59 protein-coding genes and 2 pseudogenes (1 of these 61 running past the window's edge) are annotated in these 57,671 nt (G+C 41.1%); 41 read left to right on the top strand and 20 right to left on the bottom strand.

Annotation, left to right across the window (positions count from 1 at the left end; translation table 11 throughout):
* The coding region annotated (locus HF974_10595) for a hypothetical protein (protein ID MBC2698755.1) crosses the window boundary (this coding region is incomplete at its 3' end): on the bottom strand, positions 1-158 show 158 of its 174 nt. Its footprint begins 16 nt before the window's first position.
* A 139-nt stretch (positions 159-297) separates the two neighbouring features.
* On the opposite strand from HF974_10595, the gene HF974_10590 reads away from it, so the two are divergent.
* The 4 genes from HF974_10590 (at position 298) to HF974_10575 (ending at position 5,156) form a co-directional block, all read left to right on the top strand.
* Positions 298-588: a hypothetical protein gene (locus HF974_10590; protein MBC2698754.1), complete on the top strand. Its 291-nt coding sequence runs from the start codon at positions 298-300 to the stop codon at positions 586-588.
* Positions 589-625: 37 nt separating this feature from the next.
* Positions 626-1,357 carry a hypothetical protein gene (locus HF974_10585; GenBank protein MBC2698753.1) on the top strand — a complete coding sequence of 244 codons (732 nt, stop codon included), beginning with the start codon at positions 626-628 and terminating at the stop codon, positions 1,355-1,357.
* A gap of 105 nt (positions 1,358-1,462) precedes the next feature.
* The gene (locus HF974_10580) at positions 1,463-4,516 is read left to right on the top strand and encodes a hypothetical protein (GenBank protein MBC2698752.1); all 3,054 of its coding nucleotides are present in this window, start codon (positions 1,463-1,465) and stop codon (positions 4,514-4,516) included.
* 10 nt (positions 4,517-4,526) lie between these two features.
* Complete coding sequence (locus tag HF974_10575; GenBank protein ID MBC2698751.1) at positions 4,527-5,156, top strand: hypothetical protein; 630 nt, start codon at positions 4,527-4,529, stop codon at positions 5,154-5,156.
* 671 nt (positions 5,157-5,827) lie between these two features.
* Here the strand turns inward: HF974_10575 and HF974_10570 are convergent.
* The 5 genes from HF974_10570 to HF974_10550 form a co-directional block, all read right to left on the bottom strand.
* Complete coding sequence (locus HF974_10570) at positions 5,828-6,715, bottom strand: PhzF family phenazine biosynthesis protein (GenBank protein MBC2698750.1); 888 nt, start codon at positions 6,713-6,715, stop codon at positions 5,828-5,830.
* Positions 6,716-6,850: 135 nt separating this feature from the next.
* Complete coding sequence (gene tsaA, locus HF974_10565; protein ID MBC2698749.1) at positions 6,851-7,339, bottom strand: tRNA (N6-threonylcarbamoyladenosine(37)-N6)-methyltransferase TrmO; 489 nt, start codon at positions 7,337-7,339, stop codon at positions 6,851-6,853.
* A 259-nt stretch (positions 7,340-7,598) separates the two neighbouring features.
* Entirely contained in the window at positions 7,599-8,237 is a 639-nt protein-coding gene (locus HF974_10560) for a class I SAM-dependent methyltransferase (GenBank protein MBC2698748.1), read from the bottom strand.
* A 141-nt stretch (positions 8,238-8,378) separates the two neighbouring features.
* Positions 8,379-9,122 carry a CPBP family intramembrane metalloprotease gene (locus tag HF974_10555; protein MBC2698747.1) on the bottom strand — a complete coding sequence of 248 codons (744 nt, stop codon included), beginning with the start codon at positions 9,120-9,122 and terminating at the stop codon, positions 8,379-8,381.
* 362 nt (positions 9,123-9,484) lie between these two features.
* Positions 9,485-9,646 (bottom strand): hypothetical protein, encoded by a 162-nt coding sequence (locus HF974_10550; protein MBC2698746.1) that lies wholly within the window; start codon positions 9,644-9,646, stop codon positions 9,485-9,487.
* A gap of 301 nt (positions 9,647-9,947) precedes the next feature.
* Here HF974_10550 and HF974_10545 point away from each other — a divergent pair, with 301 nt between their 5' ends.
* The 14 genes from HF974_10545 (at position 9,948) to HF974_10480 (ending at position 20,026) form a co-directional block, all read left to right on the top strand.
* Positions 9,948-10,142 carry a hypothetical protein gene (locus HF974_10545; GenBank protein MBC2698745.1) on the top strand — a complete coding sequence of 65 codons (195 nt, stop codon included), beginning with the start codon at positions 9,948-9,950 and terminating at the stop codon, positions 10,140-10,142.
* A gap of 209 nt (positions 10,143-10,351) precedes the next feature.
* A complete protein-coding gene (locus HF974_10540; GenBank protein ID MBC2698744.1) occupies positions 10,352-10,849 on the top strand; it encodes a Holliday junction resolvase in 498 nt (165 codons plus the stop codon).
* Between the two features lie 823 nt (positions 10,850-11,672).
* On the top strand, positions 11,673-12,059 hold the full coding sequence (locus tag HF974_10535) for a DUF2178 domain-containing protein (GenBank protein MBC2698743.1): 387 nt from the start codon (positions 11,673-11,675) through the stop codon (positions 12,057-12,059).
* A gap of 18 nt (positions 12,060-12,077) precedes the next feature.
* Positions 12,078-12,500 (top strand): DUF2178 domain-containing protein, encoded by a 423-nt coding sequence (locus tag HF974_10530; GenBank protein MBC2698742.1) that lies wholly within the window; start codon positions 12,078-12,080, stop codon positions 12,498-12,500.
* Positions 12,497-12,895 (top strand): hypothetical protein, encoded by a 399-nt coding sequence (locus HF974_10525; GenBank protein MBC2698741.1) that lies wholly within the window; start codon positions 12,497-12,499, stop codon positions 12,893-12,895. Before HF974_10530 ends, HF974_10525 begins: the two co-directional genes overlap by 4 nt.
* Positions 12,892-13,299 (top strand): hypothetical protein, encoded by a 408-nt coding sequence (locus HF974_10520; GenBank protein ID MBC2698740.1) that lies wholly within the window; start codon positions 12,892-12,894, stop codon positions 13,297-13,299. Before HF974_10525 ends, HF974_10520 begins: the two co-directional genes overlap by 4 nt.
* Position 13,300: 1 nt before the next feature.
* Positions 13,301-13,495 carry a helix-turn-helix transcriptional regulator gene (locus HF974_10515; GenBank protein MBC2698739.1) on the top strand — a complete coding sequence of 65 codons (195 nt, stop codon included), beginning with the start codon at positions 13,301-13,303 and terminating at the stop codon, positions 13,493-13,495.
* A gap of 108 nt (positions 13,496-13,603) precedes the next feature.
* Positions 13,604-14,506, top strand: a complete 903-nt coding sequence (locus HF974_10510; GenBank protein ID MBC2698738.1) for an ATP-binding cassette domain-containing protein — start codon at positions 13,604-13,606, stop codon at positions 14,504-14,506.
* Positions 14,507-14,517: 11 nt separating this feature from the next.
* Positions 14,518-15,771 (top strand): ABC transporter permease, encoded by a 1,254-nt coding sequence (locus HF974_10505; protein MBC2698737.1) that lies wholly within the window; start codon positions 14,518-14,520, stop codon positions 15,769-15,771.
* Positions 15,772-15,792: 21 nt separating this feature from the next.
* Positions 15,793-16,461 (top strand): ABC transporter ATP-binding protein, encoded by a 669-nt coding sequence (locus HF974_10500; protein ID MBC2698736.1) that lies wholly within the window; start codon positions 15,793-15,795, stop codon positions 16,459-16,461.
* A complete protein-coding gene (locus HF974_10495; protein ID MBC2698735.1) occupies positions 16,419-17,345 on the top strand; it encodes a hypothetical protein in 927 nt (308 codons plus the stop codon). Before HF974_10500 ends, HF974_10495 begins: the two co-directional genes overlap by 43 nt.
* A complete protein-coding gene (locus tag HF974_10490; GenBank protein ID MBC2698734.1) occupies positions 17,342-18,550 on the top strand; it encodes an ABC transporter permease in 1,209 nt (402 codons plus the stop codon). Before HF974_10495 ends, HF974_10490 begins: the two co-directional genes overlap by 4 nt.
* 31 nt (positions 18,551-18,581) lie before the next feature.
* The gene (locus HF974_10485) at positions 18,582-19,289 is read left to right on the top strand and encodes a YIP1 family protein (protein ID MBC2698733.1); all 708 of its coding nucleotides are present in this window, start codon (positions 18,582-18,584) and stop codon (positions 19,287-19,289) included.
* Between the two features lie 74 nt (positions 19,290-19,363).
* Complete coding sequence (locus tag HF974_10480; protein ID MBC2698732.1) at positions 19,364-20,026, top strand: YIP1 family protein; 663 nt, start codon at positions 19,364-19,366, stop codon at positions 20,024-20,026.
* A gap of 838 nt (positions 20,027-20,864) precedes the next feature.
* Here HF974_10480 and HF974_10475 read toward each other — a convergent pair.
* Positions 20,865-21,320, bottom strand: a complete 456-nt coding sequence (locus HF974_10475; protein MBC2698731.1) for a deoxyribonucleoside 5'-monophosphate N-glycosidase — start codon at positions 21,318-21,320, stop codon at positions 20,865-20,867.
* Positions 21,320-23,857 carry a U32 family peptidase gene (locus HF974_10470; protein MBC2698730.1) on the bottom strand — a complete coding sequence of 846 codons (2,538 nt, stop codon included), beginning with the start codon at positions 23,855-23,857 and terminating at the stop codon, positions 21,320-21,322. Before HF974_10470 ends, HF974_10475 begins: the two co-directional genes overlap by 1 nt.
* A gap of 144 nt (positions 23,858-24,001) precedes the next feature.
* Here HF974_10470 and HF974_10465 point away from each other — a divergent pair, with 144 nt between their 5' ends.
* Positions 24,002-25,159: an NADP oxidoreductase gene (locus HF974_10465; GenBank protein ID MBC2698729.1), complete on the top strand. Its 1,158-nt coding sequence runs from the start codon at positions 24,002-24,004 to the stop codon at positions 25,157-25,159.
* A 4-nt stretch (positions 25,160-25,163) separates the two neighbouring features.
* Here the strand turns inward: HF974_10465 and HF974_10460 are convergent, their stop codons facing one another.
* Positions 25,164-25,493 (bottom strand): hypothetical protein, encoded by a 330-nt coding sequence (locus HF974_10460; protein MBC2698728.1) that lies wholly within the window; start codon positions 25,491-25,493, stop codon positions 25,164-25,166.
* A 154-nt stretch (positions 25,494-25,647) separates the two neighbouring features.
* Here HF974_10460 and prf1 point away from each other — a divergent pair, with 154 nt between their 5' ends.
* Positions 25,648-26,895, top strand: coding sequence for a peptide chain release factor 1 (gene prf1 / locus HF974_10455; GenBank protein MBC2698727.1), 1,248 nt, complete (start codon positions 25,648-25,650; stop codon positions 26,893-26,895).
* A gap of 181 nt (positions 26,896-27,076) precedes the next feature.
* Here prf1 and HF974_10450 read toward each other — a convergent pair whose 3' ends face one another.
* Positions 27,077-33,106, bottom strand: coding sequence for a PGF-pre-PGF domain-containing protein (locus HF974_10450; GenBank protein ID MBC2698726.1), 6,030 nt, complete (start codon positions 33,104-33,106; stop codon positions 27,077-27,079).
* Between the two features lie 336 nt (positions 33,107-33,442).
* On the opposite strand from HF974_10450, the gene HF974_10445 reads away from it, so the two are divergent.
* A complete protein-coding gene (locus HF974_10445; GenBank protein ID MBC2698725.1) occupies positions 33,443-34,222 on the top strand; it encodes a TPD domain-containing protein in 780 nt (259 codons plus the stop codon).
* A gap of 99 nt (positions 34,223-34,321) precedes the next feature.
* Here the strand turns inward: HF974_10445 and HF974_10440 are convergent, their stop codons facing one another.
* Both HF974_10440 and HF974_10435 read right to left on the bottom strand, forming a co-directional pair.
* Positions 34,322-34,804, bottom strand: a complete 483-nt coding sequence (locus tag HF974_10440; protein MBC2698724.1) for a hypothetical protein — start codon at positions 34,802-34,804, stop codon at positions 34,322-34,324.
* A gap of 1 nt (position 34,805) precedes the next feature.
* Positions 34,806-35,705: a fructose-1,6-bisphosphatase gene (locus HF974_10435; protein ID MBC2698723.1), complete on the bottom strand. Its 900-nt coding sequence runs from the start codon at positions 35,703-35,705 to the stop codon at positions 34,806-34,808.
* A gap of 372 nt (positions 35,706-36,077) precedes the next feature.
* On the opposite strand from HF974_10435, the gene HF974_10430 reads away from it, so the two are divergent.
* The 6 genes from HF974_10430 (at position 36,078) to HF974_10405 (ending at position 40,214) form a co-directional block, all read left to right on the top strand.
* Complete coding sequence (locus HF974_10430) at positions 36,078-36,590, top strand: hypothetical protein (GenBank protein ID MBC2698722.1); 513 nt, start codon at positions 36,078-36,080, stop codon at positions 36,588-36,590.
* Between the two features lie 9 nt (positions 36,591-36,599).
* A complete protein-coding gene (locus HF974_10425) occupies positions 36,600-37,295 on the top strand; it encodes a hypothetical protein (GenBank protein MBC2698721.1) in 696 nt (231 codons plus the stop codon).
* On the top strand, positions 37,282-37,734 hold the full coding sequence (locus HF974_10420; protein ID MBC2698720.1) for a hypothetical protein: 453 nt from the start codon (positions 37,282-37,284) through the stop codon (positions 37,732-37,734). Before HF974_10425 ends, HF974_10420 begins: the two co-directional genes overlap by 14 nt.
* A gap of 1 nt (position 37,735) precedes the next feature.
* Positions 37,736-38,908, top strand: a complete 1,173-nt coding sequence (locus HF974_10415; GenBank protein ID MBC2698719.1) for a hypothetical protein — start codon at positions 37,736-37,738, stop codon at positions 38,906-38,908.
* 25 nt (positions 38,909-38,933) lie between these two features.
* Positions 38,934-39,062 (top strand): DUF4258 domain-containing protein, encoded by a 129-nt coding sequence (locus tag HF974_10410; protein MBC2698718.1) that lies wholly within the window; start codon positions 38,934-38,936, stop codon positions 39,060-39,062.
* A gap of 186 nt (positions 39,063-39,248) precedes the next feature.
* Entirely contained in the window at positions 39,249-40,214 is a 966-nt protein-coding gene (locus HF974_10405) for a hypothetical protein (GenBank protein ID MBC2698717.1), read from the top strand.
* Here HF974_10405 and HF974_10400 read toward each other — a convergent pair.
* Positions 40,165-40,363: pseudogene (locus HF974_10400) on the bottom strand (NAD-dependent epimerase/dehydratase family protein). The gene HF974_10405 and the pseudogene HF974_10400 sit on opposite strands and share 50 nt — an antisense overlap.
* A 52-nt stretch (positions 40,364-40,415) precedes the next feature.
* Here HF974_10400 and HF974_10395 point away from each other — a divergent pair.
* Entirely contained in the window at positions 40,416-40,583 is a 168-nt protein-coding gene (locus tag HF974_10395; protein MBC2698716.1) for a hypothetical protein, read from the top strand.
* Between the two features lie 343 nt (positions 40,584-40,926).
* On the opposite strand, the gene HF974_10390 is transcribed toward HF974_10395, so the two are convergent.
* Positions 40,927-41,445: a DUF3368 domain-containing protein gene (locus HF974_10390; GenBank protein ID MBC2698715.1), complete on the bottom strand. Its 519-nt coding sequence runs from the start codon at positions 41,443-41,445 to the stop codon at positions 40,927-40,929.
* Positions 41,399-41,725, bottom strand: a complete 327-nt coding sequence (locus HF974_10385) for a ribbon-helix-helix protein, CopG family (protein MBC2698714.1) — start codon at positions 41,723-41,725, stop codon at positions 41,399-41,401. The genes HF974_10390 and HF974_10385 overlap by 47 nt, the downstream gene beginning before the upstream one ends.
* Positions 41,726-41,883: 158 nt before the next feature.
* On the opposite strand from HF974_10385, the gene HF974_10380 reads away from it, so the two are divergent.
* Positions 41,884-42,483 (top strand): plasmid pRiA4b ORF-3 family protein, encoded by a 600-nt coding sequence (locus HF974_10380; GenBank protein ID MBC2698713.1) that lies wholly within the window; start codon positions 41,884-41,886, stop codon positions 42,481-42,483.
* Between the two features lie 63 nt (positions 42,484-42,546).
* Here HF974_10380 and HF974_10375 read toward each other — a convergent pair whose 3' ends face one another.
* The gene (locus tag HF974_10375; protein MBC2698712.1) at positions 42,547-43,875 is read right to left on the bottom strand and encodes an ATP-binding protein; all 1,329 of its coding nucleotides are present in this window, start codon (positions 43,873-43,875) and stop codon (positions 42,547-42,549) included.
* Between the two features lie 331 nt (positions 43,876-44,206).
* On the opposite strand from HF974_10375, the gene HF974_10370 reads away from it, so the two are divergent.
* The 4 genes from HF974_10370 to HF974_10355 are packed head-to-tail and all read left to right on the top strand — an operon-like array spanning position 44,207 to position 47,798.
* The gene (locus HF974_10370) at positions 44,207-44,665 is read left to right on the top strand and encodes a 30S ribosomal protein S15 (protein ID MBC2698711.1); all 459 of its coding nucleotides are present in this window, start codon (positions 44,207-44,209) and stop codon (positions 44,663-44,665) included.
* A 57-nt stretch (positions 44,666-44,722) separates the two neighbouring features.
* Complete coding sequence (locus HF974_10365; GenBank protein ID MBC2698710.1) at positions 44,723-46,030, top strand: DHH family phosphoesterase; 1,308 nt, start codon at positions 44,723-44,725, stop codon at positions 46,028-46,030.
* Complete coding sequence (locus HF974_10360; protein MBC2698709.1) at positions 46,027-46,290, top strand: hypothetical protein; 264 nt, start codon at positions 46,027-46,029, stop codon at positions 46,288-46,290. The genes HF974_10365 and HF974_10360 overlap by 4 nt, the downstream gene beginning before the upstream one ends.
* Complete coding sequence (locus HF974_10355; protein ID MBC2698708.1) at positions 46,290-47,798, top strand: serine--tRNA ligase; 1,509 nt, start codon at positions 46,290-46,292, stop codon at positions 47,796-47,798. The genes HF974_10360 and HF974_10355 overlap by 1 nt, the downstream gene beginning before the upstream one ends.
* A gap of 113 nt (positions 47,799-47,911) precedes the next feature.
* On the opposite strand, the gene HF974_10350 is transcribed toward HF974_10355, so the two are convergent.
* Complete coding sequence (locus HF974_10350; protein MBC2698707.1) at positions 47,912-49,093, bottom strand: hypothetical protein; 1,182 nt, start codon at positions 49,091-49,093, stop codon at positions 47,912-47,914.
* A 279-nt stretch (positions 49,094-49,372) separates the two neighbouring features.
* Here HF974_10350 and HF974_10345 point away from each other — a divergent pair, with 279 nt between their 5' ends.
* Together HF974_10345 and HF974_10340 are read left to right on the top strand one after the other, a co-directional pair.
* Positions 49,373-49,855, top strand: coding sequence for a hypothetical protein (locus HF974_10345; protein ID MBC2698706.1), 483 nt, complete (start codon positions 49,373-49,375; stop codon positions 49,853-49,855).
* A 231-nt stretch (positions 49,856-50,086) separates the two neighbouring features.
* Positions 50,087-51,379: pseudogene (locus HF974_10340) on the top strand (ATP-binding protein).
* A gap of 144 nt (positions 51,380-51,523) precedes the next feature.
* Here HF974_10340 and HF974_10335 read toward each other — a convergent pair.
* The gene (locus HF974_10335; GenBank protein MBC2698705.1) at positions 51,524-52,225 is read right to left on the bottom strand and encodes a hypothetical protein; all 702 of its coding nucleotides are present in this window, start codon (positions 52,223-52,225) and stop codon (positions 51,524-51,526) included.
* Positions 52,222-52,416 carry a hypothetical protein gene (locus HF974_10330; GenBank protein MBC2698704.1) on the bottom strand — a complete coding sequence of 65 codons (195 nt, stop codon included), beginning with the start codon at positions 52,414-52,416 and terminating at the stop codon, positions 52,222-52,224. Before HF974_10330 ends, HF974_10335 begins: the two co-directional genes overlap by 4 nt.
* Positions 52,417-52,791: 375 nt before the next feature.
* Between HF974_10330 and HF974_10325 the strand changes: the two genes are divergently transcribed.
* From HF974_10325 to HF974_10300, 6 genes are all read left to right on the top strand, one after another.
* On the top strand, positions 52,792-53,022 hold the full coding sequence (locus HF974_10325) for a hypothetical protein (protein ID MBC2698703.1): 231 nt from the start codon (positions 52,792-52,794) through the stop codon (positions 53,020-53,022).
* Between the two features lie 78 nt (positions 53,023-53,100).
* Positions 53,101-53,364 (top strand): type II toxin-antitoxin system HicB family antitoxin, encoded by a 264-nt coding sequence (locus HF974_10320; GenBank protein MBC2698702.1) that lies wholly within the window; start codon positions 53,101-53,103, stop codon positions 53,362-53,364.
* On the top strand, positions 53,357-53,587 hold the full coding sequence (locus tag HF974_10315) for a type II toxin-antitoxin system HicA family toxin (GenBank protein MBC2698701.1): 231 nt from the start codon (positions 53,357-53,359) through the stop codon (positions 53,585-53,587). The genes HF974_10320 and HF974_10315 overlap by 8 nt, the downstream gene beginning before the upstream one ends.
* A gap of 410 nt (positions 53,588-53,997) precedes the next feature.
* Complete coding sequence (locus HF974_10310) at positions 53,998-54,480, top strand: hypothetical protein (protein MBC2698700.1); 483 nt, start codon at positions 53,998-54,000, stop codon at positions 54,478-54,480.
* Entirely contained in the window at positions 54,455-55,426 is a 972-nt protein-coding gene (locus HF974_10305; protein MBC2698699.1) for a hypothetical protein, read from the top strand. Before HF974_10310 ends, HF974_10305 begins: the two co-directional genes overlap by 26 nt.
* A 163-nt stretch (positions 55,427-55,589) precedes the next feature.
* Complete coding sequence (locus HF974_10300; protein ID MBC2698698.1) at positions 55,590-56,171, top strand: hypothetical protein; 582 nt, start codon at positions 55,590-55,592, stop codon at positions 56,169-56,171.
* A gap of 568 nt (positions 56,172-56,739) precedes the next feature.
* Here HF974_10300 and HF974_10295 read toward each other — a convergent pair.
* Positions 56,740-57,513, bottom strand: coding sequence for a class I SAM-dependent methyltransferase (locus tag HF974_10295; protein ID MBC2698697.1), 774 nt, complete (start codon positions 57,511-57,513; stop codon positions 56,740-56,742).
* Positions 57,514-57,671 lie beyond the last annotated feature (158 nt).

Raw genomic sequence — 57,671 nt, 5'->3', positions numbered from 1 at the left:
CAACCAAGGATCAATCCGATGATAACGCCGATGATAATGGCAATTATTGAAATAATCGCATCAATGATAAATTCGAGTGTTTTTTTAATGATCAAATAGGTCCAGTATATAATATCGGCTACCAGATCCTCTAACGTGTAATTTTCTATTGAGGCCATTTACCCACCTTTTCGTTGATTTTTTTATTCTACGCCACCCATCATTCACATATTAGTACAGTAAAGTATATATCTTTTGCCATGGTACTGTGGCACTATGGCGCCATGGTACCGTGGCACAATAAATTGGAGGGATACGATGCCAGAGAAAGAGCTTGTACCAGTTGAACTGCAAGACGGCAGTATAGTGGAATGCAAAAAGGTTAAGAAATTCGGCTACCGCATACCGAAATATAAACCCGGCTACCTTGAGGCCCTGGAGAATGACGAGGATGTTGAGATGCCGGTATCGTGTGCGTCTACGCCTACCCGTTTTCACAACAGGGAGAATGCCATACGGTATGCACGAAAGACGAAAGACGGGAATGTGGTGTTCCTAAGCCCTACTGAAGTGGATAAAAAGAAGACCGAAGACTGGCTTGCAGATTGAATATTGAGTGAAAATGAAAAAATCAGGGTGGTAAATGATGGTAACAATGGAATTGAATGAAAAAATGTACTATGCCTGCGGGTTGTGCAGTACGGATTCAAAGGTACAGTGGCACAGGCCTGGGACTAAGATATGGTATGAGCATAAGGAATATATTGACCTTGATGAGACCAATTCTGACAGGCCGAAGTATTTCTGGTGTACTTTTCACAGGTGTCCGCATGATTTTAAGCGAGGGTGCCTGAAGTACAGGGCGCAGATAACCTTTAACGGAAAGGGCGGGAGTAATAATAATCCGACAAAACAGTTATCTCATGAAGACGTGCTGCCGCAGATCAGGGAATATGTGGGTGAGAATTCTGATGCTGTGGACTGGATAAAGGTGGTAAATACAAGTAGTCTTCCGTGGCCGTGTACCCAGAAAAACCGGTTGTTAATGCCTGATTTGATCTACTGCAAGCCCGACAGGTCAATGAAGTTCGGGCATTCTATTACGAATGTGATCGAGTTTGAGAGTGAGACATCTGCTGCCTCTATTGCCAATAAGGTTGAGAGGTTCAATGAGTCCTCAAAGCGGATGATAGAGGATGGGGCGCAGAGTGGGGGTGTGCTGCCGAGGATTATATTTTTGTATGACAGGCAGACCAGGGTTTCGCTGGAGGAGGTCAAGGGGGTTGTAAAGGGTGTGGGTACAGAGTATCTTGATGGGGTTGTTGTGGAGTATTATGATGAGGGAAGGGAGTGGTTTGGGCGGTGGTTCAGGGGGTAGATAAATGCAATCTTGAGAAATAGAAACACAAATTACACTATTTCAAAAACAACGAAAGTATAAACACTAGTATTAAATAATTTAAGAATTATGTAATTAAACGATATGGTAGTGAAGGTCTTTTGCATTGAGGAATTCGAAAATGAGCATGAATGGAATCAATTTAAAGAACTATATGATGTCATTTATGAAAAATATGCTAACACAGATGAAAATATATACATTCTTTCAAATTTTCGTCTAGCAAAAGTTCAAATTGATGTTTTAATTTTAACTGAAAAGGGAATAGCTATTATTGATTTAAAATCATACAAAGGAAAGGTAATTGGAAATGAAAATGGGAACTGGGTAGTTATAAAAAACGAGGAGGAAATATCATTACCTAAGAATTTATTTGGACAATTAAAAGAGCAAAAATTCGATTTATTGGAAAAATTAAATCAAATTCGAATAGTAAATTTTGAGCATATTGAAGAAGAAAAGCTTGGTCGAATTAAATGTTGGGGCTATTTTGAAAAGGGGAGCAATTACAACATCACACAAATTGGTGAGCGTGCACGTACATGGTTTGATGTTGTTACCGCTGACTATCTTATTGATAAAATGAAACGGATTAATGCCCGTTATAAGTTAAGAATGAAAGATATGGATGCTATTGTCAAGGGATTGAATTTAAAAGAGTATCAAATCGGAAAAAAATCTCCAGTTAAAAGTGCATTTGAATCAAATTATGAAAAAGAATTAAGTGTTTTCATTCAACCTAATAACTGGGATGAAATTTTAAGAAAAATTTCTGAATCAAATATTATTACTATTGTGGGTGAACCAAGAGTTGGAAAATCAACTAGCATCATAAATGTTGCAAATAAATTAAAAAATGACGGATATAAAATTCAAGATGATAAGAAATCTTTAATAGAACTTTTCAATTCAAGAGATGATAAAAAAAGCAAGTTATTCTTTAAATTAATAAACGATAGAAATGTTTTCATAATTGATGATGTTTTTGGAGCTATTGAATATGAACCTGCTCTTGTGAATAAATGGGTTCCTTTGATAATTAAAATTCTAAAATATCCAGATGTTAATTCAAAATTTATATTTTCTTCTCGGACTGATATATTTGATAAATTCCAAAGATCAAACAATGAATTAAGCTATGAAGGACTGAAAGATGAGTTCAATGAATGCATTGTGAAATTGAATTTTTCAAATTATGATAGAGGGTTACTAAAGGGAATTTTAAGTGAAAACTTAGAATATATCCAATTAAACGAAGATAAAAAGTTTATTGTTATTGATAATACTGAAAAGATTATAAACGAACTTGTATTGCCTGGTGAGATTTGGCACTTTCTTGAAAATGCAAAATATGATGAATTTCAAGAAGATAGTATAAACAAATCAATTGTTAAGGCTAAAAGACAAGTGATTTTTATCAAAGAAGAAATCAAGTATTTAGATGAATATGAGAAATTGTTTTTGCACATATTATACATTAATCAAGATTTTGAAGTTGATGACTTGGAAGAGATTTATTCACATTGTTTACCTTTAGGGGCAAGCAACCTACATTATTTCGAAAAGTGTGTGGACAAATTTAGACATCGGTTTATTAGAATCAAAATTGAAAAGGGTTTTTACATTAAACTAAATAATGATGATACTTTTGAATTTACTGAAGAGAAAGAAAAATTAGAATTCATTCATCCTATATATATTGAAGCCATTGGAAAATTAATTGAGGCGGATGGAGACGAACGGAGTGTTCTTGAAAAAATTGTAGAAAAGTTATTTCAATCAACTCGAATTTCAAGTATTAAAAACTGGGAATTTGATAGCATTACTGGCAGCAATAAATATAATCATCTTAGGTATAATTTATTTGGTTTGATTTTAAAACATTATGATTTTTTTAATCAATGTACCAAAGATTTGGTGATTGAAATTTTGCTTAGTTTATCATTTGATATACCTGAAATAGATATTTATAGTCCTAAATTGGAAGTAGATTTTGATTATAGTTCCTGGGTAGCGGATAATTCAAGTGTTAGTTTTGTTTCAAAATTATTCTATATGTACGATAAATTAGATATTTATATGAAAGAATATGTAAACAGATTATTTAAAAATCCTAATTCATGCAAGGTAATTGCTTACTGTTTTGCATACAGTCTTAATGCTGAAACCGTTCAAAGATTTCAAGACAAATTAAAAGAACTTTCTATTTCTGACGACGAGGTACAATTTCTCGTTGCTAAATGTATAATAAAAAAATATGAATATCTTAACAAAATTAATAGAAAATTATTATGTGGAATTGAAATTAATATTCCACTGATTAAATGTCTAATATATAATTATGAAAAATTATCCACATATCTTAAAAAAATACTTATGCAACAAATTGAAGTTGCAGATGACAGCGAGTTAATTGAAACTGGGGTATGTTTCTTAATTAATTATAGTTTCCTCCCACCCGAAATTAAAATGAAATATGATTTTATGTTTAATTTGAATGATAAAATCATTAATTTTCAAGTTGGAAAAGCTTTTGACTCATGGTTTGCTGCTACTTTTTCAGAAGTAAATTATGATCCTAAATACAAAATTGTCGATAACAAGGTTTTGGATCTATATTGCAAATGGCTCACAAATGAAAAATCATACTATCCTTACAAAGAATTAGTAGGGTTTTATTATGGGTTTGATTTGATTGGGTACTTAGAAAGTTCAATTTTAGATTTTGATAGAATGAATTTAAAAGTACCTAAATGGACTGAATCTTCATTTTCAAATTTAAAAGATGCTATTGAAAAAAACTTGATTATTTTTTTAGATTCATTCCCACCAGAAGAATCAAAAGCATATCTCTATAGTACAGGTTTTATGTTTTATTCATGGAGTGAGAATAAAGAATTAATTGAAAAAATTAGTGATATTGTATATGAGAAAAAGGAAATTATTCAATTGTTTTTAGAAACTTGTTTATTTCATTTTCATGATGTGCAAACTAAAAAATACCCCCTTAAAATTAAGGACTCACAAATCAAAATCCTTGAAGAGCTTTCAATTCATAATTCGTTGGAGATTAAAAATAAAGCTAAAGAAAGTTTGGATTATATTGATAAACTTATTGATTGTGGGGTATACAAATAGGTGATTGAATTTGGAGTATACTGAATATGTTGTTGAAAATACAATTGTAGCCCTGATCAATAAATTCATTGAAAATCCGTTGTATTTTAACAACGAAAAATTACTACATTACAAATTTCATGATTTTCTTTGTAATAAAACACAATTTAACATTAGGTGGGAATATCCCACAAGGGAATTCTATACTAAAAAGGATGGAATTCCCAAAGTTGACAGAACATCTAAATATAATGGCAAATTTGATATTGCGCTTATCGATGAACTTGAAGAATCGATATCGTTTGCTTTTGAATTCAAACTTGATGTTGACAATGGGGAAAAAAAAATTGACACAGATTTTTTTAGCAAACATACCAGAAACGATTATGAGAAAATTACTAATCCAAAAAACCAGGTGATGAATGGTTACATGATATATTTTATTTGGAGTATAATTGAAAGTAGGGCCACTAAACCGTTACTAGAACGCAAAATTAAGCATCATAAGAAAAATTTAGACATATTATGGGCCTACTTTGAAGCTTGTAAAATTAACGGAAATTTGAAAATGGCTTTAGTCGAGTGCAATAATATTGAAGGGAAAAAAAATTCTCGAATTAGGACGCATCCAAATGGTTGGATAAATGTGGAACTAAAATGAATTACTAAACTCCCAAATGACCGATAGTTTCCTTCTATTGTCGTAATTTTCATCACTCACGAATCTCCCACCTTGCTTAATATGTTTATGTATTCTTTAACAAGAGTCTGCCCCATGCCCCTCCTTTGAAGCACTTGAACAACTGCCCGGCCCTGGTGCTGCGGACCGAATGTGTGCGGCGGCCACGGGTGTTTGTGGGTGCTGCCGGCGGTGGGCATGGCTGTTGAAATATATAATTTATGAAATACTGCACCGCAAAGAACGCAAAGTTAAGGTTACAACGTCTTTGCGAACTTTGCGCTCTTTGCGGTGAAACACTTAACGGCAGCCGTCAATCAGCGTGTATCTGCGTCCATCTACGGTTCACATTGAATTGCTGTCCAGCCCACCCCACAAAAACACACCAGCCACACAGCCAACCCGACCTCCGCATACGTCGTGATAGATTCATGAAGCCCCAGCCTTTCCACCCCTGACTGAAGTCGACTGCATCCGCAAGATAGAGGTCGTGTACTTGAGTGAGCGCGAGAAGATGTGGGGTGGGTAAGTGTGTGTTCACCGAAGGCAATATGGATTTCTACTAACGATTTGCGTGTAGCTGAAATCGCCGAATGTGATTTGAGTAAGGCCCCCAGCCTGAACCAGATGCACACTGTTTGCTGAAGTGCTCTCTAAATAAATTCTCCTTTGGCAATCATTTCAACCTTTCCACCGACAGATACATCTATTTTCTCTCCTTTGTCTTTTGCTCTTAAGTAAAGCAGCGAAGACCTTCCTATTTCGTAACCCTGTTCAACTCGAATGTCGATTTGATCATTTCCAAAATAACGGTATTTCACTAAATACCCGGCTAAGCAACCATTTGCACTTCCCGTAGCTGGGTCCTCCGGCACTCCGTAGTAGTCAGCAAAAACCCGTATATTCAAGTCATTTTCCTTATCATAAGTCTGGGGACAAAAGATAAGCATCGCTTTGGCTTGCGTATCTTTAATCAACTCGAAGTATTTATCTCTAATTACCTTAGCCTGCTTCAAGGTATCCAAAGTCTTTAATGGAATTATAATGAAAGGTAATCCCGTAGAAACCTCTTGAATAGGGAATCTATCGTCCATCTCTCTTTTATTGAGGCTCAAAACCTGCGAAATTTGCTCAGGCTCAAAAACTCGACCAAAAGTCGCGGCCATTTGCTTCATCCATAAAATATCTATTTGTTCACTGCTGTAATTGAGCGTAACAGGAATCTGCCCGATCTTCAGGTTCAGGATTATTGTCTCAACAGGCTCTCTGATAATCTCGTGTTGTATAACATAAGCGGTTCCCAGTGTCGGATGACCGGCAAACGGCACCTCTTCCTTTGGCGTGAAAATACGGACATCATATCCGCCATTGCACTTCTGATCAGACAAAATAAAAGTTGTTTCTGAAAAGTTCATTTCTTTAGCGATTTGTTGCATCTCAATATCAGAAAGAGCTTTTGCATCTCTGACAACTGCGAGTTGGTTACCTGCATATTTTTCCTCAGCAAACACATCCACTATGTAAAAGGGGCATTTTCTCATTGTGCTTTCCTCCATCAGGCATTTCAGCTAACGTTTCGGGCGTATCTGAAGTCCATCTACCAAGCTGGATTTACGCAAAGAGGAGCGGGGCCAGATACGCTCAGTTATATACAATTGCATTCATCTGCATTTTGTCTAATAATCGTGGGGAATACCTTTAATATGTAAATGGAGATGTTCATGGTCATCCATTTCTTCGATCCAACCATTATTAGCATCGGATTTTGCATCCAGGTCTTTTATGTATGGCTTGATATCAAGCACAGGGGTCCCATCGAACGCATCCAGGCCCGATGTAAAAATCTCGTTATTTATGATGTGTTTTATCTGAACAATGCTAAGCCCTATCTGATTTGGGCGAACAGGGGACCTGCTTGCAAACACGCCTACCTTTACACCACCAGCCCATGGAGGAGATACAATCATTGACTGCTCTTGCTTTACACGATCTATATGGTAAATAACATAGATGTAACTAAATTTGGCAAGTTTATAGAGTCCATCGGTATATTGTGGCTCAACTACTATACGGAAATCCCCATCGTCCTCTTTCACTGGCTGATACGGTGCATTATCAGTATATGGAGTTCGAATAACTCCGATCTGCTTTGGCTCAAAGTTCATGATTCTTTCTGTTTGTTTATTTTTATTTGACATTTTATGTATCTCCTGTGTTTTGAATATCTCTCCCGGTCTTGAGACACTATGTTCTTCCATCTTCTTATTTGCTAATTCAATATGTCTATTCGCTTCTTTTAAAATTCTAATAGTCTATTTTAATTCGTGAGCAGCCTCTGTAAGCCCCATATTCTCTATTTTCCTGAGCCACTTCCCCTTATCCTGAATATGTTGATTATTATTACTACGATTCCTATTTTCATGTTTATACCTCCTTTTTCTGTGCCGTGATTACAACAAAGCCTCCTTCTCCGTGACCTTCTTTAACAGGTTCAATAGCAGTTATTTTTTTGGGGTTTTTGAAGATTGTCTGACAGGTTTTGATATGTTCAGACTCAAAATTTTTAAGCCAATCCAAAACTTGTCTGGTAGAATAAAAGTTGGCATGACTATAGAATTTACTCTCATTCTTCTTTGATTCATACAGTTTGCCAAGAAAACTCTCCTTGTCAATGATACCTATAATGATATATCCTCCCGGTTTAAGAACTCTTCTTGCTTCCCTGAGTGCTTGAATAGGGTCTTGCACAAAACATATTGTTACCACTATCAATACAAAGTCAAAAGAAGAATCATCAAAAGGAAGTTTTTCCGCTTTTGCTTTATAGACCTCTATCCCACGTTTTTGTGCTATATCTGCCATTGCTTTTGCTGGCTCCACTCCAATCCTGATACCAAGAGGAACTGCAAATCTTCCCGTACCCACTCCAACCTCTAAACCCTTACTATTTTTTGGAACGCACTTCTTTAAGGCTTGAACTTCGGACTCATAGGCAAATCTATTTACATCAAACCACTCATCATATTCTTGAGCATACTTTTCAAAGATTTCAATGCTATTAATAAGTCTTCACCTTTATCAAGCATAGCCGAAATGGCTTATAACGTTTCGCAAGTACCTGAAGTTGGCGACCAACTGGAACCAATTTTTGCGTAGCGAAGGGGAGCCAGATACTCGCTGTTATGCGACCGTTACTTGGCGTTTCTATATATTATTTTTTGTTGGTCGGCTCTTGACCCACAGCCAAATTATTATTCCCAGAATGAGCACTGTTAGATACAAGGTACGTATCTCAGGATATAAAACAGGTGTAACCTCCTCCGACTGAATGAGAACATCATAAGTAGCACCAACTCCCAAAAAGAAGGGATATAGTAAAAGGACACTGTTACCTATTCGATAGACAACAGCAAATATCAACCCTACAACAAACAGTTTGCCAAACTCTGGCTGAAATCCCACATGATGCAAGGAGTAAAATACGGCACAGAGAACAACTCCGGGAACAATGCCGAACGCTCGTTCAAACATGGTCCTTAGAAAACCGTAAAAGAACACCATCTCAAAGATCACAGCTAACATAACGAAGGCACTTACCCCCAAAATTGGCGTGTCCAAACGAAAATCATCAGGAGGGGGAACATCTGACAAGAACAGCAAGAGGAGGAGTATCCCAAGAACAAGATTGATTGGAAGAAAGAGATACCACTTCTTAAAGCTAAAGCCAAAGCTAATAAAGTCATTGCCATGTTGTCGGATGTATAGCAGGGGAAAGAGAATTCCCAAGGATATTTGCCCAATATCACGAATGATGATGCTTATCCATGGGATACTCTCAGTGGCTCCCAGTGCTATTGATAAGCCAATCATAACAATACCAGCGATAACGGTGACCAGAGTCTCCTGAGACGGTTGCCACCGAAAGAGTTTTGAAATAACGTTTTTCATTATAATCCCCTCCTTGAATCAATTTTCAATGCGAATTGGATCACAAACTGCTACCCAACCTGTAATTATGCAGAAATAATTAGCCAGGCAATGTCGCACAACGTTGTATATCCGAACCGACTTCGCATATCACGCATATTTGGTGTTATACCCAAACATGGTCCATCTACATCCATCCGGACTAACTTCAATCATCACCTACACTCTTCATCATTCTCCTGTATTAAGCTATCCAACCCACCCCACAAAAACACACCAGCCACACAACCAACCCGACCTCCACGTACGTCGTGATAGATTCATGAAGTCACTCGTACACCACGCACAATATACCGACCCCGTACATACCCCACACTCACACCCTACTTACCCAGCCCCAGCACATCAGCCATACCGTACACCCCGGCCCCCACTCCATCACCCACTATGCAGCCCTCACAGCCCCGCCAGCAAACGCCTGCTTGGTGCCGTACTTTGATACACTCACCATAGCCAAAGAGCATCACCGTATGATCCCCGACCACATCGCCGCCACTGATAGCATGAATGCCGATTTCATCTCCCCGATCTCACACTCTCCCACCGCAGCCCGTCAGGGCGGCAGTGTGGCAGCCAGCCTTGTGGATTCAAGCGAGTTTCGAGTACATGGTGGAGGAACGCACCGCCATCTACGTGGTTGTTGCCCGGGGTTTTGGTTCAGTGTTCAGCGCAGCCTGTCCCGTATGGAGTTGGGGGGAGCTATGCATGGACGGCGCGCAGGTCACACATTTGTATTTGTTGAACATGGCCTGAAGTATTTAACAGTTGAAAACAAAATTAAGTCGTATGGAAACTAATGTTGAATCGAACAGGGTCTGGCTCTACAAAGACGAATATGATGACATGCTTGAATACATCGATCGATTGACAGAAATTATAAACGTTCTTTCCGATAGAAGTATTATAACAGCGGTCAAACAAGCTCTTAGCAGGATCAACTCCGGCGAGTATCTCACAAAAGAAAATATGGTGTTTGATTGATGCATACTTTGTTAAAAAATCAAAATTATATCTTAATAACTATACTCCGCAGCTCTGCTGTGCTTGGGTGTGCCGTCGCAACATTTGACTTTCGGAGACGAAAAACTCACTTCGCTTTGCTTCGTGCCACACTGCGCTCTCGCGTTGTTTAGGGCATTTAACAAGGGATAAAAAAATAACTTGATAAGGATATAGGATGAGGTGATGCTATGATTGAGTGGATTTTTGTAATATTGTTGGTGATATTCTTAATTATTTTGTTTTGGAAATACGCAGAGCAAAAAGGTGAAATTGAAAACCGTGGGCGTGAACTCTTTGAAGGGTGGAGATCCACAGAATTAGAAACTCAAGCGAAAGAAAAAGCAGAGTTATTATTTCGAGATTGGATGCAGCAAGAAGAGAAAAGGATTCGAGAAGATGCCATTAAGAGGAGCGAAGCAGTTGTAACCGGCAAAGTGACGGAGCATTTAATACCTTTTTTCAAAGATTTTAAATATAATCCAAAAAATGTAAGATTTTTAGGAACCCCAGTGGATCTTGTTATTTTTGACGGGTTGAGTGAAGGTGAAGTTAAGAATATAGTTTTCGTTGAAGTAAAAACGGGAAAAACAGCAAACTTATCAACTAGAGAAAGACAAGTCAGAAATTGTGTTCAAAATAAAAATGTGATTTGGGAGATAATTCATCATAAAGGTAATGAAGATTGAGTTAAAGTAGATGATAACATCGTTCTGCTCGACTCTGCACCTCTTCGGAGCTTGCCCCTTACCTTACACCCAGGGTTTTACATACCTGCAAAACGTTAAATGAAATGCGTCTTCAATTACCCGCCGCTTCGGCATCTGCACTTTCCCTGCCACCGCAGCCCGTCAGGGCGGCAGGGTGGCAGCCAGCCTTGTGGATTCGTGCGAGTTTCGAACCGCAGATTAACGCGGATGAACGCAGATATTGCAGCTAAAATTTAATTATACATGGATATCAACCATATAATAAAAATTAAAACTCATACTAACCGCTATCTACGTTCATCTGTGTTCATCTGTGGTTAATAATGAAATAGGAATAATTCCAGCCTGCTTCATTTCTGCACATGCGCTGAGCGTGGGTTGGGAGTGATGTGTGCTGGCGGTGGCCTCGGTTGTTTGTTGGTGCTGCCGGTGGTGGGCATGGCTGTTAAAATATAAAATTTATGAAATACTGCACAGCAAAGGACGCAAAGTTAAGGTTACAATGTCTTTGCGAACTTTGCGCTCTTTGCGGTGAAACACTTAACGTCAGCCGTCAATTTGCGTGTATCTGCGTACCTCTGCAGTTCACATTGAATTGCTGTCCAGCCCCCACTACATTCTCACAACCTCTCGCCGCCCGCCATCATACCCGTAGCAGCGTGCCCCTACTTGCCCAGCTCATCAGCCATATCATAATGTTTTTTATATGATATATTTCTAACAAAAACGATTAATTTAAATAGTTTGATGTTAGATATAGTTAACATATTATTAAAATAACGAGCATAAGGAGATTAACAGAATGGAGAAATATAAAATAACACACTTGACATTGACTACGTTTTTTGGAATTGTTGCAATTGTCCTATACTCTTACGGCGATATGGTTTTGGGAAATATGATGGCTTGTGTTTCAATTGGACTATTCATAAGTTATATCATACGAAGAGTAATATTCAAAAATGAATTGAAAAAAGACGAGATGGTTAAAAGAATTTCAGGACAGTCATCAGATATTGCATTCTATCTATCGATCATATCAATTGGATTATTGACAATAGTGTTACATTTTCTTCCAACACTTTTTGATGCATTTGAAGTATTAGCAATTATTCTAACTGTGATATTAGTATCAAAGTTTTCACTTCAGTTATATTATTCAAAAGTGAAATGCGAAATTGGTTTCTAACTAAAAAGGTAATCTGGAATGAAAATTAAAAACAATACACAAATTTTGTTGAATTTGTGCATCCTTGTCCTGGGACTTGCGCTAGCAACAGGTGGGATAATTAGAATATTCCAAAACATCTCCGAAGTAGATCCGGAATCAGTCCTCCAGGTAATCTTCCCTGTTCTTATCGGGCTGGGCGTCGCCATGTCTTCCTTTTTCAGGATAATAAAACCAAGAACAGGAGTTGTGGGAGATGAACGGACTAAAAGAGGTGTTGAAAAAGCGGGACTATACGCATTTTTAATACTTTCGGGATTATTGATTGCTTCTGCTTCAGTTGCTGGCATCTTACAGCTAAACATAAACTTCAGCTTAGCAGTATTTGTACTTTTATATATTGGAATATTTTCATGGGGCATTTTGACATATTATTTTGATAAGCTTAGCAGTCTGGAATGAAATTCAGGACAGATAAATACATTTTGAGACCCATGTCAATGAGTATAGGGATGGTAATTGCTGGCATACTTTTGAGTTTTCTTATGCCGTCTTTGTTTTTTGTAGGATTTTGCCTAATTATAGCTGGCACAATATTGAGTGTTACGGGTGTTTATGTAGCAACAAAACCAGTAGAATATTTTATGCCTGATGAGAGGACTAACAAAAATACGGACAGGTCAGGCCATCATGCGTTTTGGATAATGGCAAGTGTTGTTATTATCCTTGGTCTGATTGACAGATTTACTTCAGTATCTATTGAATATAAGCATGCAGGTACTTTGATTATCTTTATAGGTATCTTTTCACTTTATTTTCTTCAATGGTTTTATAACAAAAAAGGTGAGGTTGAATGAAATTCAGAACAGACAAGGATATAACAAAATTTATTGGAATCAGCCTGTGCACTATTCTGGCTGGAATTATTATTATCTTGTTTATCGAACCTGTTAGTGTTTTCGGATTTATTCTAATTTTAGGTGGATTGATTGGACTTGTAATTGGTTTGAGCGTAGCTACGAAACCCAAATGCGATTTAATAGAAGATGAAAGGTCTGTGAAAGTCAGGGAAAAAGCCGGATATTCTGCGTTTATTGCAATGCTGTTGATTGCAACAATAATCGTGCTTCTCAGAATGCTGAAATTATCTCCATCATTAACCCCTTCGATAGAATTAACTGATGGAGTCCGGAATATATGGATTATCGGAGTATGGATTTTCATTACCTTCAGGTGGTACTACAATAAGACAGGTGAGTAAGCTGAGAACAAGAATGAAAGAACTAAGGGCAAAGTATGATCTGACCCAGGAAGAACTTGCCAATAAAGTAGGTGTAAGAAGAGAAACCATTGTGTTTTTAGAAAGAGGAAAGTATAATCCCTCATTAAAACTTGCATATGATGTAGCTAAAGTTTTGGAATCAAAAATCGAAGAGGTTTTTATTTTCGAGGATTAAGTTTTATTTCACAGTTTACTGGTTGGTGAATATAAATCTAATTATAATTTTATTTGCGCAAACCTTTTATTTAAAAAACACATCTATAATGTAAATGGACTGACCTCAATGATAATATTAGAACTCGAAAACGTATCAAAATCATACAGTAATAAAAAGATTATTGACAATATATCTTTTTCAGTAGATCAAGGAGAAATATTCGGACTTCTCGGTCCCAATGGCGCAGGTAAGACTACAACCCTTCGAATGATGCTTGACATTATAAAACCTGAATCAGGAAATATCAAGGTATTCGGGAAAGATCTTGATCCAAATTCGAAAGACAGGATCGGCTATTTACCAGAAGAGCGCGGTCTTTATAAAAAGTCCAAGGTCATTGAACTTCTGGTTTACCTGGCCCAACTTAAAGGAATGACAAAAACCCGGGCAATGGAAAATACTGTTAATCTACTGCAATCAGTAGAAATGCTGGAGCATAAGGACAAAAAGATCGAAGAGCTCTCCAAAGGAATGCAGCAAAAGATACAGTTCATTGCCACTATTATTCATGGTCCTGACCTTATAGTCGTAGATGAACCATTTTCCGGTCTTGATCCTGTAAATACCCAGATCATCAAGAACATTCTTCTCGAACAAAAAAAAAGTGGTAAGACGATCATACTCTCCACCCACATGATGGAACAGGCAGAAGCCATGTGCGATCGCATACTTATGATCAATAACGGCATGGTCGTCCTTAATGGTAAGGTCGGGGATATCAAAAATGAACACCGCAATAATTCCATTTTCCTGGAATTTGAGGGGAACCTAAGCTCACTTGAAGGACTCGACCAGGTTGAAAATATCATCCGGCATGGGACTTATATTGAGATATTCTTAAAAGATGGACATGATGTCCAGTCCCTTATTGAAGATATTGTAACAAGGGTCAGGATCCTGCGCCTTGAACAATCGACCCCGTCCTTGAACGAGATCTTCATTAAAATTGTCAAGGGGGTATCCAGTTGAATAAATCCATAATGATAGCAAAATACGAGTTCCTGAAAACAGTAAAACGAAAAGAATTCATACTGATGACATTAGGCTTCCCGCTTTTTTTTATCCTCATTATGTTAGTTCCCTTACTACTGGCAGGCACATCATCACCTGAAGATCTGAACCTGGGTTACATTGACAAAACAAATTCATTTGAATTTCCTGATGAGATCACAGTAAGAGGATCAATGATCTTTTCAAATGAAATACCGGGAGTAACAAATAACAAGGAATTAGATGGCACGAATAATGAAAAATATCCAATTATAAAATTCACACAATACTCAGATGTTGCATCTGCCAAACAGGACCTTGGATCAGGAACATTATCAGGATACCTGATCATCCCTGAAGATTACATTAAGACCGGAATTGTCGAATCTTATGTGATAGGAAAATTAACAGACATTCCTCAAAAAGAACTTTCTGAATTGATGGTAAACAACTTGCTTAAGGATAAGGTGGATGAAGAAACCTTGCAGCGGGTCAAGGATCCTATAACATTTAAACGATTTTCTATTGAAACCACAGGTGAAGTCAGTGAAAAAGGACTATCCGATCTGCTGGAAGATTTTGCACTTCCATATTTAACCGGTATACTACTGTTAATTTCAATTTTTACTTCTTCCGGATATTTACTGCAAAGTGTAGCAGAGGAAAAAGAGAGCCGGATAATCGAGATACTGTTATCCTCAGTAACTCCAATTGAAATGCTCACAGGAAAGATCATCGGACTGGGATCGGTAGGACTGTTGCAGATAGCGATCTGGCTGTCAGTGGGTTTTGCCGGATTGATATATGTTTTTGCCTTATCTATCAATCCCTTTTTATTGATCCTGTCTTTGGCATATTTCATACTCGGATTTTTGTTATTTGCCAGTATGATGGGTGCTGTGGGAGCAATAAGCGGTTCTATGCGTGAAAGCCAGCAGCTCATTCCAATTTTCACTTTCCCGGCTATAGCACCCATATTTTTCATGCAGGTATTGATCACCGAACCAGAGGGTACGTTATCAATGTTCTTTTCCATGTTCCCGCTGACATCTCCTGTTGCCATGCTTATACGTATGGGCGTTTCTGATGTACCGCTCTACCAGATAGCAGTAAGCTTAATTATTTTAATAGTGTCTGTCTATTTCGTAATAATAATCTCTGCCAGGTTGTTCAGGGTAGGACTGCTGATGTATGGAAAACGGCCTGCTATAGGCGAAATAGTCCGGTACATGAAAACAGGTTAGAGGTAATAATCGAGGTAAAAAATGGAAGATGTACTATCCACACAAGACGTCGATAAAACCTATCACCTTGGTAAACTTGCAGTCCCGGTACTTAAAGATATAAACATCTCTATTAAGCGCGGCGAGTTCGTTGCCATAATGGGTCCATCCGGCAGCGGCAAGACCACACTAATGAACCTGATCGGTCTGCTTGACAGGCCCACCCATGGCAAGTTCTTCATTGACGGCGTGGATACCTCAGCCCTTTCTGACATGGAACTTGCCAGGATACGAGGCAAAAAGATCGGTTTTGTGTTCCAGACCTTCAACCTCATAGCCAGGTTCGATGCCCTGAAAAACGTGGAACTGCCTATGATATACCAGGATATACCAAAGGCAAAGCGAAAGGCCAGGGCCATAGAACTCCTGGAACAACTAAAACTGGAGGACCGCATGAAACACAAGCCTCCCGAACTCTCAGGAGGACAGCGGCAGAGGATCGCCATAGCCAGGGCAATGGTCAACAGGCCCGACATCATCCTGGCAGATGAACCCACAGGCAATCTTGATTCCAGGACAGGTGAAGAGATCATGGATATTTTTAAAAAACTTAATTTAAATGGTATAACAATTGTAATGGTCACTCATGAACAGGATATTGCAGATACATGCCACCGGATAATAAGGATAAGGGACGGTACGATAGTATGAAAATAACAAGGATAATCGGATGTTTATTAATATTGATAATGGTACAGGTCTCAGTTGCCGATACTGACATCACTGTCCGGCCATCTGTAATGGTGGATTACTCAGTGGACCCGGCATATCTTATGCCAGGGGATGAGGGTACAGTGACGGTCACACTGAATAATGCAGCAAAGGATTATTCCTATTCTGTATTTGTGGATAACAGGACCAAAGAAGTCTTCGACCTTTCAGCCCAGGTACTAGACGCTTCGTTATCAGGAGATAGTCATATCCAGGTTACAAGCAATTCCTATTATGATGTGGGACTGCTCGGACCGGGTGACACTATAGAATTTGCATATTCGATCAAGGTAAGCGAGGATGCCCCCGATAGTATCCGTTTTTTAGATTTTGTTTTCATTGGAGGAGGGGATATGTATGATGTTAAATGGAAGATTCCTGTAACCATCGATACTTCAGGGATAAAATTAATAAATTCTGAGGTCGGCAGGAACTCGGATTTTATTGTCCTGGATATTGCAAATGTAAGACCAAACACAGTAAAAGCAGTGACCATTGTTCCTGTAACAGATAATGTAGAGTTCCGGCCTGCCCAGTATTTCATAGGCACAATGGATTCTGATGAGATGTTCACTATCCAGTTCGATATCGAGCCTGAAGACGGTGTTGAACAGATGGGGGTCAAGGCAGTATTCAAGAACGGCAACAATTGGCACGAATCTGATATCCAGACCATTAATGTGAACAACTCAAAGCCCCTGATCATTGTGGATAAGGATTCAAATCCCTGGCTGGTGTTCGGAATAGTGGGCAGCATGATTGCGGTAATAATAATTTTCTTTGTCGTGATGCGAAAGCGAAGAAGTTCCAGAGAAGAAATATGAAATTCTACGATGCCCTGGAATTTGTATTCCTGAGCTTTAGTGGTGAGAAGTTCAAGACCGTAATGTCAAGTCTTGGCATTATCATAGGAGTGGCAGCTATCGTGGTCATGCTCTCTGTGGGCGAAGGATTGGTAACCGGGGTTTCCTCTGCTTTTGGTGATATGGACCTGAACATGGTGCAGGTCATACCTGGAGGTTTCGAGCCTGCCGGCACTGGCAGACCCATGAAGAATGCAGTACTGGATGACAGGGATGTTTCCTTGCTGGAAGGTGTAATAGGTGTTGAGAGTGTCTCTCCGCGCCGTTCTACCGGGGCCCTTATGGAGTTTCGTAGTGATGAACGAAGTGTGGGTGTCGTTGCCATAACACCATCAAAAGAATCAAAGATATCCGATACTATCGAGGCTGGAAGGTTCCTAAGTGATTCGGACCGCAGCAGTATGGTGCTGGGATATGATATTGCCAATAAGATGTTTGATATGAAGATCAACCCCGGGTCACATATTATACTTACGAACAGCCTGACCAATACCAGTATTGATTATAAGGTGGTGGGTATCCTTGAGGATGTGGAACAGATGTCCTTGCTTGGAGGCAGTAGCAATTCCCAGATATATATTACCCACCCGAGCATGAAGAATCTACTCGACATTCAAGAGTATTCATTTTCATCGATCAATGTCTGGGTAAAAGACCAGGATATGATTGCTGAAACTATTGAACGGATGGACAAAAGTCTCCAGAGGACCCACAGGAATGAAAAATATACTATCTTTGACCAGAGCGGGTTTCTGGAAAGTCTAACAGAATTGCTCACCCAAATAAAATACGGACTGGGCGGCATAGGTGCTGTGGCCCTTGCAGTGGGTGGCATAGGTATTATAAATGTGATGATGCTTACTGTTACTGAACGGATCAAGGAGATAGGTGTCATGAAAGCAGTGGGTGCTAATAAAGGTGATATCAGGACATTGTTCCTGATCGAATCCGGCATACTGGGTCTGGTCAGCGGCCTTATCGGGGTTTCCCTAGGAGGGGGCCTGGCATACCTGATATCTGTACTGGGCAACTTCCCCAGCACTGTGACCCTGACATCGATATTGATAGGTCTGGCCTTCGGGGTGATCACATCCGTGGTAGCAGGTGTGTACCCTGCATCAAGGGCGGCACGGCTGGACCCTGTGGAAGCACTGAGGGCTGAATGATGAATATGATCATAAATAGCGTATTATGGGAGTGAAAAGAATGAACCTGATAGGTAGGATTACCGGGATAATAACAAATCCCAGGGAAACAGTTCAAGACATATCTGAAAATTCACATATTGAAGATGCAGTACTAATCATAGGAATATTTGCAATATTATCTGCAATTTTTGGATATATGAGTCAGAACATAATTATTTATGAATTTATTGGTATGGACCAGGGTGATCCGGGAGCTTCTAGTTATTCGGCAGCTTCCGGTTCTTCGGTGTTCACTATTATTATTGGATTTATTAGTGTAATTATAGGATGGATAATTGTATCGGGGATAGTGCATCTTTTTTCAATTGCATTAGGCGGGGAAGGTTCGTTCAAAAAGGTGCTTATGATCAATAGTTATGCAAATATTCCTTTGTTGTTAGGTACAGTTGTCAATTTGATACTGATTTCATTAATGAGTCCGAAAAACCTTGTCTTTGACTTTTCAACAGTAAGTTCACCTTTCAGTATAATGTTCGACATGGTGGAAATAAGCACGAGAGCACTTATGTCTGATCCATATTATCAGGTTATTTATGTCATCACTATCGTGGCGAATTTGTGGACCATCGGTCTGGTAATTCTGGGTATTAAATTCATACATGATTTAAGTATAAACAGAGCTCTGATTGCAGTATCAATACTAATATTGCTCTTCATTGTGGGGAATGGACCTACATTGTATTTTATGTTTAGCTAGAAAATAAATCCTGATGCCCAAAACAATGCATGTTTATTGGTATATTGTAGACAATGAATTTAGGAGGGAAAAGAATGAACCTGATGGAAAGAATTACCGGGATGATCACACGTCCCAAAGAAACGATAGACGATATATCTGAAAATCCTTACATAGAAGAAGCGGTCCTTATTGTTGGAATAACTGCGGTATTTTATGCAATTTCTGCATACCTGATGCAAAGCAAGATTATCTATGATTATGGTGATATGGATGTCGGTGGTATGGAAACATTGAAATTGATAACCACGGTGACGCCTATTATTTTTGCATTGATAGGCGTATTTGTTATGTGGGTTATTGCTGCAGGTATCGTCCATTTGATATCGGTGGCACTGGGTGGGGAAGGTAAGTTCATCCAGATGCTGGTGGTGTATGGCTATGCTTATATTCCTTATATAATCAGTACGGTTGTAGGAATTATATTAATGAACTTTGTTGACCCGATCACTATTACTATTTCATCTACCGGGGCTTCTAACAATTATATGGCTGATTTTATGTCCGACCCATTATACCAGGCTTCCCTGGTTTCTGGTACTTTATTGAAATTGTGGAGCATCGGCCTGGTATTTTTAGGGGTCAGGCACATCCATGATCTAAGTGGCAACAAGGCTTTGATCGCTGTGGCTTTACCATTGTTGTCCTTGTTATTCGGGATTGTAATGACATTGTTATCAAGTTCGTTAATGGGATAAATCGAGCAAGTGTTTGGCGCCGTAAAGAGCGAGTCTTGTATAACGCATGTTTAATGGAATACAATAAAGGGATCATTATTTTAAAAAGGAAAACTGCAAACCAATTATCACAAAAAGATTTTTATTTTCAAAGATAGGGATGTCATCACCACGATGAAAATTATTATGAAGGTTGATATATATTTCCATCGGAAATACAGGGCATGTCTCAATTTTTGATGTAAGTCCAGGATAAACCGTTTCTCAAACAATTATACCTGCAATCCAGTGACCATAAGGCCAAAAACAATAACTACTAAACTATTACCACCAAATAAGGATTTCATTTTCAAAGATGGAAATATCATCATTATGATGGAAATAATTATAAAACACAATATATATCTCCATCGGAAATAGAGGGGCAGCCGCAATTATTAATGTAAGTTCATGACAAATCATGTCTCAAATAATTATACCTGCAATCCAGTGACCATAAGTCCACAAACGATAACGATTAAGCCATTATCACAACATGATTTTATTTCCAATGATGAAAATTTCACCATTGCGATGAAAATTAGTATAAAGTTGAATATATATTTCCAATGGAAATAAAGGGCCTGTCTCAATTATTAATGTAAGTTCATGATGAAACCTGTAACTAAATAATTATACTTGTAACGAAGAGATCACAAGTCAAAAAAACGATAACTATTAAGCTATTATCATCAAACAAGGATTCCATTTTCAAAGATAAAAAATGTCATGATGATGCAAATTAATATATTAATATACATTTCTACTTGAAATCATGGACAAGTCTGAATATTTAATGACAGTTCATGGTACAATCCCATTATCCAGTGTTTTCCACTTTTTTCGATACATGCCCACCTGACTCCACCGACCCCACAAACCCCTGCACAATCTGACGCAGTTCATCCGGATCAGTATAACTCTGCACCACTACCCCCTTATTCCCCAGCACCATTGCAGATACATTTGAGTCCCGTTCATACACACACAAAACAGGCTTTTCCAGGCCCACAGCATAGCATATCTCGTATCCGACACCGATAGAATGTACGCTCACCTCTGCCACCAGGCAGTCGCACTGCTGTATGCCCCCCACATCCCTCATAAATATCTCTTGCTCGCTCATCTCCCTCTCATCATCAAACACCGTCTCCCTGGCCACATGTTCACTCAGCACCTCCACACCAGCCGATAGCATCACATCTGCCATTAACCTGTAGGTTTCTACCAATCTGCGCCCACCCCGTATTGAACCTGACAGGAATACCCGGTTCATTACTGCACACCCCTGAAATAATGGCCAGTGGTCAGGTTACCCGGGAACATCATCTTCAGCCTGGACAGATAGACACTTTCATCATACTGTGCCGGATTTTTCAAGTACGTGTCAATAGCCTGGGAGTATAACATTGTGACCTCTCCCACCTGTTTTGCATCATAGAACATTCCTTCTATCCTCAAAGATCTCACTCCAGCTTTTATAATACCAGGTATACTGTCTATCAGACCCAGTTCCTTTGAATTGTATATATGTGTCCTGCACTGGTTGTCATGTCTCACAGGGAATACAAATCCTTTTTTATCCCTGATACTACACCCAGTAACCCCACCCGCAGTACTCCCAGGCTGGCATGGTCTGGTGACCTGTTCAGTTGTCATGCTCCCCTTAACTTCACCATTAACTTCAATTTGACTATCGCACCCCTTTCCGATTGGAATATTGCACCTCTTGATTCCGCCGATCAGGCAGTGTTCGGATACCATCAACTGCACACTTCCCTGGACCAGGCATTCAATATCATAACCAACAGAGATTCTGGCAATCTCATCCAGGGTCAGTTCAGGAGATACGGTAATGCTGCACGCTCCCAGCCCGGTTAAAAAGTCCAGTCCCTGTGTATTGAATACATTAGCAGGGTAATCTACCGCCAGCGGTAGGTCATACATCTCCTTTAACCAGGATATCTGGTCAGGCCCGGCTGCCAGTATGCCGTCAACACCATGGAGTTTGTCCAATGTTCGTGTGATTAGAGTCATTTCTTTATTCTTCACAATATCAGGCAAGCGGATGAATACAGCTATACCTGCCCGGTGCGCCTCTTCAATGGCAGTATTGGTCGCAGGCTCGTTTCCTGTAATGCCCTCAATATCAACGTACACCCTGGCAGCCCCGCCTAAAACTGCAGCATAAACCCCGTCCGGGCCTGCCACCCGGACTGATAATACCGGCCTGTGGTCCTTAACATCAGGTGGATGAGGTGTTATAAGCCCAATCGAACCACATACCCGGCGGTACCCTGCAAGTCGCAGCCGGCTGATTTCTTCGATCGCCTCGCGCCTTGCCGAATTGATCATGGATAGTGGAATGAAAATATCATCATCCATCCGTATATTGATTGCTTCTGCCTGGAAATTTGTATCTCCCAGTTTACTGACCTGTTTCTCAAGTGCCAGCTCACCCAGCGGCTGCTGCCTTGCAGAAGAGATCAGATTCTCTGACATTGATATCCCAGTGTTCCCATGATAGTCACTCATCCGGACCAATAGTGGATGACCTTTTATTGCTTCAACCTGAACAGTGACAGGAACCTTTCGTTGAACTGATCGGTATGTCTTTCTTGCTGAGGCGACCAGTGTCGAATCAAATGTCTTGAACACGGGTGTGCCTGAGGCAATGGCAGAACCGTAGGGAAAAGTAACAACTTCCCCAGCCTTTGCACTCTGAACCTTATGCCATCCCATCCACAGCAAGCGTATTGAAGTGCCTTTGTCACCAGCCATTATGCCATCACCCACATTGATGGTGGCATCCAGTTTCACGCTGATTGTCCTCCGTCCCGGATTGCTACCGGTAACGTGCCCCAGCAGGATACCCCTGTTACCTGGAGTATCCATACTCATAAGCTTTCTTCCTGGGTCGCCGTTGAGATAGCCTTCAGTAAAATCCCTGTTGAATATGACCTCAAGTCGCCTCATCTCATCCGGCGTGGCCCCGGCCGTTGGATCAGTGGAAAACCGGTCCAGGATGTCACGATAGGTCCTGGTAACCACTGCCACATATTCGGGACGCTTCATGCGACCTTCGATCTTGATGGAATCCACTCCGGCATTTATAAGGTCCGGGAGGCGGGATGATAGGTTCAGGTCCCTCGGGCTTAGCAGGTATTTACTACTCATTGTACTCCTTATCCTGTTCCCTTCAAGTGAATATTCCTTCCTGCATGGCTGGGCGCAGTATCCCCTGTTTCCACTCCTCCCACCAATAAAACTGCTCATAAGGCACCTGCCTGAATAGCATATACACATTGCACCATGTACGAACACCTCAAGCTGGATATCGGTGGCCGAGCGTATGGTGTTTATCTCTTCAATATCCAGTTCCCTGGCAAGTACTGCCCGTTTTACACCCATTGATCCCAGCAGTTTTGTGCCTGCACTATTGTGGATACTCATCTGGGTACTTACATGAATCGGCAGCTTTGGCAGGTGTTCATTTAATATATTCAGGATTCCCGGATCCTGGATTATTACTGCATCAGCCCCGTGGTTGCACAGTTGTTCCAGATATTGGACGACATCTTCAATTTCCTGCTCTTTCACCAGTGTGTTCACTGTGATATATGCCAAAACATCCCGCTTGTGTGCAAAATCGATAGCTTCCAATAGCTTGTCCCGGTTAAAATTATCAGCATGTCCCCTGGCACTGAATTCATTTGAACCAAGGTAAACAGCATCGGCTCCATTCTCTACTGCCGCTTTTAAGGACTCAGGACTACCTGCAGGGGATAACAGTTCAGGAATAGTGTGCTTCATTGGAATTCAATAAACAATAGATTCGGATAAATACCTACTCTATGGCTACTCCGGGACTTGGTGGAATGATAACTTATGCCCCCTCTCTCCACACCGTTAATAATATTACCTATTGCCGCAGATTTAATCAAGGAAGAAACAAATATGCCCATTGATCCAATATGTAAGCGGGAAGTACCTTTGGATACTCCATATACCTCTGGTCACGAAGGAAGAACCTACTATTTCCATGACCCTGAATGCAAGAAAAAATTCGATGACATGAGAAAGAACATCGTCAGGGTCAAACGCAGTCTGAAGGATAAACACAAGATATCTTTCGGCCGGCTGCGCAAGGATATAATTAAACCCGGAATCTGTGCTGCCTGCGGTGCCTGTGCAGCAAGCTGCCCGTCAATTATCATGGAGGGCGAGAAACCCAAGCTGATCGGTCCCTGTACGGCATGCGGTATCTGCTATAACCAGTGCCCCCGTACCATTACTACTGAGGAGGGACTAGTTGGCAGTATGAGGCATCCTTATGCGGCCCGGTCAGCCTTGAAAGGGGTCAGGGGACAGGATGGGGGAGTAGTCACATCACTGCTGGCTTATCTACTGGAGGAGGGATTGATCGATTGTGCAATAGTCACAGTAAAATCCGAAGATGACCCCTGGAGACCTGTACCTGTTATTGCCACCACCCACGACGAATTAATGGAGTCTGCAGGCAGTATCTACGCCCACAGCATGACCATACAGGCCCTGATGAATGCTGTACAGCAGGGTATGCGAAGTATCGCTTTTGTAGGACCACCATGCAATATTGATGCGGTCTATAAGATAGACAAGAGCCCTTACGGTTTGCTGCATATGTTCATGCGTGCCAATATCCTTCCCCTGGGACTATTCTGCATGGATACGTTCTCACACGAGGGTATTGAAGAGTTTGTGGCATCCAGGCACTTGGAACTGAAAGACATTGAAAGTATGAAGATATGGCGTGGGAAGATCGAACTGGGGAAAGGGGGTGAGACCTTTGTTTACGATCTTAGTGAACTGGACCCATACAGGAGTTCTTCATGTAAATACTGCACAGACCTCACCGGCAGGCATGCAGCGATCAGTTTTGGTGGTGTAGGTACTCCTGATGGATGGACCACGGTATTTACAAGGTCAGGACGCGGGTATGAGATATTCAATGAGGCAGTGGAGATGGGTTATATCGAATCCAGGGACCTGGAAGAAAAGGAGATGGTAAGGGTGTTGAACCTTGCCAGAATGAAGAAGGTACAGAAATACGGTCTTATACGCAGGGAAAAATGAACAACTAACCCATTATTCCAAGGAAATCCTTAAGGGCTGCTAACCTGTGGGGTACCCTTTCATCAATTACCTCAAAAAAGGTATACATATCCTCATCCAGTCCCCTGATATCCTCCTGTGCCTTGAGTGCCAGGTCTACCAGGTATTCCAGTTCGTCGTCTGTGAGCCGCAGCAATCGCTCCTTGAAATCCTCCTCTGATCGGGCCAACCTGTGGGATACCGGGCGCAAAAGAAATAGGTACTGGTGTCCCTGCGGGGAAGTGATGTTACCCTGCAGTTCAGGGGCCAGCTTGTTGAATATATCGATATCTTCTTGTGTGAATTCCCTTGCCATACAGTGGTCTGGGTTTTTATTGCAAATATCAGTTTCCCTCCATAATGTGTAAGGGGAACATTTTTCTGTAAAGTTTTTAGACAGCCTGTTTACAAGAAAATATATAGACGATGCACTGTATCTACAATTGTCTTAGCAGGAGATATTAACATATATGGCAGAATCAGATGCTCATAAACGATATGAATTCAAACGTCAGCTTGAAGAACTGCGGTCAAAGAAAGGCAGGGGTACAGAACTTATTTCCCTGTACATCCCGCAGGATAAGCAAATATCTGACGTAGTAGCCCAGCTCAGGGATGAACACGGCCAGGCAGCCAACATCAAGTCAAAAATCACCAAGACCAATGTCCAGAGTGCACTTGAGAGCCTGATGTCAAGGTTAAGGTACTTCCCCCGCTCTCCCGTGAGGGGTGTGATCCTGTTCACCGGAGCTGTAGATATAGGGGGCAACAAGACCGACCTGCAGAGTTTTAGTGTGGAGCCGCCCGAACCCCTTATCTCATACAAATATCATTGCGATTCGGCTTTCTACCTTGAACCTCTTGAAGATATGCTGACAGATAAAATGACCTATGGCCTGCTGGTGCTGGACCGACGTGAGGCTACTGTCGGGCTGCTTAAGGGCAAGCATATAGAGACCAGGGACCACATGACCTCATCAGTTCCGGGTAAACAGCGAAAGGGCGGTCAAAGTGCCCACAGGTTCCAGCAGTTACGCCTTATCGCTATCCATGATTTCTACAAACGGATAGGTGATGCTGCCAGCAAAGTATTCATGACAGTTGACCATAAGAACCTGGAGGCTGTGCTGATAGGTGGTCCTTCGCCTACCAAGGAGGAGTTCAACGACGGTGAATTCCTGCACCATGAACTGGAAAAGAAAATACTGGGCCTGTTTGATGTTTCTTATACTGACGAGAGCGGTTTGTTTGAACTGGTGGACAATGCTGCTGATGCCCTGATAAACCTGGATGTTATCAAGGAAAAGAAGTACATGGAACGCTTCCTTAAGGAACTTGTAGGGGATAAAGGACTGGCAGCATATGGCGAGGAAGAGGTCAGGCAAAACCTCCGGATGGGGTCTGTGGAAGTGCTGCTGATGTCTGAGGACCTGCGAAGGGAGCGGATTAATACCCAGTGCACCCAGTGTGGTGATGTGGATGCTGTGACCATGACCCGAAGAGCTGGTGAAGATTTGCCTGAACTGGCTCGATGCAAGAAATGCGGTGCAGCGGCCAAGGCCACTGGTTCTGTGGATGTGGTAGATGAACTCTCTACGCTTGCGGACCAGATGAGTACGCAGATAGTGTTTATTTCCACTGATTTTGAAGAGGGTGCCCAGTTAATGAATGCCTTCGGGGGAATGGCAGCTATTTTGAGGTACAAGACAAGTGTTTAAGTACCAGTTATTTCATTCACAGAGTGAAATTAGATAGAAAGTATAGCAAATAGAGATATTGTTGTTACAAAGGTTATGAAAAACAAAATGAGATTCTGAAGACACTTGACTTATGCGCTTAAAAAAGCAAAGGTTAGGATATACATCCAATAAATTCAAAATAGGGCTGATGCAGCCCTATTTAGTTCTTTTTGTGCAATAGTCTCATTGCAATCAACAAGACCGACAAGCCAACAAATAGACTGAAACCAGGAATCCCTGTCTTCTCAGTTGGTGTTGGGGCTGAGGTTTTATCTGCTGTTATTGTAGGTTCTGCAATAATAACTTCATCTCCGGTTTCTTCCATAGTCTTCTTACCTGTTACAGCAAATGGCGAGAATCCTGGCGTTTCAGCTTCAAATAGCAAGCTATTGGCATCCTCAGCAATCTTTCTGGTCACTAGCTTGTTCCAGTTATTATCGCTGTAATGATAGAGTGCGATTGTGGTCTCATCAATATCGTTGTCAGTGACCCATGACTTCTCGATAATGAAACTGACAGTAGTACCGAACACATTCTTCTCTGTTGCCCAGCCGTAGTTCCCGACCCATATGTTTAGGTTTTTAAATACTTCATCCGGTGGTGGGGCACTCACCAAAGAAGAGGTATGGTTAAGTATCTCAACTTTAGCAGCTACTGTTCCAGCGCTATTCAGGGCTGTGAAATTGATATACTTGACTATGTTGCCTTCCAGATCGAAAATAAATGAGACGCTGGAGTTCTTGAATACGCTCTGCCTGTCGGTTTCTGATAGGATAATGTTATAGAAATCTTCTCCAGAGGAACCGCCTCCTCCGCCACTGCTACCGCCTCCGCTACCATCGCCGTTGCCATCTTCAGTGGGTTCAGATATTGGAAGTGCTACCAGAGCGAACATACTGAGATGATTTACTTTTGCCCATACATAACCAGGATTCGCTCCTGATATTTTCAATTGACCGTTGTCAATAACCCAATCAGGATTGTCTTTTAATAACTTTGTCCAATTTTGACTGGTATCATTATACCAGTATATGTACAAGTTATTCTCATCCAGTTCTCCGGTCTCTATGATGCCATCGCCATCAAGGTCCAGGTCGCTTGTTGTATAATATAGGTTTAGTGTAACACTTAGAACTTCTGACTTATTAGTGACATTAAGCCCGGTCACGTTTATTTCAACGATTTTTCCTAATGCCATCTCACCATATACAGCAAAAACTGAATTACTGAGATTATTTATCTGGGTCTCATTTGTTATAGCGGTTACTGTGAAAGTTACATTAGATGTATTAACATTTGAAACAAATTCTATTGTTGTATTTATTTCATTTTGAGCGTCAATTGTTACTGGTACACCTTTTGTGACATCCGTCTGGTTAATCAGTGAATTGTTCCTGACAAATACTGTTATATTTGTACTATTTGACTTTTCTGCCTTGTCAACTGCAACAAGTTCTAATGTGTTAAACTGATCAGGTGCAAATTCTACACGTTTACTAAACTCACCATCTGTGATGTTTAGATTATAGGAGTTTACAGTTTCACCTTTTTCATTTTTTACTTTCAATTGGGCAGAATTTAGGTTATTATCTCTGACTTCTACTCGGACCATATTCTCAAAGAATTTTAAGTTTGAACCATTTCCAGGCTCTGCAATGTTTACTTCAGGTTGTGTGTTGTCGATTGTGACATTAATTAAGGTTATATTTGAATTGAATGTGTTATCTGCAACAGTCAACCTGATCATGTAGTCATCGTCTTCCAGATTAGTTGTATTCCATATAGCAAGTGTTCCATCAGATACAGGCTGGGTTGAGTTTTTTATCTCTATCCAGGCACTTGATGTGTTCTTCCTTTCTAATGTATAATTCTTGAAATTCGTATCATTCGCCGTTCCGATAATATTGATTGTCCCACTGATATATGCTCCATCTTCTGGTTGTGTTATAATTGCCAGTACTTCTATAATCTCCCGGAATGGGTAGAAACGAACGGCACTGCCGTCGTCGGCGACCTTGAACTTGATATCACCCATTATGTTTATGGTATCACCATGGGAAAGATTGAAACTATCCTTGTTTTTCAATATAATTGAAGATGAAGAAAATGATGTTACTTCCATGATACCGTGGGTATCCCCTTTTTTTACTGTGGTAAAATTATCAGATATCTGGAATATACCGTATATGAGTGAGGAATTCGTTTCATTGCTACCGGATACTTTGTCAATATGAGCTACTATAATAGGTATATCAGTCCCATTCACATCTACCTCATAGATGTAGGTGTCTCCTTCACCGGCGATATCAGTGGTAATTTCTTCCCCGTCCTTCAGTAGGGCAAGCATTAACGCACCACCGTCGCGGCTGATCTCATCGATCCTGAGACTATATCCTTCCTCTAACGTAAGGGAGTTACCGACATATATGGTGTGGTTTTTATCCTCGTCGATAAGTATTTTGGATAGCTTGCCTTCCTTGATGAGGCTCCTATCGCTGGAGACAAATGAATTGGACTCGTAGCCTGCAAAATATGTATACCCCATAAACCCGATGGACTGGAATGTATTCCATCCGTCACCGTTATGTTCGAAGTTCTTTGAGATGGGGCTTGTCATATATGACAGGTTATTTTCCCCTATTGATCGGTCACCAGAGCTATCTCTTTTGATGTGTAATATCTCATCACCTTCTCCGGTGTCGATATCATAGAGCAGCCCCTCAAAGTTGAAGGGTGTCCACTCAAATTCGATTTCTTCTGTTACCATACCCCTTAGTTCATAAGTGCCGGGTTTTGACATATCAACATAGGGTGCAAAACGTAGTGTATTTGAATCAGCTACTATGATATTGATCTTGCCCATGAGGTTGAAATCATCTCCTTTGCCCAGACTTACGGTATTGTCATTTTCCATTTCAATGCCGGTTGAGTCTGCGCTCTTGATCTCCATCAAGCCGAACTCATCCCCAGTACTGACATCGATATATTTATCAGAAATCTGGAAGATACCCTCGATCACAACGGTGCTGGTCTCTGTTCCTACATATACACTATCGAAGTAGATAGCAATGATAGGCATATCCCTGACACCTCCCATGTCTTTTTCATAGACAAAGGTGTCATCTTCTTCGACTATATCTTCAACCACCTTTTCGTCGTTCTTGAACAATGCCACCATCACAGCATCGCCGCCTGAACTGAATTCAGCGCCTGAACTGAATTCAGCGATCCTGAAATTATACCCTTCTTCCAGTTCCAGGGATGTACCCGAACTTAGATTGTATTTCTTATCCGTATCCATCAGGACCTTGCTGAGTTGTCTCTCGTCCAGCAGGCTGTCGCTGGATGAAGCGAAATTGGTATCGTCGGTGTAGCCTGCAAAGTAGCGGTCTGCCATGAAGCCGATGACTTCGTAGGTCTTCCAGATGTCCTGCTCGAAATCTATAGATATGGGGGATGTCTCGTATATGATGTCGCCCCTGCCAAGCGACCTGTCAATGTCTTCAATGGTAAGGGTCTCTCCTCCTATGTCATTGTCAAGGTCATAGTAGAAGCCGCTGAAACTTTTGGGAGTCCAGGTGTAGGTATCAGACATGTCAGCGTCTTCATCCCAGATGCGGTTGCCTGAGTAGTAAGTAGGTGGAGTGGTATCAACTGGTTGAGCCCATGGCTCTATTAGTGGATATATATCCCATACTCCTGCACTAATATTGTAAGGAGTGTCACCGATACCGTCATAGTCTGCATCTGAACCTGTATAATCACTCCAGTAATTGCCCATGTAATTAATAAAAGTAGAATCGTTATATTGATAGTATATAGGGTCACTTGAATTCCATAAATTAGTTGATACATAAGAATAACCATTATCGCTATTATTTATGAAATTGTTAATATAGATATGATTGTAATTAGAATTTTGAAGCTTGATACCCTCGGAGTTGTTTATGACATTGTTATCTGTAATTGAGTTATAATTACTGTAATCTTCTAGGTGTATACCATAATTGTTGTCTGTAATATTATTATTTATAAGCGTATTATTAATTGAAAAAACCAATGATATGCCCCGCCCAACGTCCTGAAGGTTATTATTACAAATGATATTTGATGATGAAGTACCTATATGGATCCCTTCATCATTGTTAAACCTGAAATGTTGTAATTCTAATAATTCAGTATTCTTGTACAATATTAATGTTCCATTTTCTTCTGAATATTGATAAATATCTACTAATTTAATAAGTTCAGAGTACTTACCAAAAAAAACAGTTTCAAGCGTTGTGGAGATGATCTCCTCGCTGTCCAGATAGTATGAATAATCCTCCCCTTGTTGAAGAATTATTTCATCTACCATTGTATTATTTTTATATAATCGCATCCAGACTTTCGTTCCATCTACATCTATATCAACTGGAATTATAGTATAGTTTCCATAAAGTATTGAGTTCTCATTAAGATTTTCAATCAGTTCGGTATTATCAGAATATATGCTCCAGTTGGCGTTCACAAGTAACTGTGTCCCGTTCTCCTCACAGTACTGGGTGATATTAGTAAGAATTAATAGGTCAAGATATCTCCCGCTAAAAATGGTATCTATATATGCATTGAAAATCTTGATACTGTTGTTATAAAATTGGTATACCTCATTTTGAGCAATTATTTGGTCATCAACCAGTATGCCGTTCTTTTCCATCCTCACCCATACAAGCGGATTGGAATAAGTGCTTGAATCAATATCCATAAAGGTAATTGAGTAGTTCTCATCTAACTCCCTGGTATCTCTTTCCAGATACTCGAATATGTACATATGGGACTCATTTTGAATTAGTCTGTCATTTTCATCTGTTTCATTATATTGAGATATATTTAAAATAGTAGCAAGGTCTGCATCTCGTCCGTCGAATATTATTCCCACAGTCAAATCTAATATTTTCGAGCCGTTATAAAAGGTAATATTATCTCCAGAACATACAAATTGATCTTCAATAGTGGCCCCATCTTTCATTAACCTGAGCCAAAGCTGGGGAATATAATTATTTGTTTTAATGTCCATTGTGGCCTCTATAAACTGCTGTGAACCAGGTGTTATAGGAGGTGGTGCCATGCGGTATTTATCTTCGATATCGATATCCATGGCAGTTAATATGTAATTCTGTTCAAGAATCCATTCTGTCTCCCTTGCATTTCCAACGAAGTAAAGATAAACAGCATCACTCAATAATATATCAGCGGGATTGTTCTCTGAATATTGATGCACATGAGACAGCTTGACAAGATAGATTCCACCTTCGCCACTAAAAACAGCCTCAATATCTGCTTTTAATAATAAATTTCCATTTTTGTAATATGTATAATTCTCACTAACATTTATTATATCGTAATCTATAACAGAATTATTTTTTAAAAGAAACAGCATTGTCTTGCGCTGATCGCCAACCGTCTGAATATCAATCACATTTAAAGAATAATTCTCTTTAAGTTCTCTGCTAATACCCCCACCAGTAGGCATGAATCTACCACTTGGTCCTGGTACGAGTAATGCAGACTCATTATCAACAATTTTCGTACTATTATCAATTTCAGAAAACTGGTTTACATTGCTTATTTCGATGAAATTTTTTGAGTTGCCCAATAATATTTCATCCAATTTAAAACTCAATAATGCTCCATAGTTATATATCTCACCGATTTGTATAACTTCGTTGTCTACTTCATTTCCATTTTTGGATAATGATATCCATGCTTTTTTTCCATCTACATCCACTTCCAGCAATGTTAAACTGTAATTCTCTTTGAGAAATTCCTGGGTGTAGCCTATGATTGCCGGAAAGCCCTCGGTGAATGGAGGTTTCGTTCCATTCTGGACAGTAAATCCTTGAATAGTGCTGTTATTAACAGAAATCAATTTTATTATCCCACCCATCCCACTGCCGTCTATGATTGTGGTTTCTTTATTTTCACCAAGCAGGGTTAAATTATATTCCCGAATTAATAATAAATGCTCATAATAAGTTCCATTTTGTACAAGGATGGTATCTCCGCTATTGGCAACATCAATAGCCTCCTGTATGCTCGTATAATCCTCTTCCCCGTTATCATTAACAGTGATAGTCGTTGCACTTGCGATTCCAGTCTGAATAACCAGAGCCATTACTGCATATAACAGAAGCCTGCTTTTATGAACCATAAATCTCCCACCAGTTTTACTTATTAATTATGATATATTGTAAATATATTATAAATATCCATATAATTTTTCAAACAGTGGATATGGAATACATATTATAAAAAGTTTATGTTTTTAATTTTTTTGAAGTGACAATAAATATTTGGTGTTGTTTATCACATCTTATATATACAATTCTTAGTATTCATTATACCAGCAATTATTACCCACTGCCGGTCTAGTCGGTTGAAATAAACCGTTTTGAAAATAAACAAAGATACAAAATAGGATTATTTACAACAATAACCTTAATCAGATAACATACATAATACCTATAAATCTACCAAGTCGAATAAAATGATTAAAAAAACATACCAGAGGCTCTTTGAGGAAGTGGAATCCCAAGAGGATATTGGCAGGATATCAAAGAAGTACTCCTTAAATCCGGGTGCGGTCGCTAATATACTTCACCAGAAGACTGTAAGGAATGTGAGGAAATACCACAGCCGTATAGTTAATAAAGCTCCCGCCCTGGCCAGGTCATGGAAACGGGGAGACACCATACTAAAACTTGCCAGCAAAAATAATTTCCCGCCAGTGCTCCTGGCATCTATCATGCTTAAAGAAATGGGTTATAAGAGCAAAACGGTGGTAAAAAACCCTGACGTGCTTGAAGATAAACGGTTAAGATACGAACTGATAAAGGCAATTGAAGTGGATTTCTGTTTCTCGCCCCGGGCCCATTCAGTGCAGAGTGGCCAGGGCAGGATGGGTGAGGATCTGATACATGAATGGCTTGAGCACTGTGACCTGGAATTTATCACAGAATCTGATATGAGCAAGGAACCTAACACCAAGACTCCTGATTTCCTGCTTTCTGAGCCTTATAAGGTTGATGGGATCGATGTAATGTGGATTGAAAGCAAGGCTGTGTTCGCTGATGAGAAAGAGCATAACAGGTACCAGTTAAAACAGTTCAGTTTCTATGAGGACCTGTACGGCCCGGGAATGGTGGTTTACTGGTATGGTTTTCTTGATACCCTTGTCCCGAACAATTACTTGATAACGGACTATACATTCTTTGAAGTTATGGGTTATGATGTGGACAAGTTAATTAATCGCACATTAACTTGGTAGTTGGGCTGGTGCAGGAAAGACCATTTCACATGCATTGATGCATCCGATGCTGTTATATTTTCTCCTGATATTCTCCGTATTTCTCTATATATCTTCCCATTATCTGAAAGTCCCGCGGCCGGATATGCCGCCTACAATCTCTTCAAGTTCAAAGTCCGGACTTTCCGGGACACTTGCCCTGAATATATACACATTAAATCCCGATCTCCTGGCATCAGCAATAGCATTTTGCTGCTGCCTGTTCAGGTCGGACTGCAGGGTTTTTACAATGCATAGGGACCTCTGGTCATTGATCTTAAGCAGGAAATCGAACATATCCGGGCAGGTCTGCAGCAGGCTGGCCAGAACGGTCAGTTTATCCCACCTGCTGGACAGGTGGAAGCTCTTTTCTGCCGAATTTTCAACATACCAGTCACGGCTCATATACGGATACCTGGAATACTGTTCGTTTATGACTTCTACCGCACCTATGATCTTGCTTCCTGATAACCTGAGGTCAGTAAATTTCCAGCCCTGTTCAGTAAAATACCTCTGTGCCATTATATGCCCGATCTGTTCAATGTCCTCTGCCAGGAGATTCATGCTATGTTCCAGACCCTTTTACAAGTGATTCGATCAAAGCGATCTCCCGTTTCCCGCCTACATATATAGGTGTGCGGTCCGAGACAGAGGAGGGTTTTACATCCAGCAGGTTACCCCTTCCATTGGATATGGCACCTCCTGCTTCGCTCACCATTTTACCCATGGGCGTTCCCTCAAACAGCAGCCTGAGTTTTCCCGAATCCTTGCCTGCAAATGCGGGGTAGGTAAACAAACCCCCTTTGTGCAGTATTAGGTGTACATCTGCTACAAATGACCCTGAGAACCTCAGTTTGTAACCTTCGGATTCAAGCTGCTCGATGAACTGCTTATGGTAGGGCAGGTAATCCTTGCGTAAAGCTCCGGGAGCGTATATCTTGCCATCAGGGATGGTCAGGTTCTCCTGCATCAATGTGAAGCGGCCGTCCTCACCCATGACGAACTCATGCACTCCGCTGCCCGTGGTATAGGTCAGTGTAGTAAGCGGTCCGTACAGGATGTACAGGGCACCCACCATGGTATTGCCCGGCTCCAGCACATGGCCCGGGTAAAGGCCCACGATCGTGCCAACTGCCAGGTTCACGTCTATGAGGGATGAACCGTCCAGTGGGTCAATGGTCACCCCGAACTGGTTAATCGCACCATCCACCTCAATGATATCGGGCTGTTCTTCTGTGGCGATCCACCTGACAAGTCTTGATTCCCTGAGGGCATCTATCAATACCTCATCAGCCCATTTATCAAGGGCCATCTGTGTTTCACCGTAGACGTTCTTTGTATCGGCTGCCCCTCTTGCGCTTAGAAAGCCTTCTTTGATAACCCCGGCCTGCTCACTGAACAGCATGATCAGCTGCGATAGTTTCTCATCTGTTCCTTTTTCTTTTAAAAAATTATTAAGTTCCATATTTCTATAACCTCCCTGCTCCATTGTCTGTTTTACTTTTAATAAAACTAAGGAAGATATTGGGCATAATTGATTATAGCCATTTCGGTAAATAAACATAATCAGTTGAAAGTGCAAAACCGGTATCATCAGTTGAAAGTGTAAAGCAGGTCTCATCGGTTAAAAGTGTAAAGCAGGTCTCATCGGTTGAAAGTGTAAAGCAGGTATTATCGGTTAAAAGTGTAAAGCATGTAGATAGATCCATGTAATACAACCACACACCGGGTGCAATCTTGTGTATCTGACCAGATCTGCCCCTGATATTTATATTCAGATTAATATATTAACATATATTAGCAATTGTCATATAAGATAACGAGATTTTACACTCGTGTGTGGATTAATAGTGAAGATGGAGCTGATGCGCTCCCTATGCGATTTACAGCAGCAGCTGTGCTTATGGGAATCATAGTGGCATTATCTGCAACTGCACTGGCAGACCTTACGAAGGATGCCCAGGTTAAGCGGTTTTCTGCAGACCTGTCTGCACTTGAGGCCAGGGCATCTGCCATATACCAGCAGGGCGGTGCCAGGGATATTTCAGATCCGGCCGATAATACCGGCACCATGGAAATAATCCGGTTCAAAGTACCGGAAGGGATAGAACTGATTGTATTCGGTGCTATGCCGCCGCAGGATGGGACTATTCCTATGTTGACCAGCCCCGACGAGAGAAATATCATCTATTATACCACGTACCAGGGAGTTACCAAAACCGTGCCGTCAAAGGCAAAGTATGCCGCAGTCCCTGACCTGGACGGGCCGGTAGTACTGGTCCCTGGTTCCTATGAATTTACCATTGAACTGGTAAAAAACGGCAACGGTACATATATTACATTATATTGAGGAGAATGCATGGCAGCGAGACTGAAAAACGAGAGACTGAAGTCTGAGGGATTGAAGTCTGAGGGATTGAAGGGTGGGAGAGTGAAGGACGATAGACTAAAGGACGAGGGATTGAAGGACGATGAAAGGGCATGGGCCGATTTTCTGATCACCAGAGTGGGACTGCTATTATTCTGCACAATACTGTTCATTTCTGCTTTCAATATCCATCCGGTGTTCATTCAGCAGGACGCTGCCGGGATGATGGATGCAAGTCTATCATCCCTTGCTTCATATATTGAGGATGTTGACAGCACAAGTATCCAGGGGGCCCATTATTACATGTTCGATATTGATCAGGATGTCACTATTGATATCTCAAGTAAGTATGTGTCCGCTTATTCTGACACAAAGACCGGCAGGGTCACCAGGGCCAGGGCATTGATGACAACTTTTTATCCCCCGAACAGTCTATGGGACAGCAGGCCTGGACTTCTTGAAGCGATTGCTGGCAGGTGCGGGGGCAGGACCGGCCTGGGTGAGGATGTACTGGAAGAGGGTGATTGGCAGAGTATCATTGAAATGCTGGACCAGACCGGGATCGAATTAGCGCAGGAGCCGTTCGTTGTCGATACCATGCAGCCGCTTCTCGTAGAAAAAGTGATGCTGAACATACGGACCGCCGAAGGTGTGGAGAGAAGGGGGGTCACCATTGTTTACCAGTGATGAGCAAGCCGTGGTTGAACCCAACTCCGACCTGATCGCCATGGCCCTTGCAGTTATCGGTTTTGTAATATTTATCTCGGTTATGGCACATACGTACCAGGTATACCAGGAGAAGACATTCATTGCACAGCATTATGATGATGCAATATCCCTGGCCGGACTGCTCAGGAATGACCCTGTGCTGACGGCCCCCGACCGTCCTGACCTGATAGATGCATCCAGGGTAGAGTCGATGGGTACGGGAGACATCAGAGAATTGAAGGACAGGTACGGAACACGTTATGATTTTTCATTTAAGGTCGAAGTGCCGCCAACTTACAGCAAGGTCGTGGGAACTTCTGAAGATCTGGGCGTATCGGCATCCATTCCTGTGACTATCAGGTTGAACGAGGCCGAAGAGATGCCAGGCACACTGACGGTAAAGATCTGGGAGAGATAGTATGCAGATGATCAAAGATACAAGGGGTTTTTCCAGTTCCATCGATGTTTTGCTATTCCTGGTGCTGGTATCGGTCAGTGCGGTGCTGCTGGCACCTGCAATGGTTGGCAACACCCAGTTAATGGCACTGCACGATACCAGTGCGGCCGAGCACAATTCACAGGTGCTGCTGTCCCTGCAAAATGGAAGGGTTGATGTTTTTTCCTATACTGTGGGTGGTGCCCAGATGGACTACCTGATGAACGAGACCCTGGGTCTCGATGCTGTGGATTCGGGTATCTATCTGGCTTGCAAGAAACTGGTTGCGGGACGGGAAATAAATCATAAGACATTTGCAGATCTGGCAAGCGAGTCAGTGGCGTCCCAGTTTACTATATACCACAATGACAGTTCTATGAGGCTGAACCTGCTGACCGACGAGTACAGGGCAAACCTGGATGAACAGATACAGGATTACCTTGACATGCAAATAGGTGACAGATATAATTACAATGTCTCTGTCGTATGGCGGCCGTTTCGGGATGTGCCTATCGGGGGTGAGACGCATATAGGGCGGCCGGTGCCAGATACTGCTTATGTGGAGAGTAGCTGGATCACTATGCCGTATCATACTGAATATACCAGGTATTATGTGGAGAATTTGATCAATGGGGAACTGGAGGTTATTGGTCTTGACCTTGCGAATGCCACTGTGGTGCCAAGGGAAGAGACTGAAAAGCTGATCGTCGGGCATATCAATGATGCAATAAACAGGACCGTGGATGATGCAGTAGGGACGATCGTTAAGATAACTATTGAACAGACCATAGAGAGGGCGCAGACTGCCATAAACCAGCAGGTCGATAATGTGGTACCTGGCAATAATTCGGGTATTAGTGACATTATCATAGATGAGGTACTGGCTGAGTTGAGGAATGACCCGGCATTTATTGAAAATGCCAGCCTGGAGCTAAGCGAACAGATCACGGAGTACATGCAGGAAGTGGCCAGGGAGGAGGTGCATGCTGTTATTGCCGGGGATGTGGATGCACTGGCGTCTGATGTTACCGACCAGATTGTGAGCAATGCTGCTACGGTTGAGGAGGCAAAGGGTGAAGTGCTGGATTATGTGTTTTCGAGGATCGACATCAGCAGGGCACGGATAACGCTGGCGCTGTGGGATAGGAACAGATGATTGTTGACACAGTAGACTATAATTGATGGTAAAAGTCATTTTCACAAAGCATGCTGAAGAGATGTTACTTGAAAGAAATTTTTCCAGATATATAATAAAATCAGTAATTGACAATCCTGACTGGAAGGAAGATAAAAAGGATGAATTGCGTTAACAGTTAATAAGATCGGAACTTTTAGTCCTGTACAGGTGCATAAAATCGCCCCAAAGCGATTACATAACACAGCATAAAAGGTTCGTACCTTATGGAACTCACCCAAACCTTTGGTTCATAAAAACTTGTTTTATGCTGAAAACTTTAAGTAAAATCTGAGCAAATAGTTAATGTTGTGGTTGAGAAATGATTGATGAAGAAAACCTAAACCAAACAATTTATGAATACGCGGATAAAAAATATGGCAAACAGTCGAAGATATTGTTCCAGAAGTACATTGATGAGTTTCCTGAAAAAGATGTGGAAATGCCCAATGAAACATGGCATAACAATTTTCTTGCATGGCTTTTGTTTGAAAAAGTGCTTCCGGAAACAGGCATGACCATTGCAGAAGAATTTGTGGAAAACACAACTGATTTGAGTCCTGAGATGAAAGAGAAAGTTCTGCAAATAAAATATATTATCCGCTCCAAGTTTATTGTTATTTCAAAAAATGGTTTGATTTTAAAGATCAAGGATATGAAAACAAAAGATGTCTATAACGTAAAATTATGCGGTCCACACCCTGTGTCTCCAAACACATTGATAACGGGCAGAATCCACCCATTTGGAAAGTATTACCGTTTTGCAGGTGTTTTTCAGATGTCTATATCGCCACTTATACTGGATCCGGACGTGCTTTTTGGTGCCCATGAGAAAAACGAACTTAAGCGGTTCGAAAGCATTCTATTACGCCGGAGTTCTTCACTACAGACAATACTAAACAAATATCCGCATCACTGGATAGATTGGATGTGTAAGGATTATGGTTTGAATGAGAGACTTAAAAAAGAAAAAGTCCGGGAAATTAAACATAAAATTGTAAATGAGCTGCCCCAAATCGTCTCAAATTTACCAGAAAAGTCTAAGGAAGTGCTGGTCTTTTGTATTAAGCAGGGCGGCGTTGTGAAATATGGTCAGCTTAAAAACTACGATGATGATATGGATTTCTTCTGGAATGATAAAAACACTCCGTCCACAATCGGATTGCTGAGGCAGAAAGGACTAATGATCGTTGGAAAAATGGTCTTTGGTGAAAGACAATTCAAAGTCGCGTTTATACCTATTGAAATCCGCGATTGTTTAAAATCTTTGTTTTCCAATCAAATGTAGATGCTATGTGGTGATGTATGAATTCCATCCTGCTGAAACTCAGGTTATCAAGTACGGTGACCCTGTTTTTTTTTGAGAGAATCTACAACGTGGCTGCCGATGAAGCCTGCGCCGCCGGTTATTAGTATATGTTTGTTGGTTAATTTCATAATTATCTACCTGCTATGAGGGAATAATCTTTAACTTTCGTCACAAAAATGGATGAATTTCTATACGAAAGTTCTATCTAAGTTCGCGAATGAAAATAATTTAAAATTAATCCTTAAAGTGGAAGTTGATTCAGAAGATGGAATTTCAAATCAGAAGGTTGAAGAAACTGAAATTGCCCTTCGGGTGCTAGGGTTGGATGATCAAATAGAAGAAGAATAGTATCTTTTTTCCTCCTTTGTCATCGTTTTCCTACTGTCTCTACTGCCCCTACTCCTGTTATCTGTCCCCAGCGTTGTTGACCGGGTGCGTGTGCTGATGCGCTGAGCGTGGGTTGGGAGTGGAGTGTGCGGGCGGTGGCCTCGGATGTTGGTGATTGCTGCCGATGATTACCATGGCTGTTGAAATATAATTAACGAATTCCCGCCCCCATTCCTTCCAACGCTCTCCCACCGCCCTCCAGTCCTCATCCGTCCGCTAATCCCTGGTGCTGCCGCACGCCGCCGGACCTGGTATGCTAAGGTGCAGGTGCGGGGCGTGCCGCCATGGCTCAAAATATAAGAATTTATATTTGGAATTTAGTTATCTCAGCGCGTGCCCAAACATAAAGGTCAGAACTAACCCGGAAATCTCCCTTTGTCAGCTTATCGAGTATTTCAATTGCCCTCTCGTTTGGTATCTTATCCGTTTTTACAGATGCAACGAGTAGTCCTATAAGACCTGTATATCTCAAAGCCTTTGATTCTGCAAATCTTCTTGCGTTAGATTCATCAAGAATAAGTCTATCATTCGAGCTTGCAACCAGGAACAAACTCGCCTCCCCAAGGTCAAGTCCATATTTCCTGAGTACAACTGGATCCCCTTTAAAATCAAGCACCTGAATCCATGTATCGAGTGCTTCCTTTATAATTTCTTCTTCAGGACTGTCGGCTTTCAGGATTTCATCCTTGATTTTAGTGGTTATATGTATAGTCCCGAAGATTTGCTTAAGTATGCCAAGTTCGCCGATCTTAGCCAGGGCAATGAGAGTAGATGAATCAATTAATATCCGCATCGCTAAGCCAGCCTTCAGCTTCTTTTGCATCTCTCATTGTCTCTTCAACACTCTGCTTGAAAAAAGGAATACCCTTTTGTGCAAGGTATTTAGCCATTTGCTGGATTGAAACATCAGCGAATTCAGCAGCTCTGCACAAAGAAAATTCTTCATCCAGATATTTTTCCATAGCTATTTTCATGCGCATATCTTTTATCCCTTCTTCCATTACTCTTCTTATGACCTCTGACCTGGATGAGTGAAGTGTTTCAGATAATTCCTTCAAAATATTGATATATTCATCGCCGATCCTGATTTGCACATTTACCATGATAATTACATTGTAACCATATGTAATTAAACATTTCCCTGCACATTAAATCAAAATAACATACACCAATTCAGCCTAACGTTACATGGGCCCCATCCATCCCCAAAAATATGTATATGGGATAAAGATATTCATAATCTAGATTTGGAGGAATCAGGATGAAAAAGAAATTCGATCTGGTGTACCAGTTAAAGATTACCCTAAAGGACATTAAACCGCCGATCTGGCGGCGAATACAGGTCCCTGAAACCTATACATTATGGGATCTCCATGTCGCCATACAAGACGCAATGGACTGGCTGGATTACCATCTTCATAGGTTTGAGGTGATCGATCCCTCCACCGGGATGAAAATGAATATCGGTATTCCGGAAGAAGTATTTGGAGAGTATGGGGAGACACCCCCTGGGTGGAAAGAAAAGATGTCTGATTATTTCACAATGGAGAACAGGAAAGTCGATTACATCTACGATTTTGGCGACAAATGGATACATAATATCGAACTGGAAAATATCATTGCCAGGGAAGATGGTGTAACATACCCCATATGCGTCAAAGGAAAAAGAGCGTCCCCTCCTGAAGATTGCGGAGGGGTATGGGGATATGAAGATCTAGTAAAGATCATAGCAGATCCCAATTATGAGGGTCATGAAGAAATGTTGGGGTGGATAGGTGGAGATTTTGACCCTGAATATTTTGACGTGAAAGATGTTTGTTTTGATGATCCAAAAAAACGACTGGAAATGGCATTTGAGTAGAACATGCATATAAGGCGGGGCATTTCACTTTAGCGACCATAGAGAATAGAACAAGCAGTCAATTCAGAAATCCTCAAGGTCAAAGGCCAAAAACCCTCTGCTTCGCAATTCCTCCTTGTTCTCGATTTTCCTCCCCAGTATTCCATAATACTCCTTCCTCGTATCATTGTTCCACTGAACATATCCTGATTTATCAGCCAGCTCTGCCAGTATCTTCCCCGCCTCACCATGCTTCAAGTCCTGCCAGTTACACTCCAAAAAAAGAATCTCGCCATTTAATTCGTTCATAGCTACCACATCTATCTCCCGCTCCCTGTGCCACCATTTACCAATTCTTGTAAAATTGAATATTTCATCCTTGTTCCTTATCAGGAATTGTTTTGCCACATGCTCAAAAATACCACCCAGATACCTATTGTAGTCATGTTTTATCAGGTCAATATCAAATATCCCTTCTTCGATGGCACTGACATTCGGATAAATATACCTGAACCAGAATTTCAGGAAATTATCAGATATATAGTATCTCCCTAGCCTTGATTTGGCTTTTTCAGTGATAGGGACCTCCCTTTTTATCATCCCCACTTCTATCAGGTTTCTAAGGTAAGGACTGATATCTGTCCTCTTAACTCCCATGAAATCCTTGATGTCCCCCAGTTTTGTTTTCCCGTAGGCAATGGCTTCCAGTATCAATTTGTAGGTACTTACATCCTCAAATTCATACCTCATTATAAAATCCACTTCGTCTTTTAAGAAGCTGTTCTTATCCCCTGTTTCCTTTCCAAGCCACGGCCATAGACGGTCATCGAGCTTTATGAGGTAGAAAGGAATTCCATCAGCAAAACCGTATATCTCAATAAGCTCTCTGATATTAAGGTCCGGATAAAACTTCTGAAGGTCAAAAAAGGATACGGCTTTCAGGTCAATAGACCCGGTCCTCCGGCCGTAAAGCGGACTTTGGTAATCAAGTACTTTGGAAGTGATTATTGAGACAGATGACCCAAGTATGAATAATTTCAATCTGGAATCAGTAAGTACGGTGTCTGTGACGGACTGGAAGATATTGAGTATATTTGCATCTTCTTTAATCATGTTCTGGAATTCATCAATGACAATCACATCTACCCTGTCCCTGAGGTATTCGAAGAGCACCTCCCAGTCCATTCTTAACTTTGAAACTTCCGGGTACTGCCGGGTACACAGGTCATAGAAACGTTCCAGATTTCTTGCACCCACTGCCAGATAGTAGATTCTGTTGGTGTTTCTTGTTGCCTGGAGTATCAGTTCTGTTTTCCCCACCCTTCTTCTGCCATAGATGATAATAAACTCAAATGTATTGCTCTCCAGCAGTTTATTGATATTTACCAGATCATCCTCCCTGTCCTTAAACATGGATTTGTATTTTTGTATAACCACAATTATACTAATGTAAATTCTACTATTTACCATTTCCCTTTTGTTGAGGCATATCAAGAAGCATACCTCTACCCTTGAAGGAGATATGCCATTACACAGTACCAGGGGACCTCATACGATAACCATTCGTTCCACAGGATATGATAGACCAGATAATCGGTGCACACATCTTTCTTTTCTTTTTTTGTGTGTTGCTTACGCAACTTATTTATCTTATGGTGTGGTAATCTGACCACTTCGCCTTGCCACAATAATATATAACAGAATCGTAATAATATTCAGGATTATCATAACCGGAGGAACATATTTGGCTAGAATGCATACCAGGAGAAAGGGAGTATCAAGGTCCACAAAACCCTTGAGAAATGAAGCCCCGCAATGGGTTACCCTTTCGTCAGAAGATATAGAGAAAAAAGTAGTGGAACTTGCCAAACAGGACAAAACTACCAGTCAGATAGGCATAATCATGCGGGACACTTATGGTGTGCCGGATATCAAATTATCTACAGGTAAAAAGGTCACAAGCATATTGAAAGGCAATGATTTGGCCCCAAGCCTGCCTGAGGATATCTCAAACCTGATCATCAAGTCTTTGAGACTCAGGAAACACATAGTAAACAACCACAAGGACCAGCACAACAAAAGGGCACTGAACCTTACAGAGGCAAAGGTACGGCGCCTGGGCAAATACTATAGCAGGAACGGTGTTATGCCGACAAACTGGAAATACAGTCCGGACACTGCTGAACGATTAGTAGTCCAGTAAATCAGTTGATGGTTCATTCCATCAACTATTTCATCTATTTTTACCATTATTCCAGGGATGACCGAAACGTTATTTTCTCTGGGCCGGGAAGCAGCAAAGGCACTTGAGAACTATCATTTTTTAAGGGTAATATCCCATAACGACGCAGACGGCCTGAGCGCTGCCGGAATTATGTCTACTGCCCTGCTAAGGGCAAATAAAGTTTTCCACACCTCAATTGTAAGCTCTCTGGATAAGGGAGTAATTGACATGGTCAATGCACAGGTATACGGGAAAGACGGAGCTGTGGTATTTTGTGATATGGGCAGCGGCCAGCCTGAACTTCTGGGTATGGTAAAGGACGATGTGGTCATTATCGACCACCACCAGGTAGTGGGTGACCACAGTGATCATGTCCATGCCAATCCCCAGATGTTGGGTATTGATGGTTCAAGCCTGCTCTCTGCATCAGGCATGGCCTATTATGTGGCCCGTGGTATGGGCGATAACACAGACCTGGCCGGTCTGGCACTGACCGGGGCTGTAGGGGATAAACAGAGTATGGATGGCCCCAATGGCGAAATAATGGAAGAGGCCCTGGAAGCAGGCGTGATATCAGTGAAAACAGGCCTGAAGGTGCCGGACGGCCCTGTGGAAGACGTATTACTGACACTGACAGAACCCTATCTGGACACGGTAGGCGATAAGTCGGCCACCGAGGCTTTTCTCAGTGAACTTGGTGTGAGCGGCACAATCCAGGATATGGGGGTAGAAGACCTGAGCAGGTTAGCCTCGGCCATGGCATTGAAGATCGCAGGCAGGGCAGACCCAACAGTTGTCAGGTCAATGGTTGGCGATGTGTTGGTACTGGAAAAAGAAGTAGTGCCTAATATTTACACCCTGGAATGGATGCTTAACTGCTGTGGTAAGGTGGACAGATCGGACCTGGGGTTATCATTGTGCCTGCGGGATGCGGGCGTTGTGGATGAAGCTCTAGCCCTGGCAGTAAAGTACCAGAAGACCATTGTGGAACATATCAGAGAAGCCGAAGCCATGATCAGGGAGATGGGAAATATCAGGTACGTGGCCCTTGAGGATAATTCGGGTACCGGTATTATTGCAGGCACGTTGATCAGGTATGTTTGCCCTGACAAACCGTTCATCACATTGAACAAAGTAGATGACCTGGTTAAAGTATCTGCCAGAGGCACCAGGAAACTGGTTGACAGGGGGCTTGACCTTGCCGTTGCCATGCGGGAAGCTGCACAGGCGGCAGGCGGACAGGGCGGCGGCCATAATATTTCTTCAGGTGCAGGAATACCAGTCGGTTCCGAAGAAGGTTTCCTGGCTGCAGTGGACAAGATAGTGGGGGGACAGCTGGCATGAAGATAAAGGGGAATATTTCAATAAAGGCCGAAAATGCACCGGATATTGCTGTTATGATCACACGCTCATTGGAACCTGACAACCTGAAAAGCATTACAACTGAATATGGGGAGGGGTCGGTGACCACGTTTTTCGAGTCAGGAAAGATAGGAAGTTTAATTGCAACTGTGGATGATTATCTCATGAATGCAAGAATAGCTGCCGACATGCTAAAAACAGTTGAAAAAGATAATAAAGAAAATTATGAGGATGATAATTGATGGAACTCCAGTTCAGGATCAAGGGAAAGTTCAAGACCAGCGCAGACCCGGCACCGGCCAGGCAAGAAATATTGGATATGTTAAAGGATGCAGAGGGCACTATTCTTTCAAAGGGTGCTCCGGAAGGTATGGGTGCCGGTATCACCTCAATGAACGTTGATGGGGACGGGGTCGAACTGGAGATAACTTCAGGCAGGTATGTGCGGGCCCATGATGCTATACTGCGGCTTCGCAAACCCCTGGCCGAACTGCTGGGTAAAGGCCACAGGATCGGTGTGCGGGGACTGGAGATATCCGAATATGTGGTCAGAATACCCTCAGAGCAGCCCCTGAAAGAATTCAAACTCCCCTATATGAACAGTGTGGAATATGCTGACGGTGCCATCACCCTGTCGCTGGAGTTGGGGCAGTCCGAGATAGAAAATAGGGTGCCTGACCGCATTATATCGCTTGTTGAGGATAAGGTGAAAGCCCAGTCCTACGGAGGTAAGGGCGAGCACTGGAACCTTATGTGGGAAAGCGGGAAGAAAGAGCATGTATTTGACCAGGACCCGACAGAGGAACTGATGAAGCGGGGCTGGATAAAACGGGGTGCCAGCCGGGGGCAGTGGATACACGGGCCCCAGAGTGTTGCAGTGTTTCGGGCTTTTGAGCGTATTGTTATGGAGGAGATAGTCAAGCCCCTGGGTTACAGGGAAATGATATTCCCCAAACTGGTTACCTGGGATGTGTGGCAGCGCTCTGGTCATGCCAAGGGTGTGTATCCTGAGATATATTATGTGTGCCCGCCCAAGACCCGTGACCCTGAGTTCTGGGAGGAAGTTGCTGACCACTACAAGGTCACCCTTGAGGTTCCACTTGACATGATAGCACAGAAGATAGACAAACCCATTGGCGGGCTGTGTTATGCCCAGTGTCCGCCGTTCTGGCCGTTTTTGCAGGGTGAGACTATGCCAGATGCCGGGCTGCCCCTATATGTGTTCGACCGCAGTGGGACATCGCACCGTTATGAGAGCGGCGGCCTACACGGCATGGAGCGAGTGGATGAGTTCCACAGAATTGAACTGGTGTTCATGGGTACGCCTGAGCAGGTGGTGGCGCATTCTGAGGATATGCAAAAGAGGTATATGCATATTTTCAATGATATCCTGGACCTGGAGTGGAGGACGGCATGGGTTACGCCATGGTTCATGGCGCAGGAGGGGCTGGCCGGACTGGCGACTGAGACCCGGGTGGGTACGATTGATTATGAGGCTGTGATGCCGTACCGGGGTGAGGATGGTGAGTGGCTGGAGTTTCAGAACATGAGCGTGAACGGGGATAAGTATCCTAAGGGCTTTAATGTGAAGAGCCAGAGCAATAAGGAGTTGTGGTCTGGATGCAGTGGGATCGGGCTTGAGCGGTGGGCGAGTGCTTTTTATGCTCAGAAGGGGCTGGACCCTGATGGGTGGCCTGCGGCATTCAGGGAGATTGTTGGGGAGCTGCCTGAGGGGATTAGGTTTTTGTGAGGGTGGAGGGGTAAATCCCCCTAAAACGTTATACAGGCCTCGTTACATCTTGTAAGGGTTATACCAGTGACTGCGAGATGGGGGATTTATGCTCGGTTTAGTAGAGATAAAAATTATTTGGTTCGCAAAACTTCATTACCATTTTCATCACGAATCGTAATTCCTAAAAGGCATTCATTTGATTTGCCAACTTTGCTAAATTTATATGTCCAAATTTTTAATTTTTTTCCTCTACATTCTTTAATCGTTTTAGTTGGGGGATAAGCACAAAGTATTATTCCTTCTAATTTATTCATTCGATTTTTTTCGTTATTCCAAAACCAAAATAATTCAGTATTTTTTTGATTTTCATCAAGATTAGAAGTAATAGCATCAATATAATCTTCCAACTGTTCCACAGCATCAGGATTATCAAATAATTTTACTTCAATAATTAAAAATGAATCTTTTTCACTTTTCTTTATTATGAAATCTACTCTGCCATCTCCTACTTTCTTTTCAGAATTTATAAACCATCCCTTTTCTGCAACTAAAACTTTAATAGCCTCATGAACTAATGATTCTTTAATTCTAGAATTCTTAATATTACTATCAATTACATTAATTGGTTTCAATACATCTTCTGATTCAAAGTTTAGCTTATTATCTAATTCTCTCCACATATCTTTTTTATTTAAATGTGCAAAAACGTTATTTCGAGGAATATATGGCTTTCCGTTTCTAAAAAAATTAATTTCTTTATTTTTACCGTTGTAAATTTTGAAAGTGGTTTGGTTACTTCCTTGGGAATTAATTGGATTTTTTAGTAATTTTAATTCAGAAATTATAGCATTCCATTCGGAGTTGTCTGGGTCATATTTTTCGTTTTCAGACCCAATCTTAGTTGAAGGAAGTAAAAAATTTGAATATTCCTCTTCATCAAATAAATTCCTTTTTCCAATCCTATTGATTGTATACCGCCAATAAATTCCATTTTCTGTAAATCGTCTGAATAAAGGATCATTACTTTGATAGAAATAACCATAATTTGATAAAACTATTTTTTCGCCATCACAATCAATCTCCTTTGGTAAATTAAAGATTTCATTTTTATCAAAAAAATCCTTTATATATTGATGATATTTCCCAAAACCTTTAAGGAATATTTTACCACCTAAAACAACATTACTATGTTTTTTAGTGGCGTAATAATATGCCAGTGGACTTGCAGCTGCTCTTCCACCCCAAAAGCCAGAAGATTCAGTAGGATTTACATACATTACAAGTCTGAATTCTTTTTTCGCCACTCTTGACATTATTTATTAAGTAGTATTGACACTATAAATAGTTTATGAATTAATATATGGATTATTTATCTGAAAACAATTCAAAAAAAATAAAAAAAACGAGCATCATCCCGATGCCCGGACAGAGAATAACGCCGTCCGGTGTCCCTGACTGAAGGGCTAATCCTCATGCACCAAGAGGCAATAGATAGGCCAAACACTCATAACATAATGAAAGCCAGATACCATCTTTATATTATACATCATTAAATCCATAACTTTAATACTTGTAAAAAATAATAATTGATTATGACTAGATTTTGGGTTGTGAGGATGCAAATAGAAGATGAAGAAAGCTGGGATATCGGAGAAGCTAATGGTTTTGTTGGGATTGGTTGGGCTAAAATAAATCCAACTAAATATTCTAAAGAAGATAAGGAACTATTAATAGAAGAATATAAAAGAAAATATAAGGAATCCCCAAACAAAGACGAAATTGGTACGATGTTAAGATTTGTAAATGATATTATAGAAGGGGAGGATTTTGTTATTCTACCTACTTTTCCAGAAAATCTTGGAGAATATTATTTAATAGGGAAAGTAAAGACAAGAGCGTATTATGAAAAAATACCAAAAGATGGGGCATATGAAAGAACAAGAAGAAAGGTTGAATGGTTAAATGATGTTCCGAGAGAATTGCTTTCTGAATCATTTAGACACTCTCTTAATGCGCATCAGACAGTTTTCAATATAGATAAACATAGAAGAGAAATCATTCCGTACCTTCCCTAATATTTGAATTATAGTTACCAACAATAAGCTTCCAGATTATAAAAAGCGCTGTCTCTTCCGATTTTTCGTATCGTTTCGGCGCTGCAAAATAAGGAAAATCCTATCAGCAACAGAATCTCTAACCATCGAGCATCCATGTGGGGATGCTTCGCGTCTTCAGCGCTGAGTCCGTTACTTAATACTCAACTATAACAAAAAACCTAAATATGTTATAGTCCAATATAACATGTCATGAACTACCTGAAAGAAGTCATCACAGAATTCCACAAATACCCCATCCCCACACTATTCAAAAGAGAACTATCCATCCCATCCGAGACTGACAAAGTAATAACACTCATCGGCCTGAGACGCACCGGTAAAACATACTACCTGTTCCAGGTGATCCAGCAATTACTGAACGAGGGCCTGGACAAAAAACGAATATTTTACATAAACTTTGAAGACGAAAGGCTCAGCGAACTGACAACAAGCGACCTCTCAACCATCATCGAGCTGTACCACAAAATAAATCCCGGTGCTGACATCCTTTACCTTTTCCTTGATGAGATCCAGGAGATAGATGGCTGGGAGAGGTTTGTAAGAAGGCTCACCGAAAAGAAAAATGCCAGGATATTCCTGACAGGCTCATCCTCAAAACTGCTATCCCAAGAAATAGCCACCAGCCTGAGGGGACGGACATTATCGTATAACCTGTTCCCGCTTTCCTTCAGGGAATTCCTTGTCGCAAAAGGTTTCAAATCCGAGTTCCCGTTAATAGAATCAGAAAGAGGAGTGCTGAAAAGACATCTCGATGAATACCTTGAATACGGCGGCTTTCCAGAACTGCTGGAATATGACAGGATGGTCAGGATTCGGACACTGAAAGAATATATTGACCTGATGGTCTACCGGGACCTGGTAGAAAGATATGGTATCGAAAAGATATCTGCCCTGAAATTTATGATAAAATCCCTTGTAAGAAACTTTGCAAGGGAGCTATCGGTCAGGAAATTGCGAAATTACCTGCTTTCGGCAAAGGTATCACTGAGCCCGGTAAAAGTCTATGAATATTTCTCTTACCTGGAAGATATAAATTTCATATTCCTTATCAGGAAATACGGAAAAGGTGTCAGGGAAGTAGAGGGGAGTATACCAAAAATATATCTGGTTGACCTGGGGTTCGTGATACTGCACGGCGTTAAAGACAGGGGACGAAGAATTGAAAATGTTATTGCAATTGAGCTGTTGAGAAAAAAGCACTACTTTGACCCGATACTTTAGATATATTATTGGAAAGACACATCAGGACTTGAGGTGGATTTTGTCCTGGGCCGTGGACCTGAGGTTATGCAGTTGATACAGGTATGCTATGACCTTGAAAATATAAATACAAGAGAGCGGGAGTTAAAATCCCTGGTTAAAGCGTCAAAGGAACTGGAATGTACTGATCTTCTGGTCATCACCTGGGATTATGAGGGTGAAGAGGATTTCAGGGGCAACAGGATAATGTTTGTGCCGATGTGGAAGTGGCTGCTGGGATAGGTATGGGAGTGGTCGGGCTGAATCGGGATCGGGGTTGAGCGGTGGACGAGTGCTTTTTATGCCCAGAAGGGGCTGGACCCTGATGGGTGGCCTGCGGCGTTCAGGGAGATTGTGGGGGAGCTGCCAGAGGGTCGTGTCCCCGATTTACTGAACAGGCACTCTGAACGTTAATAATTCTTTCAATGTCCAAATATGGTCTGTAAGTTTCTGAGCCACAGCTGGTGTCCTTTGCAACCATCTTTTGTTTCCACAATTGACCATTAATCGTAGTGATTTATGCGGCTTAACAAAATTATACCATGCCTGGAAGAAGTCTATTGCTCTTGAATGCATCAGAGCATTTTTACTAAAATTCATTCCTTTGCGTATAAATCTTGCTAGAGAATTTCTGATAGTAAGATTGATCCGTTCTATATATGCTGTGTTAATACAGCCACCTGAATCTGCCCCAAAAAGCCTTAATATTTCGTCGGCATCTCCGAAAACAACACGCTGAAGCTCTTCAACAACATGTCCATTCGCAACTTTTTTGCTTACCTGAGCATACTTCAAATCTTCAGGTGGCACCAAAATAGGATGAGGTTTTCTTCCAATACCACAATAGGGTGGCTGCTCCAGGTTCCCGTAGATATTTAGTAGTGCCAATTCAAAGGGATCCCAATCATCGGAGGTAAACAGTGGGATTGGAGAAGTATTTGATCGTTTACTTTCTAAATCATTGAACAATTTCTTAGCATCATCTGTACTTCTTCCTCCTTCATGATGACTGATAAATAATTTTGTATTGCTTTCCATTGCTGTTAGTGCATAAACATCACCACATTCATCAGGATCGACATCAATCACGTTTTTTTCCTTTTTTTTATATATGACCAGATCTCATCTATTTGCACCTGGCCAAGCTCAAGCTCTTGAAAAAAGTAATCTGTAACTTCCTGACAATGTGCTCCTGCAATGTCAAGCCATCTGCAAATGGTATCTTTATCATGTTCTGTGGCTCTTGCCGTTCCACGTATGCTTCCTTTTTCAGGTATCATTGCCAGTGTCCTAAGTATTTCTTCATCTGGGGTCTTAAGTCCAAAAAAGATCGTACCTCTGGTTTCACTGAAGCAATGTGTGCAGGTATTGCATCTCAATAGCGCCAGATTTTTCGGGCCGTATCTCTCTTTGACTCTTATATTTCCTTGACCCTTCTTACCGTAATTTGGGCAATCTTCATTCAAACAATAAAATTCTGATAAATCGAGTTCTAAATCCATTTATACCCCTCTGAAGAGAGAATTACATTTAAACTATTTAAATATTGTCAATTAATCAAGGACACGACCCCAGAGGGGGATTAGGTTTTTGTGAGGGTGTTATACCAGTAACTTCACACAACTATTTAAACACGAAAAATAAAAATAAGATTTATGGCAGATGGTGAGATTATCGAGAAAATAGCATCTATTGACGAACAAGTACATGACTTAAGAAAGATGGTTCTCGAAAGCGGCAGTGGTATAAAGGATGTGGAGACTAAATCAGCAGCTAAAGCGTGGCTCACTGAAGCAGAAAAGCTCGAAACGAAATGGCCCAAAACAGCCCCGCTTGTCCTTGAGATGACAAATAAGGACAGGAGACATTGTATAAAAAATATGTAAAATTATGTACAACTCTTTTGTGCATAATGGTCTACAATAAGATAAGTTAAAATACAGAATGCAAAATTGGTGATCCTGATGCTAATAGATTATATTAACAAAGCGTTGAGCAAAGCTGAATACGATAAGCTCGAAGATGATACCTTTTCTGGTAAAATACCAGAATGTCCGGGTGTTCTCGCTTTTGGAAAAACGCTTTTTGAATGTCAGAAAGAGCTTGAATCAGTATTTGAAGGTTGGCTCATAGTCAAAATACGGCACGGTGATACTTTGCCTGTGATAGACCATCTGAATATCAATGTAGGTATTCCACATGGCATTGAGGCTGGGGCTCATGCCTAAATGGAAGCCATGTAAACGCAGAGTTTTTATCAAAAAACTTGTAAAATTGGGTTTCAATGCGCCTGAACCAGGCGGACGACATTTCTATATGCGATATGGCACCAAAGTTTTAACAATTCCCAGCAATGATGAGTATTCAGTCCCGCAGCTTAAAATGATGATTAAAGAATTGGAGAAACTCATCGGAAGAAAAATTGCCCTGGAAGATTGGGAAGAATTTTAATTCAGATAAAGCCTGATTTTCTTTCTTTTTTATACTGCTAGCGCCTCATTCATTTACTTATTCACCCCAATTATTTAAGTAAGTTTTCGGTTTTCGATACCCTAGTTGATAATTGATTTGATGAACGATGGTAGAGTATGTGCGGAGGCGGTTGAACTGCTCATCAAAGGGCTTTAATGTGAAGAGCCAGGGCAACCAGGAGTTGTGGTAGGGGTGCAGCAGGATCGGGCTTGAGCGGTGGGCGAGTGCTTTTTATGCTCAGAAGGGGCTGGACCCTGATGGGTGGCCTGCGGCGTTTAGAAAGATTGTTGGGGAGCTGCCTGAGGGGATTAGGTTTTTGTGAGGGGGGGCAAATCCCTTTTTTTATATCTTGGTGTACAATATATATGGATATAATGAGGAATAAATCCTTGAAAACGCTATATAGGTCACATTACAATTTGTACGGGGTATACGTAACTGCAGATGATAGATATCTTTCGTTGGTTGAGATACTGGACAAGTACAAGTATCAGCCCTGGTTGGAAAAAAGGCACGAACAGTTGAAGACCGCCTATAAAGTTGCTCCTGTATTGTTGAAAAGCGTTACACGGATCGAAGGTTTGCTCTTCGTATTTTTTCTCGCGATGCTTATACAGGCCCTTATTGAAAGAGAGGTTCGCATGGGAATGAAGAAAAATGGATTGGGAAGCATTTCTATCTATCCTGAAGACCGAGACTGCGAATCACCAACCACTTCCAGGTTATTGTCTCTCTTTGATAACATCGAATTTCATCGGTTATGGTCCAAGAGTACATTGTTACAAACCTTCCGGACCGAGATCATGGCTAAACAGGTTGAGGTAATTAGATTAGCTGGAGTGCCACGTGAAAAATACTACCAGGATGAATAAAATGTGCAAAATAAATTCAGATTTTAGCAATTTGAAAGTTGCGGAAAGTAGGCTTCAAGTATCTACATTAAAAATTGTAGTTGACCCAAAAAACAATCTAGTTCAAGAAATTTATAATTACGAATTAAGAAAAGTAGAAGGAGAAAACCCTAAGCACTTACTTCAATATCCAATTTCAGAATACGTTGAAGTAACCGCAAATCCAAAAATAAATATTAAAAATAATGGAAATGAGTTTGTCCCAATTAGAATTGAATATCATGAATTGAAAAGTATCGCAAAATCGGGAAATTTTACAGAACCTTTTTATTATTTAGGTAAAGGCCTCAATTCCAACGAGAATACATTATATGTTGGATATATTTCCAATACTACAAAAACTGAAGTGGATATTGAATTTGAATATACTTCAAATAGAATTTTAACAACATTAAACGGGTTTCATTATATTTTTGAGTATAATATATCTACCCCAATACACGTTTCTAAAATTAATGAATTTTTAAATTTTGAAATACCAGAAGAATATAGTATAGACAATTCAAATTATGAATCTAATTTGAAGATGTCTTTTGAAGGGGCAAACAAATTAAGGTTTGAATTTCAGAATATATCCGATTATAAATCAGAACCATTGAAAATTAAATTTTCCAGAGGTGATTCTAAACTTTTTGAAACCATTAAATATGTAAATATTTTCTTGTTATTAGGTGTCATAAATTTATTTTTATTGTGGTTCTTTGGTATAATTCATTTCGATATTCGATATCTTGATTATATAATTTCAATCATAGGTATTGTTATTGTTACATCAATATCATTAGGCATACTTTCTGGAGCAAACTTTTCCTTGGCTGCGATTAATTATTCGTATTTCTGGATTCCAGTTATTTTAGAAATAGTGGTATTTGTGGTACGAGGATACATGCGCCTTAACAAAGCATAGGAGTAAAATAAGCCGATAAGAAATATCAAAGCCTGAGCATTCTCGTCAATGCCTTTCGGAATTTATTTCGAGGTTTGTGACAATTATGAAGGTAACATATATAACCCATACAAGTTACCTATATAGGTAAAGTATATAAAAACATCACATTACCACCATAAATATGCGCGGAAAAATAAGAGACAGGATACTCAGGATACTCGCAAACAATCCTTCTGGAAATATCAGCAAATACAGTATTGCCAGACAGGCTGACTGCTCTTACCCATGGGTGCGGGAATTTTTCTTAAAACTTACCGAAATGGGACTGGTAAAAGGTACCAAAGTCTTAGATCACCCTGCCCTGCTGCATTACTGGCAGTCTGTTCGTGTCAAGCACAAACACAGGGAATACATGCTCAAAGATCCATTAGAGTTCCTCAAGCAGTCCCACCTATCCTATGCATTGACCACATACCAGGCAGAAAATATCGTCCAGAATTACCTGTTCCCAAGCAGGGTCGATATTTATATAAATGAAAGTGATTGGGAGCAGTGGCATGATATACTCTCAAAAAAAGGACTTGTAGGTAAAGGAAATGTGCGGCTAATACTCTCAGATGAGCATGTTTTTTATAATTCCTTTGAAAAGGATGGCCTGAAGATCGTTTCGAGGCCCCAGTTGATAATTGACTTAATGAATGAGGGCGGAGTATGTGTGGAAGCGGCTGAACTGCTCATCAAAAGGATAGCGAAAAATGTATGAAACATATGAGACAGGGATATCGCATAGATATCTAAAAACTGTGGTTGATAAGCTCGAAGAACCGATTTGTTGTTAATGTGAAAAAACATGTGATTTTTGCGGTGCCGTGATGTTATAATCAACTATAACAAAATATACAAATATGTTATAGTCTACTATAATATATATTGAATTACCTGGAATAAGTTATCACAGAATTCCACCAATACCCCATCCACACTCGCACAAACGCCCGCACGACCTCCCTCTGCAGATGCCTCAGAATTTCATGAGTGGCTGGACCCTGATAAGTGGCCTGAGGCTTTCAGGGAGATTGTAGGGGAGTTGCCTTGGGAGATATGGTTCCTTTGAGTGGAGAGGTGGAATCGCTATACAGACCTCGTTACATTTCGAACGGGTTATACCCGTTTTTCCCCCTAATATCGACTACCTGCTTAACGTATCCACTTTAAAAAGGATGGTATTTTGACAGGATTTACAGGATATTGACATTGCGGTATATCCTGTCGATCCTGTTAATCTTGTCTAATAATTTTTAAATTACCCTTAGATTTGAAATGGATACCACTTACCCCTTCCTCCCCACCACAATCCCTGTCGTATAACTAAACACCATCCTCCCATCCTTCACCCGCACATCCAGCCTGGACTGGTCCCCATCCATCGACAACTTCATCATCTCCCGGATACTCTCCACATTCCCGGCTGGCGGGTCTGCCATCCCTATCCAGTGCTCAAAGTCAAAATCTGAACTCCCATCAACCCTGTCAAGCACCACCAGTCCAACCTCGTGCAGCATCCGCTCAATCTCAGATGCCTTGTAGTGTTTGATGTGTGAAGGGTCCCTCAGGTTCTCCATCTTGTTCTGGTACTCGCTCTTTGTAGTATACTCAGAAGATAACATATCCTCAATAACCAACCTGCCACCCGGTCGCAACACCCTGGCCATCTCACACAGGGACATCCGGGGTCCTGGGAAATGGTGGAAAGAGAACCTGCACGTTACCACATCAAACTCCGACTCCCTGAAAGGCAGGTGCTCTACATCCCCGGTCAGGCATGTAATATTATTAAGCTCATTCTCCCGGGTAGCCCGTACCGCCAGCTCCAGCATCCCCGGCGTGATATCAATGCCAATGACCTCTTTCACATGAGGCGACAGGGCCCTGGCAAGAAAGCCCGTACCAGTAGCCACATCCAGCACCCGCTCCATGCCGGTCAGGTCCAGCAGTCCCACCACAGTATCCAGGTCGGCCTGGTCCATCAGGGCACTGCATGCCGCATAGGCATTCGAACGCTTACTAAACTGTTCCACTGCCACTTTTTTTGAGTATGTGTTCATTTAGGCTCCTGTCTTACAATACCTTCACCAATATCCAGTACTAACCAACAATAATACCGCTTATTTAGCATGAAAGTACCCTCAGTCTTAACATCCCGTGACTATCGTTGTAAAGAAAACAACAATTTTCTGGGATGTTAAGATCAAAGATATTTATC

Source organism: ANME-2 cluster archaeon (genome assembly GCA_014237145.1).
Taxonomy (GTDB): domain Archaea; phylum Halobacteriota; class Methanosarcinia; order Methanosarcinales; family Methanocomedenaceae; genus Methanocomedens_A.
This window is presented reverse-complemented; position numbering and strand designations above follow the sequence as displayed.

Excerpts from the sequence above, each read along its gene's own strand:
- HF974_10590 (MBC2698754.1), top strand. The coding sequence starts at position 298 with ATGCCAGAGAAAGAGCTTGTACCAGTTGAACTGCAAGACGGCAGTATA.
- HF974_10585 (MBC2698753.1), top strand. The coding sequence starts at position 626 with ATGGTAACAATGGAATTGAATGAAAAAATGTACTATGCCTGCGGGTTG.
- HF974_10580 (MBC2698752.1), top strand. The coding sequence starts at position 1,463 with ATGGTAGTGAAGGTCTTTTGCATTGAGGAATTCGAAAATGAGCATGAA.
- HF974_10570 (MBC2698750.1), bottom strand. The coding sequence starts at position 6,715 with ATGAGAAAATGCCCCTTTTACATAGTGGATGTGTTTGCTGAGGAAAAA.
- tsaA (MBC2698749.1), bottom strand. The coding sequence starts at position 7,339 with ATGAACTTTGAGCCAAAGCAGATCGGAGTTATTCGAACTCCATATACT.
- HF974_10555 (MBC2698747.1), bottom strand. The coding sequence starts at position 9,122 with ATGAAAAACGTTATTTCAAAACTCTTTCGGTGGCAACCGTCTCAGGAG.
- HF974_10545 (MBC2698745.1), top strand. The coding sequence starts at position 9,948 with ATGGAAACTAATGTTGAATCGAACAGGGTCTGGCTCTACAAAGACGAA.
- HF974_10540 (MBC2698744.1), top strand. The coding sequence starts at position 10,352 with ATGATTGAGTGGATTTTTGTAATATTGTTGGTGATATTCTTAATTATT.
- HF974_10535 (MBC2698743.1), top strand. The coding sequence starts at position 11,673 with ATGGAGAAATATAAAATAACACACTTGACATTGACTACGTTTTTTGGA.
- HF974_10530 (MBC2698742.1), top strand. The coding sequence starts at position 12,078 with ATGAAAATTAAAAACAATACACAAATTTTGTTGAATTTGTGCATCCTT.
- HF974_10525 (MBC2698741.1), top strand. The coding sequence starts at position 12,497 with ATGAAATTCAGGACAGATAAATACATTTTGAGACCCATGTCAATGAGT.
- HF974_10520 (MBC2698740.1), top strand. The coding sequence starts at position 12,892 with ATGAAATTCAGAACAGACAAGGATATAACAAAATTTATTGGAATCAGC.
- HF974_10510 (MBC2698738.1), top strand. The coding sequence starts at position 13,604 with ATGATAATATTAGAACTCGAAAACGTATCAAAATCATACAGTAATAAA.
- HF974_10505 (MBC2698737.1), top strand. The coding sequence starts at position 14,518 with ATGATAGCAAAATACGAGTTCCTGAAAACAGTAAAACGAAAAGAATTC.
- HF974_10500 (MBC2698736.1), top strand. The coding sequence starts at position 15,793 with ATGGAAGATGTACTATCCACACAAGACGTCGATAAAACCTATCACCTT.
- HF974_10495 (MBC2698735.1), top strand. The coding sequence starts at position 16,419 with ATGCCACCGGATAATAAGGATAAGGGACGGTACGATAGTATGAAAATA.
- HF974_10490 (MBC2698734.1), top strand. The coding sequence starts at position 17,342 with ATGAAATTCTACGATGCCCTGGAATTTGTATTCCTGAGCTTTAGTGGT.
- HF974_10480 (MBC2698732.1), top strand. The coding sequence starts at position 19,364 with ATGAACCTGATGGAAAGAATTACCGGGATGATCACACGTCCCAAAGAA.
- HF974_10475 (MBC2698731.1), bottom strand. The coding sequence starts at position 21,320 with ATGAACCGGGTATTCCTGTCAGGTTCAATACGGGGTGGGCGCAGATTG.
- HF974_10470 (MBC2698730.1), bottom strand. The coding sequence starts at position 23,857 with ATGAAGCACACTATTCCTGAACTGTTATCCCCTGCAGGTAGTCCTGAG.
- HF974_10465 (MBC2698729.1), top strand. The coding sequence starts at position 24,002 with ATGCCCATTGATCCAATATGTAAGCGGGAAGTACCTTTGGATACTCCA.
- HF974_10460 (MBC2698728.1), bottom strand. The coding sequence starts at position 25,493 with ATGGCAAGGGAATTCACACAAGAAGATATCGATATATTCAACAAGCTG.
- prf1 (MBC2698727.1), top strand. The coding sequence starts at position 25,648 with ATGGCAGAATCAGATGCTCATAAACGATATGAATTCAAACGTCAGCTT.
- HF974_10450 (MBC2698726.1), bottom strand. The coding sequence starts at position 33,106 with ATGGTTCATAAAAGCAGGCTTCTGTTATATGCAGTAATGGCTCTGGTT.
- HF974_10445 (MBC2698725.1), top strand. The coding sequence starts at position 33,443 with ATGATTAAAAAAACATACCAGAGGCTCTTTGAGGAAGTGGAATCCCAA.
- HF974_10440 (MBC2698724.1), bottom strand. The coding sequence starts at position 34,804 with ATGAATCTCCTGGCAGAGGACATTGAACAGATCGGGCATATAATGGCA.
- HF974_10435 (MBC2698723.1), bottom strand. The coding sequence starts at position 35,705 with ATGGAACTTAATAATTTTTTAAAAGAAAAAGGAACAGATGAGAAACTA.
- HF974_10425 (MBC2698721.1), top strand. The coding sequence starts at position 36,600 with ATGGCAGCGAGACTGAAAAACGAGAGACTGAAGTCTGAGGGATTGAAG.
- HF974_10415 (MBC2698719.1), top strand. The coding sequence starts at position 37,736 with ATGCAGATGATCAAAGATACAAGGGGTTTTTCCAGTTCCATCGATGTT.
- HF974_10410 (MBC2698718.1), top strand. The coding sequence starts at position 38,934 with ATGGTAAAAGTCATTTTCACAAAGCATGCTGAAGAGATGTTACTTGAA.
- HF974_10405 (MBC2698717.1), top strand. The coding sequence starts at position 39,249 with ATGATTGATGAAGAAAACCTAAACCAAACAATTTATGAATACGCGGAT.
- HF974_10395 (MBC2698716.1), top strand. The coding sequence starts at position 40,416 with ATGAATTTCTATACGAAAGTTCTATCTAAGTTCGCGAATGAAAATAAT.
- HF974_10390 (MBC2698715.1), bottom strand. The coding sequence starts at position 41,445 with ATGCAAAAGAAGCTGAAGGCTGGCTTAGCGATGCGGATATTAATTGAT.
- HF974_10385 (MBC2698714.1), bottom strand. The coding sequence starts at position 41,725 with ATGGTAAATGTGCAAATCAGGATCGGCGATGAATATATCAATATTTTG.
- HF974_10380 (MBC2698713.1), top strand. The coding sequence starts at position 41,884 with ATGAAAAAGAAATTCGATCTGGTGTACCAGTTAAAGATTACCCTAAAG.
- HF974_10375 (MBC2698712.1), bottom strand. The coding sequence starts at position 43,875 with ATGTTTAAGGACAGGGAGGATGATCTGGTAAATATCAATAAACTGCTG.
- HF974_10365 (MBC2698710.1), top strand. The coding sequence starts at position 44,723 with ATGACCGAAACGTTATTTTCTCTGGGCCGGGAAGCAGCAAAGGCACTT.
- HF974_10360 (MBC2698709.1), top strand. The coding sequence starts at position 46,027 with ATGAAGATAAAGGGGAATATTTCAATAAAGGCCGAAAATGCACCGGAT.
- HF974_10355 (MBC2698708.1), top strand. The coding sequence starts at position 46,290 with ATGGAACTCCAGTTCAGGATCAAGGGAAAGTTCAAGACCAGCGCAGAC.
- HF974_10350 (MBC2698707.1), bottom strand. The coding sequence starts at position 49,093 with ATGTCAAGAGTGGCGAAAAAAGAATTCAGACTTGTAATGTATGTAAAT.
- HF974_10345 (MBC2698706.1), top strand. The coding sequence starts at position 49,373 with ATGACTAGATTTTGGGTTGTGAGGATGCAAATAGAAGATGAAGAAAGC.
- HF974_10330 (MBC2698704.1), bottom strand. The coding sequence starts at position 52,416 with ATGATACCTGAAAAAGGAAGCATACGTGGAACGGCAAGAGCCACAGAA.
- HF974_10325 (MBC2698703.1), top strand. The coding sequence starts at position 52,792 with ATGGCAGATGGTGAGATTATCGAGAAAATAGCATCTATTGACGAACAA.
- HF974_10320 (MBC2698702.1), top strand. The coding sequence starts at position 53,101 with ATGCTAATAGATTATATTAACAAAGCGTTGAGCAAAGCTGAATACGAT.
- HF974_10315 (MBC2698701.1), top strand. The coding sequence starts at position 53,357 with ATGCCTAAATGGAAGCCATGTAAACGCAGAGTTTTTATCAAAAAACTT.
- HF974_10300 (MBC2698698.1), top strand. The coding sequence starts at position 55,590 with ATGCGCGGAAAAATAAGAGACAGGATACTCAGGATACTCGCAAACAAT.
- HF974_10295 (MBC2698697.1), bottom strand. The coding sequence starts at position 57,513 with ATGAACACATACTCAAAAAAAGTGGCAGTGGAACAGTTTAGTAAGCGT.